General features: G+C 69.7%; 45 protein-coding genes, 1 tRNA gene, 1 pseudogene and 1 CRISPR repeat array (1 of these 48 only partly in view). Of the genes and pseudogenes, 33 read left to right on the top strand and 14 right to left on the bottom strand.

What is annotated here, in order from left to right:
• From tilS to ACSVDD_RS16785, 4 genes are all read left to right on the top strand, one after another.
• Positions 1–774: the 3' portion of a tRNA lysidine(34) synthetase TilS gene (gene tilS, locus ACSVDD_RS16800; RefSeq protein ID WP_448190525.1), read on the top strand. The gene continues 507 nt to the left of window position 1, outside the view; only the last 774 of its 1,281 coding nucleotides appear in the window; its start codon lies beyond the left edge, outside the window; the stop codon is at positions 772–774.
• An 85-nt stretch (positions 775–859) separates the two neighbouring features.
• The gene (gene ftsH, locus ACSVDD_RS16795) at positions 860–2,791 is read left to right on the top strand and encodes an ATP-dependent zinc metalloprotease FtsH (protein WP_448190524.1); all 1,932 of its coding nucleotides are present in this window, start codon (positions 860–862) and stop codon (positions 2,789–2,791) included.
• A gap of 145 nt (positions 2,792–2,936) precedes the next feature.
• Positions 2,937–3,089, top strand: a complete 153-nt coding sequence (locus ACSVDD_RS16790) for a type II toxin-antitoxin system RelE family toxin (RefSeq protein ID WP_448190523.1) — start codon at positions 2,937–2,939, stop codon at positions 3,087–3,089.
• Entirely contained in the window at positions 3,082–3,450 is a 369-nt protein-coding gene (locus tag ACSVDD_RS16785) for a helix-turn-helix domain-containing protein (protein ID WP_448190522.1), read from the top strand. Before ACSVDD_RS16790 ends, ACSVDD_RS16785 begins: the two co-directional genes overlap by 8 nt.
• A 180-nt stretch (positions 3,451–3,630) precedes the next feature.
• On the opposite strand, the gene ACSVDD_RS16780 is transcribed toward ACSVDD_RS16785, so the two are convergent.
• A complete protein-coding gene (locus ACSVDD_RS16780) occupies positions 3,631–4,641 on the bottom strand; it encodes an aldo/keto reductase (protein WP_448190521.1) in 1,011 nt (336 codons plus the stop codon).
• Positions 4,642–4,712: 71 nt separating this feature from the next.
• On the opposite strand from ACSVDD_RS16780, the gene ACSVDD_RS16775 reads away from it, so the two are divergent.
• From ACSVDD_RS16775 to ACSVDD_RS16760, 4 genes are all read left to right on the top strand, one after another.
• On the top strand, positions 4,713–5,339 hold the full coding sequence (locus ACSVDD_RS16775) for a TetR/AcrR family transcriptional regulator (RefSeq protein WP_448190520.1): 627 nt from the start codon (positions 4,713–4,715) through the stop codon (positions 5,337–5,339).
• Positions 5,340–5,406: 67 nt separating this feature from the next.
• On the top strand, positions 5,407–6,030 hold the full coding sequence (locus ACSVDD_RS16770) for a LysE family translocator (protein WP_448190519.1): 624 nt from the start codon (positions 5,407–5,409) through the stop codon (positions 6,028–6,030).
• 353 nt (positions 6,031–6,383) lie between these two features.
• Complete coding sequence (gene folP / locus ACSVDD_RS16765; protein ID WP_448190518.1) at positions 6,384–7,511, top strand: dihydropteroate synthase; 1,128 nt, start codon at positions 6,384–6,386, stop codon at positions 7,509–7,511.
• A gap of 133 nt (positions 7,512–7,644) precedes the next feature.
• On the top strand, positions 7,645–8,103 hold the full coding sequence (locus ACSVDD_RS16760; RefSeq protein WP_448190517.1) for a bacteriohemerythrin: 459 nt from the start codon (positions 7,645–7,647) through the stop codon (positions 8,101–8,103).
• A 13-nt stretch (positions 8,104–8,116) separates the two neighbouring features.
• Here the strand turns inward: ACSVDD_RS16760 and ACSVDD_RS16755 are convergent, their stop codons facing one another.
• On the bottom strand, positions 8,117–10,081 hold the full coding sequence (locus ACSVDD_RS16755) for a potassium transporter Kup (RefSeq protein WP_448190516.1): 1,965 nt from the start codon (positions 10,079–10,081) through the stop codon (positions 8,117–8,119).
• A gap of 197 nt (positions 10,082–10,278) precedes the next feature.
• Here ACSVDD_RS16755 and glmM point away from each other — a divergent pair, with 197 nt between their 5' ends.
• On the top strand, positions 10,279–11,649 hold the full coding sequence (gene glmM / locus ACSVDD_RS16750; protein WP_448190515.1) for a phosphoglucosamine mutase: 1,371 nt from the start codon (positions 10,279–10,281) through the stop codon (positions 11,647–11,649).
• A complete protein-coding gene (thiD, locus tag ACSVDD_RS16745) occupies positions 11,646–12,461 on the top strand; it encodes a bifunctional hydroxymethylpyrimidine kinase/phosphomethylpyrimidine kinase (protein ID WP_448190514.1) in 816 nt (271 codons plus the stop codon). Before glmM ends, thiD begins: the two co-directional genes overlap by 4 nt.
• Positions 12,462–13,645: 1,184 nt before the next feature.
• Here the strand turns inward: thiD and ACSVDD_RS16740 are convergent.
• Positions 13,646–15,040 carry an aminotransferase-like domain-containing protein gene (locus ACSVDD_RS16740; RefSeq protein ID WP_448190513.1) on the bottom strand — a complete coding sequence of 465 codons (1,395 nt, stop codon included), beginning with the start codon at positions 15,038–15,040 and terminating at the stop codon, positions 13,646–13,648.
• Positions 15,041–15,288: 248 nt separating this feature from the next.
• On the opposite strand from ACSVDD_RS16740, the gene ACSVDD_RS16735 reads away from it, so the two are divergent.
• The 5 genes from ACSVDD_RS16735 to ACSVDD_RS16715 all read left to right on the top strand — a co-directional run bounded on the left by ACSVDD_RS16735 (position 15,289) and on the right by ACSVDD_RS16715 (position 18,721).
• The gene (locus ACSVDD_RS16735) at positions 15,289–15,534 is read left to right on the top strand and encodes a DUF1127 domain-containing protein (RefSeq protein ID WP_448190512.1); all 246 of its coding nucleotides are present in this window, start codon (positions 15,289–15,291) and stop codon (positions 15,532–15,534) included.
• Between the two features lie 5 nt (positions 15,535–15,539).
• Positions 15,540–16,328, top strand: a complete 789-nt coding sequence (locus ACSVDD_RS16730; protein WP_448190511.1) for a PhzF family protein — start codon at positions 15,540–15,542, stop codon at positions 16,326–16,328.
• Positions 16,321–16,806: a GNAT family N-acetyltransferase gene (locus tag ACSVDD_RS16725; RefSeq protein WP_448190510.1), complete on the top strand. Its 486-nt coding sequence runs from the start codon at positions 16,321–16,323 to the stop codon at positions 16,804–16,806. Before ACSVDD_RS16730 ends, ACSVDD_RS16725 begins: the two co-directional genes overlap by 8 nt.
• Before the next feature lie 10 nt (positions 16,807–16,816).
• Positions 16,817–17,278 carry a MaoC family dehydratase gene (locus ACSVDD_RS16720; protein ID WP_448190509.1) on the top strand — a complete coding sequence of 154 codons (462 nt, stop codon included), beginning with the start codon at positions 16,817–16,819 and terminating at the stop codon, positions 17,276–17,278.
• Positions 17,279–17,710: 432 nt separating this feature from the next.
• Positions 17,711–18,721: a glycosyltransferase gene (locus ACSVDD_RS16715; RefSeq protein WP_448190508.1), complete on the top strand. Its 1,011-nt coding sequence runs from the start codon at positions 17,711–17,713 to the stop codon at positions 18,719–18,721.
• A gap of 12 nt (positions 18,722–18,733) precedes the next feature.
• Here the strand turns inward: ACSVDD_RS16715 and ACSVDD_RS16710 are convergent, their stop codons facing one another.
• The gene (locus ACSVDD_RS16710; RefSeq protein ID WP_448190507.1) at positions 18,734–19,003 is read right to left on the bottom strand and encodes a hypothetical protein; all 270 of its coding nucleotides are present in this window, start codon (positions 19,001–19,003) and stop codon (positions 18,734–18,736) included.
• Between the two features lie 354 nt (positions 19,004–19,357).
• On the opposite strand from ACSVDD_RS16710, the gene ACSVDD_RS16705 reads away from it, so the two are divergent.
• Positions 19,358–19,543, top strand: a complete 186-nt coding sequence (locus ACSVDD_RS16705) for a hypothetical protein (RefSeq protein ID WP_448190506.1) — start codon at positions 19,358–19,360, stop codon at positions 19,541–19,543.
• Positions 19,544–19,546: 3 nt separating this feature from the next.
• Here the strand turns inward: ACSVDD_RS16705 and ACSVDD_RS16700 are convergent, their stop codons facing one another.
• Positions 19,547–21,259, bottom strand: coding sequence for a hypothetical protein (locus ACSVDD_RS16700; protein ID WP_448190505.1), 1,713 nt, complete (start codon positions 21,257–21,259; stop codon positions 19,547–19,549).
• A 248-nt stretch (positions 21,260–21,507) separates the two neighbouring features.
• On the opposite strand from ACSVDD_RS16700, the gene ACSVDD_RS16695 reads away from it, so the two are divergent.
• From ACSVDD_RS16695 to ACSVDD_RS16675, 5 genes are all read left to right on the top strand, one after another.
• The gene (locus ACSVDD_RS16695) at positions 21,508–22,668 is read left to right on the top strand and encodes an ATP phosphoribosyltransferase regulatory subunit (protein ID WP_448190868.1); all 1,161 of its coding nucleotides are present in this window, start codon (positions 21,508–21,510) and stop codon (positions 22,666–22,668) included.
• 50 nt (positions 22,669–22,718) lie between these two features.
• The gene (locus tag ACSVDD_RS16690) at positions 22,719–24,011 is read left to right on the top strand and encodes an adenylosuccinate synthase (RefSeq protein ID WP_448190504.1); all 1,293 of its coding nucleotides are present in this window, start codon (positions 22,719–22,721) and stop codon (positions 24,009–24,011) included.
• 450 nt (positions 24,012–24,461) lie between these two features.
• Positions 24,462–26,456: a protein kinase family protein gene (locus ACSVDD_RS16685; RefSeq protein ID WP_448190503.1), complete on the top strand. Its 1,995-nt coding sequence runs from the start codon at positions 24,462–24,464 to the stop codon at positions 26,454–26,456.
• Positions 26,457–26,476: 20 nt separating this feature from the next.
• Positions 26,477–26,989: a hypothetical protein gene (locus tag ACSVDD_RS16680; protein ID WP_448190502.1), complete on the top strand. Its 513-nt coding sequence runs from the start codon at positions 26,477–26,479 to the stop codon at positions 26,987–26,989.
• A gap of 301 nt (positions 26,990–27,290) precedes the next feature.
• Entirely contained in the window at positions 27,291–27,698 is a 408-nt protein-coding gene (locus ACSVDD_RS16675) for a YidH family protein (protein ID WP_448190501.1), read from the top strand.
• A gap of 25 nt (positions 27,699–27,723) precedes the next feature.
• On the opposite strand, the gene rpoH is transcribed toward ACSVDD_RS16675, so the two are convergent.
• Together rpoH and ACSVDD_RS16665 are read right to left on the bottom strand one after the other, a co-directional pair.
• Positions 27,724–28,608, bottom strand: a complete 885-nt coding sequence (gene rpoH, locus ACSVDD_RS16670) for an RNA polymerase sigma factor RpoH (RefSeq protein ID WP_448190500.1) — start codon at positions 28,606–28,608, stop codon at positions 27,724–27,726.
• Between the two features lie 137 nt (positions 28,609–28,745).
• Positions 28,746–29,756 carry an RluA family pseudouridine synthase gene (locus ACSVDD_RS16665; RefSeq protein ID WP_448190499.1) on the bottom strand — a complete coding sequence of 337 codons (1,011 nt, stop codon included), beginning with the start codon at positions 29,754–29,756 and terminating at the stop codon, positions 28,746–28,748.
• 25 nt (positions 29,757–29,781) lie between these two features.
• On the opposite strand from ACSVDD_RS16665, the gene ACSVDD_RS16660 reads away from it, so the two are divergent.
• The 3 genes from ACSVDD_RS16660 (at position 29,782) to ACSVDD_RS16650 (ending at position 31,283) form a co-directional block, all read left to right on the top strand.
• On the top strand, positions 29,782–30,126 hold the full coding sequence (locus ACSVDD_RS16660) for a hypothetical protein (RefSeq protein WP_448190498.1): 345 nt from the start codon (positions 29,782–29,784) through the stop codon (positions 30,124–30,126).
• Positions 30,123–31,163, top strand: coding sequence for a threonine aldolase family protein (locus ACSVDD_RS16655; RefSeq protein ID WP_448190497.1), 1,041 nt, complete (start codon positions 30,123–30,125; stop codon positions 31,161–31,163). Before ACSVDD_RS16660 ends, ACSVDD_RS16655 begins: the two co-directional genes overlap by 4 nt.
• 44 nt (positions 31,164–31,207) lie before the next feature.
• Positions 31,208–31,283 (top strand) — tRNA-Glu (locus ACSVDD_RS16650).
• 567 nt (positions 31,284–31,850) lie between these two features.
• Here the strand turns inward: ACSVDD_RS16650 and ACSVDD_RS16645 are convergent.
• The 3 genes and pseudogenes from ACSVDD_RS16645 to ACSVDD_RS16635 form a co-directional block, all read right to left on the bottom strand.
• Positions 31,851–32,873: pseudogene (locus ACSVDD_RS16645) on the bottom strand (recombinase family protein); the annotation flags it as partial.
• A gap of 76 nt (positions 32,874–32,949) precedes the next feature.
• Entirely contained in the window at positions 32,950–33,219 is a 270-nt protein-coding gene (locus tag ACSVDD_RS16640; protein ID WP_448190496.1) for a hypothetical protein, read from the bottom strand.
• Positions 33,220–33,438: 219 nt separating this feature from the next.
• On the bottom strand, positions 33,439–33,648 hold the full coding sequence (locus ACSVDD_RS16635) for a hypothetical protein (protein ID WP_448190495.1): 210 nt from the start codon (positions 33,646–33,648) through the stop codon (positions 33,439–33,441).
• A 186-nt stretch (positions 33,649–33,834) separates the two neighbouring features.
• Between ACSVDD_RS16635 and ACSVDD_RS16630 the strand changes: the two genes are divergently transcribed.
• Both ACSVDD_RS16630 and ACSVDD_RS16625 read left to right on the top strand, forming a co-directional pair.
• Positions 33,835–34,626 (top strand): hypothetical protein, encoded by a 792-nt coding sequence (locus tag ACSVDD_RS16630; protein ID WP_448190494.1) that lies wholly within the window; start codon positions 33,835–33,837, stop codon positions 34,624–34,626.
• Positions 34,627–34,733: 107 nt separating this feature from the next.
• Positions 34,734–35,993, top strand: coding sequence for a transposase (locus ACSVDD_RS16625; protein WP_448190493.1), 1,260 nt, complete (start codon positions 34,734–34,736; stop codon positions 35,991–35,993).
• 52 nt (positions 35,994–36,045) lie between these two features.
• Here the strand turns inward: ACSVDD_RS16625 and ACSVDD_RS16620 are convergent, their stop codons facing one another.
• The 3 genes from ACSVDD_RS16620 to cas4g/cas1g form a co-directional block, all read right to left on the bottom strand.
• Positions 36,046–37,047: a hypothetical protein gene (locus ACSVDD_RS16620; protein WP_448190492.1), complete on the bottom strand. Its 1,002-nt coding sequence runs from the start codon at positions 37,045–37,047 to the stop codon at positions 36,046–36,048.
• A gap of 254 nt (positions 37,048–37,301) precedes the next feature.
• A CRISPR array of direct repeats spans positions 37,302–37,783; the repeat unit is 38 nt; unit sequence GCTTCAACGAGGCCTGGGCGTTTCCGCCCAGGATGAGG.
• 229 nt (positions 37,784–38,012) lie between these two features.
• On the bottom strand, positions 38,013–38,309 hold the full coding sequence (cas2, locus tag ACSVDD_RS16615; protein WP_448190491.1) for a CRISPR-associated endonuclease Cas2: 297 nt from the start codon (positions 38,307–38,309) through the stop codon (positions 38,013–38,015).
• Positions 38,310–38,323: 14 nt separating this feature from the next.
• A complete protein-coding gene (cas4g/cas1g, locus tag ACSVDD_RS16610) occupies positions 38,324–40,027 on the bottom strand; it encodes a CRISPR-associated endonuclease Cas4g/Cas1g (RefSeq protein WP_448190490.1) in 1,704 nt (567 codons plus the stop codon).
• A 176-nt stretch (positions 40,028–40,203) separates the two neighbouring features.
• Between cas4g/cas1g and ACSVDD_RS16605 the strand changes: the two genes are divergently transcribed.
• The gene (locus tag ACSVDD_RS16605) at positions 40,204–42,897 is read left to right on the top strand and encodes a RecB family exonuclease (protein WP_448190489.1); all 2,694 of its coding nucleotides are present in this window, start codon (positions 40,204–40,206) and stop codon (positions 42,895–42,897) included.
• Positions 42,894–46,067 (top strand): UvrD-helicase domain-containing protein, encoded by a 3,174-nt coding sequence (locus tag ACSVDD_RS16600; protein ID WP_448190488.1) that lies wholly within the window; start codon positions 42,894–42,896, stop codon positions 46,065–46,067. Before ACSVDD_RS16605 ends, ACSVDD_RS16600 begins: the two co-directional genes overlap by 4 nt.
• On the opposite strand, the gene ACSVDD_RS16595 is transcribed toward ACSVDD_RS16600, so the two are convergent.
• Entirely contained in the window at positions 46,024–47,700 is a 1,677-nt protein-coding gene (locus ACSVDD_RS16595; RefSeq protein WP_448190487.1) for a hypothetical protein, read from the bottom strand. The two genes, ACSVDD_RS16600 and ACSVDD_RS16595, sit on opposite strands and share 44 nt — an antisense overlap.
• Before the next feature lie 109 nt (positions 47,701–47,809).
• Here ACSVDD_RS16595 and cas3g point away from each other — a divergent pair, with 109 nt between their 5' ends.
• The 5 genes from cas3g to ACSVDD_RS16570 form a co-directional block, all read left to right on the top strand.
• Positions 47,810–50,233 (top strand): type I-G CRISPR-associated helicase/endonuclease Cas3g, encoded by a 2,424-nt coding sequence (gene cas3g, locus ACSVDD_RS16590; protein WP_448190486.1) that lies wholly within the window; start codon positions 47,810–47,812, stop codon positions 50,231–50,233.
• The gene (cas8g1, locus tag ACSVDD_RS16585; protein ID WP_448190485.1) at positions 50,220–52,661 is read left to right on the top strand and encodes a type I-G CRISPR-associated protein Cas8g1/Csx17; all 2,442 of its coding nucleotides are present in this window, start codon (positions 50,220–50,222) and stop codon (positions 52,659–52,661) included. Before cas3g ends, cas8g1 begins: the two co-directional genes overlap by 14 nt.
• A complete protein-coding gene (gene cas7g, locus ACSVDD_RS16580) occupies positions 52,651–53,607 on the top strand; it encodes a type I-G CRISPR-associated RAMP protein Csb1/Cas7g (protein WP_448190484.1) in 957 nt (318 codons plus the stop codon). Before cas8g1 ends, cas7g begins: the two co-directional genes overlap by 11 nt.
• Before the next feature lie 7 nt (positions 53,608–53,614).
• Positions 53,615–55,225 (top strand): type I-G CRISPR-associated protein Csb2, encoded by a 1,611-nt coding sequence (gene csb2 / locus ACSVDD_RS16575; protein WP_448190483.1) that lies wholly within the window; start codon positions 53,615–53,617, stop codon positions 55,223–55,225.
• Between the two features lie 667 nt (positions 55,226–55,892).
• The coding region (locus ACSVDD_RS16570) for an IS256 family transposase (protein WP_448190482.1) at positions 55,893–56,760 on the top strand (868 nt) is incomplete at its 3' end.

The following is a 56,760-nucleotide window of genomic DNA, read 5'->3' as shown; positions in this document are numbered from 1 at the left end:
GGGCAGGACTGGGTCGAGGACCCGTCGAACCGCTCGCCCGCCTACGCCCGCGGCCGGCTGCGCGCCGTGTCCGACGCGCTGGGCACCGAGGGGCTGAGCGCCGAGCGACTGTGCGACACCGCGCGCCGCGCCGCCCGCGCCCGCCGCGCGCTGGAGGACCTGACCGCCGACCTGCTCGGCCGCGCCGCCGAACTCCACCCCGAGGGTTGGATTCGCCTCGACCCGGCGGCGCTGGCCGGGGCGCCGGAGGAATTGGGCCTGCGGGCGCTGGCCCGCGTGCTCGCCTGCGTCGGTGGTGCCCCCTACACCCCACGCGCCGAGCGGCTGGAGCGACTCCACGACGAGGTGCGCGCCGGATTGACTGTGGGCCGCACGCTGGGCGGTTGCCGGGTGCTGCCGCGCCGCGGCGGCCTGTTGGTGGTGCGCGAGCCGGATGGCGCCACCGAACGGCTGACCCTCGCGCCCGGCGCGGAACTCTGGTGGGACCGCCGCTTCCGCGTCCGGCTGGCGGGTGCGGCGCGGAAGCCGCTGACGGTCGCCCGTTTGGGCGCCCAGGGCTGGCGTGCGGCGCTCTCGCGCCACCCCGAACTGGCGGCGTTTCCGCTGCCGGAACCGGCCCGCGCGGCGCTGCCGGCGCTGTGGGACGGGGCGGAACTGGTGGCGGTGCCGGGCCTCGGCCTTACGGTGGAGCGGGCGGAGGCGGTGTTCGCGCCGGCCCACCCCTTGGCCGGTCCTGCTTTTCCGGTTGTTTCGGGAAGCCTCGGCATTATTTAATCTGGGAACGTACCCGTGGGTATGGGGGGTGGGGCCTCCGGACCGACGTTCCGACCGGCAGGGTTCGCATGAAAGGCGTGCACACGTGAACAACTTCGGCAAAAACCTCGCTCTCTGGATCATCATCGGCCTGTTGCTGGTGGCGCTGTTCAACCTGTTCCAGAGTTCCTCCACCCGCAGCCCGCAGACGACGGTTCCGTTCAGCGAGCTGGTCGCCGAGGTCGACCGGGGTCAGGTGGCCGACGTCACCATCAAGGGCAATCAGGTCAGCGGCCACTTCACCGACGGCCGGTCCTTCAGCACCTACATTCCGGCCGAGGCCAATCTGGTCGAGCGGCTGACGCAGAAGAACGTGCGCATCAGCGCCGTGCCCGACGACAGCAACGTGCCGTCGCTGTTCTCCGTGCTGCTCAGCTGGTTCCCGATGCTGCTGCTGATCGGCGTGTGGATCTTCTTCATGCGCCAGATGCAGTCCGGCGGCGGCAAGGCCATGGGCTTCGGCAAGTCGCGCGCCCGCCTGCTGACCGAGAAGGTCGGCCGCGTCACCTTCGATGATGTGGCGGGCATCGACGAGGCCAAGCAGGAACTGGCGGAGATCGTCGAATTCCTCAAGGACCCGCAGAAGTTCCAGCGCCTGGGCGGCAAGATCCCGAAGGGCGTGCTGCTCGTCGGCCCTCCCGGCACCGGTAAGACGCTGACCGCGCGCGCCGTGGCGGGCGAGGCCAACGTGCCGTTCTTCACCATTTCCGGCTCCGACTTCGTCGAGATGTTCGTCGGCGTCGGCGCCAGCCGCGTCCGCGACATGTTCGAGCAGGGCAAGAAGAACGCGCCCTGCATCATCTTCATCGACGAAATCGACGCGGTCGGCCGTCACCGCGGCGCCGGCCTGGGCGGCGGCAACGACGAGCGCGAGCAGACCCTCAACCAGCTGCTGGTCGAGATGGACGGCTTCGAGGCGAACGAGGGCGTCATCCTCATCGCCGCCACCAACCGCCCGGACGTGCTCGACCCGGCGCTGCTGCGTCCCGGCCGCTTCGACCGTCAGGTCGTGGTGCCGAACCCCGACGTGCTCGGCCGCGAGAAGATCCTCAAGGTCCACATGCGCAAGGTGCCGCTGGCCCCCGACGTGGACCCGCGCATCATCGCCCGCGGCACGCCTGGGTTCTCGGGCGCCGACCTCGCCAATCTGGTGAACGAGGCTGCCCTGCTGGCCGCCCGCATCGGCAAGCGCGTCGTCGGCATGTCGGAGTTCGAGAACGCCAAGGACAAGGTCATGATGGGCGCGGAACGCCGCTCCATGGTGATGACCGAGGAAGAGAAGAAGCTGACGGCCTACCACGAGGCCGGCCACGCGGTGGTGGCTCTGCACTGCCCGGACAGCGACCCGATCCACAAGGCCACCATCATCCCGCGCGGCCGCGCGCTGGGCATGGTCATGCGCCTGCCGGAAGGTGACCGCATCTCGCTCAGCAAGGCCAAGCTGCTGGCCGACCTGCGCGTCGCCATGGGCGGCCGCATCGCCGAGGAGCTGATCTTCGGCCCGGCCCGCGTGACGACGGGTGCGTCGGGCGACATCAAGATGGCGACGGAGATGTCGCGCCGCATGGTCACCGAGTGGGGCATGAGCGAGAAGCTGGGCCCGCTGCTGTACGGCGAGCCGACGCAGGAGGTCTTCCTCGGCCACTCCGTCACCCAGCACAAGAACATGTCCGACCACACCGCCCAGTCGGTGGACGAGGAGATCCGCCGGATCGTCGAGGAGGCCTACGACGAGGCCCGCCGCATCCTGACGGAGAACATCGACCAGCTGCACACGGTGGCAAAGGGCCTGCTGGAGTACGAGACGCTGAGCGGCGACGACATCGCCACGCTGCTGCGCGGCGACCCGATCGTCCGCGAGGACCGGGACTCGGCCGTCCAGCCCCCGCCCAAGCAGCCCACCTCAGGCCGCCGCGCCTCGGTCCCCCCGACCACGGGCGGCACCGGCGGCATGGACCCCGAACCGCACGGGGCGTGACGAGCACCCTGCGACACGAGACGGCGCCCCTTGGGGCGCCGTTTTCGTTTGTGGAGCCAGCGGGCTTTCAAGACGACGGACGAGGGGCTCCGCGCCCCTCGCGCTCCCCCGCCAGGGCGGCGGCCCTGGACGCGACCTTTATGTGATGATAGCTGTCGCGCGCAACGTGAAGGCGTTGAAGGGACGGAGTGGCTTCCGGCTTCGCGTCGGGGACTGGCGTGTTGTCTACGAGATAGACAATGGTGTGCTGGTTCTCATCGTCATCGAAATCGGCCCAAGGGGTGGGATCTATGACTAACCCGGCGCAGATCATCCGGGACGGCAGTGGAAAGCCTGCCTTCGCGGTGTTGCCCATCGACGAGTACGAGCGGCTGCTGGAGGCGGCGGACGAAGCTCTCGCTGTCCGAGCATTCGACGCGTACAAGGCCGCCCGACCGGAGACATTCCCCGATGAGTTGGCCGAACGGCTGCTGAATGGCGAGCCCCCGGTGAAAGTGTTCCGTGAGCATCGCGGCCTCACCCAAAAGCAACTCGGCGAGGCCGCCGGGCTCAAGCAGGCCTACGTGTCGCAGATCGAAGCGGGCTCCCGCGTCGGCACCGTGGATGCGCTCAAACGCATCGCGGATGCGTTGCGCGTGGACCTCGACGATATGGCCTGATCGCGGGGGTGCCGTCCCCGGAGATCGTGCCACTGTCGTAAAGCCAAGCCGGGCTTTCCTTTGGCGACCGCTGCTGCCTCGCCCTGCCCATTGAGCGGACGCTGCCGGCCGTCACCGGCGATGTTGCCTGGGCGCACGCCGGAACGGCGGCCGACGTGCGCCTCTTCCGCTGACGGCCGGTCAGATGTTCACCGTCTTCATCCCCGCTTCGGGATAGCGTTCACCCGCCGCGGCCCCCGGCGGGAACAGCGCATCCAAACGGGCCAGCACCTCGGCGGACACGCTCAGCGACGCCGCGGCAGCGTTCTCGGCGAGGTACTTGCGCCGCTTGGTGCCGGGGATCGGCACGATGTCCTTGCCGCGGCTCAGCACCCAGGCCAGCGACAGCTGCGCCGGCGTGCAGCCGACCGCACGGGCGACCTCGGCCAGCGCGTCGGCGAGGCGGCGGTTCTCCTCAAGCGCACCGGGTTGGAAACGCGGCGACAGGCGCCGGAAATCGTCGGCCTCCAGTTCGTCCGTGCCCGCCACCGTCCCGGTCAGGAAGCCGCGCCCCAGCGGCGAGTAGGCCACGAACCCCACCCCCAGCTCGCGGCAGACCGGCAGCACGTCTGCCTCCACGTCGCGCGTCCACAGCGAATACTCGCTCTGCACGGCGGCGATGGGATGCATGGCCTGGGCACGGCGCAGAGTTTCCCCCCTCACCTCCGACAGCCCGAGGTGGCGGACCTTGCCCTGCCGCACCAGCTCGGCCATGGCGCCGACCGTCTCCTCCACCGGCGTGGCGGGGTTCAGGCGGTGCGCGTAATACAGGTCGATCACCTCCACGCCCAGCCGCCGCAACGACCCCTCCACCGCCTCGCGCAGGTAGGCGGGCGAGCTGTCCACGACGCGCACATAGCCCTTCTCGTCGCTGCCCGTGCGGCGGATGCCGAACTTGGTCGCCACCTGCACCCGCCCGCGCCGGCCCTTGAGGAACCGCCCCAGCAGCTCCTCATTGTGCCCGAGCCCGTACATGTCGGCGGTGTCGAGCAGCGTGATGCCGTGCTCCTCCACCGCCGCCTCCAGCGTCGCCAGCGACTCCGCATCGTCGCGCGGGCCGTAGAACTCCGACATCCCCATGCAGCCGAGGCCGAGCGCCGACACCTCAAGCCCTGCTGTACCCCCCGCCATACCCAAAGTGCGCCGTTCCATGATACCCTCCCGAAGGATCGAAATGTAAACTACACCGTGCAGTGTACTTGCGCACGGAAGGCGATGCAAGCATGACCGCAACACCCATACCTGGAGCACCGGCGCCCGCAGTCCGCCGCGGCGACCGCAAACGGGCGGAGATCGTCGACGCCGCCGAGCGCCTGTTCCTCGGCGAGGGATATGGGGCGACCAGCATGGACCGCATCGCCGCCGAGGCCGGCGCGTCCAAACGCACGGTCTACAACCACTTCGCCACCAAGGAGGAACTGTTCCGCGCGGTGGTCGAGCGGCTGTACACGGCGCTGCTCGACGGGGCCGCGGTGCCGACCGGCGGCCCCACGGCGGCCGAGGCGCTGGGCGCCTTCGCGCGGGCCTTCGTCGGGCACATGACCAGCCCGCGCCTGCAAGCGCTGATCCGCCTCGTCATCGCCGAGAGCGCCCGCTTTCCCGAGATCACGCCGATCTACTTCGCGGCGGGCAAGGAGCCGGCGGTCGGCCGCCTGTCCGACTGGCTGGCGGGGGAGGCGGCGGCCGGGCGTCTTGCCGTGGACAACCCGACGCTGGCGGCGCAGCAGTTCCTCGGCTGCATCAAGGAGGCGCTGTTCTGGCCGCGCCTGCTCGGTCTGGAGCCGCTGTACGCGCCGCAGATCGTGCTGGATGAGGCGGTGGCGACCTTCCTGGCGCGGTACGGGGCATGATCCGAAGCGGATGCGGTGGCGGCCCCGCCGTGATACCGTCCCTGTCTCTACACAGGAGCAGCCGGCTATGACCTTCGAACTCTGGATCGTCTACCTGCTCGCCGCCATCGGCTTGTCGCTGACGCCCGGCCCGAACGGCCTCTTGTCGCTGACGCACGGCGTACGCTTCGGTGCCGCCCGCACTGTGTTCACCGTGCTGGGCGGGGTGGTCGGCTTCCTTGTCCTCGTCGCTGCCTCGCTGGCTGGCTTGGGCGCGCTGCTCGCCGCTTCGGAGAGCGCCTTCACTGTCGCCAAGTGGGTCGGCGCCGCGTACCTCGTCTATCTCGGCCTGCGCCTGTGGAAGGCGCCGCCGCCGGTGGTCAGTGCCGCCTTGGCGGAGAATGGGCGCCGGCAGGACAGCCCGGCACGCCTCTTCCTGCAAGGCTTCCTCGTCGCTGCGTCGAACCCCAAGGCGATGATCTTCTTCGCCGCCTTCCTGCCGCAGTTCATGGTGCCGGAGGCTGGCTTCTGGACGCAGTTCGTCGTGCTGGGCGGCACCTTTGCGGTGGTCGAGTTCATCTACGAACTGGTCCTCGCCGGCATGGCGCAGAGGATTGCCCCATGGTTGAGCCGGCACGGGCGCTGGTTCAACCGGATCACGGGCTCGATGTTCATTGGCATCGGCGGGATCATGGCGGGTGCCAGCCGCTGATGCGTTGCCGGCGTCTGGCCGTGCTGGCGCTTGGCCGAACTCGTCGGGCGTCGCAGGGATGGCCAATCGAAGGACGGCCCAATGGCGAACGATGGTTTTCGGCGGACTTGATTCCGATTTGCGGATGGCATAGGATATAAGTCCTTTATTCTTTGGGAGCCCGGCCCACCCGAACGAAACACCCCGCGTAACACTGTTCCATAGTGTTCCACGGTGTTCCATTCACCACCGGCGTCTCCGTCCGCCCCATTGATTTTCAACGCGAACCTCAACCATCTGCGCACCGCTTCGGCACACGTCTGGAACGCTCCTGTTTCATCAGCCCCCAGCTTCCCAGCCCCCAGAGCCCCACCATGACCAAGCCCCGCTCCGCCGCCGGATCGCTCGCCAGCTTCTGCCCTTGGGCGTCGGAGGAAGGCGTGCGCGTCTACCTCCGGCCGGTCGGCTTCCTTCCCGTCGCTGCGTGGGCTAAGGGGGCCGCCGTACCGTTGGCCGGCGGGCGCTTCGCCTTTGCCATGGCGGAACTGATCGTCCGCAAGGCGGGCCGGATCGACAGGGCGTTTGCGCCGCTGTCCGAGATCATGGCCTGGGGCTGGGAGCGTTCCCGCGTGGTGGCCGAATCCCTCGACCGCCGGCTCGCCGGACTCACCCGCGCCCGGTCGCCGTTCGGTGGCGTTCCCCTCGACCGGCCGCGCATCATGGGCATCGTCAACGTGACGCCGGACAGCTTCTCGGACGGCGGCGACTTCTTCGACCGCAACGCCGCGCTGGCGCACGGCGAGGCGCTGCTGGCGGCCGGGGCGGAGATCCTCGACGTCGGCGGCGAGTCCACCCGTCCCGGCGCCGCCGCGGTGCCGCCGGACGAGGAGGAGGCGCGAGTGCTGCCCGTCGTCCGCCACTTCGCCGGCCTTGGGGCGTGCGTCTCGGTGGACACTCGGCACGCGCGGGTCATGCGCGCGGCGCTGGATTCCGGGGCGCGCATCGTCAACGACATCAGCGGCCTGACCGGCGACCCGGAAAGCCTCGGCGTGGTGGCCGGCGCCCAGGCGCCCGTCGTGCTCATGCACATGCAGGGCGAGCCCGGCACCATGCAGCAGAACCCCGTCTACGAGGACGCGGCGCTCGACATCTTCGACTGGCTGGAGGAGCGGGTGGCGGCGTGCCTCGCCGCGGGCGTGGCGCTGGAGCGCATCGCCGTCGATCCCGGCGTCGGCTTCGGCAAGAACGTCGAGCACAATCTGGAGGTCCTGCGGCACACCGCGCTGTACCATGGGCTGGGCTGCGCGGTGCTCCTCGGCGTGTCGCGCAAGACCTTCATCGGCCGTCTGTCGCGCGGTGAGGCGCCGAAGGACCGGGTCGCCGGTTCGCTGGCCGCCGGGCTGGAGGCGTTCAACCAGGGCGCCCAGATCCTGCGCGTCCACGACGCCACCGAGACCGCCCAAGCCCGCGCCGTGTGGGAGGGGTTGCATCCGCCGGGGTAGAGGGTTTCCGGCTGCGACAATCGGTGCGTCAAGAAACAGCTTGGCATACTGGTAGTACCAGTCTTATCCTATGCGAAGGACGTAGATCAAAAGACAGAGGGCCGGCGGCGCCGACCGCGGGCAGGAGGGTCCTATGGACCAGCAGCGCACCCAGTGGACGGACGTGCTTTCCGTCGGCGTCGATCAGATCGACGAGGAGCATCGGCATTTCATCCGCCTGCTCGACCGCTTCAACCACGCCGAAACCCGCGGCGTGTCGGAGGCGGAGCTGTACGCCATGCTGGCCGAGGTGGTGCTCTACACCGAGGAGCACTTCACCAACGAAGAGGGGTTGATGCAGTCCGCCGGCTACCCCTTCGTCAACGAGCACCGCATGATGCACGACATGGCGGAGAACGAGGTGCACCGTCTGGCCTCCGGCACCGCCAGCGAGGAGGAGATCCGCGAGACGCTCGGCCGCTTCATGCTGAACTGGCTGGTGCTGCACATCCAGTCGGCCGACCGCAAGTTCGGCCAGTGGGTCAAGGAAAAGAACGGCATGCCGTATCCCGTGCTTGACCATTCGGGGCATGAGCAGCGCGCCTTCGGGTGAGGCGGCGGCGCGCTCAGATCTCGATCTGCGTGCCCAGTTCGACCACCCGGCCCGGCGGGATGCAGAAGAAGTCCGACGCCGACAGCGCGTTGGCCGACAGCAGGATGAACACGCGCTCGGCCACCATGGACATGTCGGGGTGCACCGACGCCACCAGCGTCTCGCGCCCCAGGAAATACGAGGTCTGCATGGGGTTCACGTGCAGGCCGATGTGCCGGCAGTGCTCCAGCCCTTCGGGCACCTTGGGGGTTTCCTTGAAGCCGTAGCGCAGCACCACCCGGAAGAAGTTGTGGCCGAGCGGCGTCACCTCCGCCCGCCGCTCCGGCCGCACCCACGGCACGTCGCGGGTCATCACCGTCAGCAGGATGACGCGCTCGTGCAGCACCATGTTGTGCTTGAGGTTGTGCAGCAGCGCGTGTGGCACCCGGCCGGCGTTGGAGGTGAGGAACACCGCCGTCCCCGGCACCCGGTGCGGCCCGCGGCGGCTGATGGAGGCGATGAAGTCCTCCACCTCCATGCCCGCCTCCCCCAGCCGCTTGACCACCACCTGCCGGCCCTGGCGCCACACCCACATCAGGTAGAACATCAGCATCCCGGCCAGCAGCGGGAACCAGCCGCCCTCCGGCACCTTGAGCAGGTTGGCGCCGAGGAAGGGCAGGTCGATGCACAGCATCAGTCCCGACGCCGCCAGCGCCGCCGCCAGCGGCCAGTGCCACTGCGTGCGGGCCACCACGAAGAACAGCACGCTCGTGCAGGTCATGGTCCCCATCACGGCGATGCCGTAGGCGGCGGCGAGGTTGCTCGACGACTTGAAGCCGAGCACCAGAAGGATCACCGCCGTGAGCAGGAACCAGTTGACCCTGGGGATGTAGATCTGGCCGATCTCGCGCTCGGACGTGTGGCGGATGGCCTGGCGCGGCATCAAGCCGATCTGGATCGCCTCGCGCGCCATGGAGAAGGCGCCGGAGATCATCGCCTGGCTGGCGATGATCGTCGCCGCGGTGGTCAGGACCAGCAGCGGCAGCAGCCCCCACTCCGGCACCAGCCGGAAGAACGGGTGCTCCAGCGCCGCGGGGTCGCGGATCAGCAGAGCCCCCTGGCCGAAATAGTTCAGCAGCAGCGCCGGCAGCACGAACCCCACCCAGGCGTAGCGGATCGCCGGCCGGCCGAGGTGCCCCATGTCGGCGTAGAGCGCCTCCGCCCCGGTGATCGCCAGCACGACGGTGCCCAGGCCGAGGAAGGCGTGCCAGCCGTTGGCCGCCAGGAAGGCGATGGCGTAGGCCGGCGACAGCGCCCGCAGCACCCCCGGCTCCTGCACCACCTGCCAGGCGCCGAGCAGCCCCAGGGTGAGGAACCACACCACCATCACCGGGCCGAACAGCCGCCCGACCCGCGCCGTGCCGCCGCGCTGCATCATGAACAGCCCGATCAGGATGACGATGGCGATCGGCACCACGAAGCGCTCGAGGGTCGGCGCCATCACCTCCAGCCCCTCGATGGCCGAGAGCACGGAAATGGCCGGGGTGATCATGCCGTCGCCGAAGAACAGCGCGGCGCCGAACACGCCCAGCCCCATCAGCACGGCGCGCGGGTAGCCTCCGCCTTCGGTGCCGCGCAGCGCCATCGCGGTCAGCGCCAGAATGCCGCCTTCGCCGCGGTTGTCGGCGCGCATGACGAAGACCACGTACTTCACGGTGACCACCAGGATCAGCGCCCAGGCGATCAGCGACAGGAAGCCGAACACGTTGTCCGGCGTCAGCGGCACGCCGACCGTGTGGCCGAAGCATTCGCGCAGGGTGTAGATCGGGCTGGTGCCGATGTCGCCGTAGACGATGCCCAGCGCGGCCAGCATCAGCGCCGACAGCTTGGTGGCGCCGTGCCCGCCGGCGCCGGGCGTGCCTTCCAGGATGCCGGTCAGCGGGTCGGATTGCAGGCTGCGGTCGTCTGGCATCGGCTCGGGCATCGGTTGCGGCTGCATGGCAGACCTCGGGCGGCGTATGGTGGTGCTCACGGCGTGAACAACGCTGCGGGCGGGCTGTCTCGCCGCCGCTCCCCCTTCGGCGTCGCGGGACGGGGTGCTTACCGCTTTCGCGCCAGTTCGGAAGGGCGCTTGACCGCAGCCGCGGATGCGGTGAAGAAGAGGGGCACGGCACTGGGCATTCCCGAGGACTCCATATGACGCGACGACTGTTCGGCACCGACGGCATCCGCGGCACCGCCAACACCGAGCCGATGACCGCCGAGACCGCGCTGCGCGTGGCGATGGCGACGGCCTTGCAGTTCCGCCGCGGCGACCACCGCCACCGCGTGGTGATCGGCAAGGACACGCGCCTGTCCGGCTACCTGCTGGAACCGGCATTGACGGCCGGCTTCATCTCCATGGGGATGGAGGTCGTGCTGGTCGGCCCGCTGCCCACCCCGGCGGTGGCGATGCTGACGCGGAGCTTGCGCGCCGACATGGGCGTGATGATCTCGGCCTCGCACAACCCATACCAGGACAACGGCATCAAGCTGTTCGGGCCGGACGGCTACAAGCTGTCCGACGAGGTCGAGGCCGCCATCGAGGCGCGCATGGACCTGCCCTTCGCGCCGGACCTCGCCGGCTCGCCGGATCTCGGCCGCGCCAGCCGCATGGAGGACGCGACCGGGCGTTACATCGAATACGTCAAGAACACCTTCCCGCGCGGCCTGCGGCTGGACGGCCTGAAGATCGTCATCGATTGCGCGCACGGCGCCGCCTACAAGGTGGCCCCCAAGGTGCTGTACGAGCTGGGCGCCGACGTGGTGCCGATCGGCGTGCAGCCGGACGGCCTCAACATCAACAAGGGGTGCGGCGCCACGGCGACCAAGCACCTCCAGGACACGGTGCTGGCCGAGGGCGCGACGCTGGGCATCGCGCTGGACGGCGACGCCGACCGCCTGATCATGGTGGACGAGGGCGGGCGCGTGGTGGACGGCGATCAGGTGATGGGGCTGGTGGCCCGCTCCTGGGCGGCGGAGCAGCGCCTGAAGGGCGGCGGCGTGGTCGCCACCGTCATGTCCAACCTGGGGCTGGAGCGGGCGCTGAAGGGCTTTGGGCTGGAACTGGTCCGCACGCCGGTCGGCGACCGCTATGTGGTCGAGCATATGCGGACCTACGGCTTCAACGTCGGCGGTGAGCAGTCCGGCCACGTCGTGCTGTCCGATTATTCCACCACCGGCGACGGCCTGATCGCCGCCTTGCAGGTGCTGGCCTGCATCCAGGCGTCGGACAAGCCGGTCAGCGAGGTGTGCCGCCTGTTCGACCCGGTGCCGCAGAAGCTGACCAACGTGCGCTTCACCGCCGGCTCGACGCCGCTGGAGGTCGCCGAGGTGAAGGAGGCGATCCGCGAGGGTGAGAACCGCCTGAACGGCGCCGGCCGCCTGCTGATCCGCAAGTCCGGTACCGAGCCGCTGATCCGCGTGATGGCCGAAGGCGACGACGCCGGTCTGGTCGATCAGGTCGTGGGCGACATCGTCGCCGCCGTCCAGCGCGCCGCCAACCGTCAGGCCGAGGCCGCGGAATGAACGGCAACGGAATAAAAGGGCGCGTGCTTATCGTCGCCGGTTCGGACTCAGGCGGCGGCGCCGGAATTCAGGCCGACATCAAGGCGGTCAGCGCGCTCGGCGCCTACGCCATGACGGCGATCACCGCGCTGACCGCGCAGAACACGCTGGGCGTCCACGGCGTCTACCCCATCGACCCGGCCTTCGTCGCGCAGCAGATGCGTGTCGTGCTGGAAGACATCGGCGCCGACGCCGTCAAGATCGGCATGCTCGCCAGCGCCGAGGTGATTGAGGCAGTGGCCGGCGAGTACATCGAGCGCGCGGTGAACATCCCGCTGATCGTCGATCCGGTGATGGTCGCCAAGGGCGGCCACTCGCTTTTGGAGGAGGCGGCGGAGCTGACGCTGAAGAAGCGCCTGCTGCCGCTGGCGACCATCGTCACGCCCAACCTGCCCGAGGCCGAGGCGCTGACCGACATCGAGATCCGCGACCTGGACGACATGCGCCGGGCCGCCGCGCTGATCCGCACCTTTGGTCCGAAGGCGGTGCTGCTCAAGGGCGGGCACATGGACGGCGATCTGGTGCAGGATCTGCTGGTCACCGAGGATGGCGAGGAGATCTTCGAGAGCCCGCGCGTGCACACCCCGCACACCCACGGCACCGGCTGCACGCTGGCCTCCGCCATCGCCGCCGGCATCGCCCAGGGACTGGGCATCCGCGAGGCGGTGGAACGGGCGCGGGCCTATGTGATGCAGGCCATCCTGACCGCGCCGGGGTTCGGCCATGGCCACGGCCCGCTCAACCACCTGCACACGGTGCGGCCGTTCCCGTAAGGGGTCGTGATACGCCCTCCCTTCAAGGACGGGTGGAGTGCTCCTTCGGTTAGGCACCGGAACGCCCGCTGCGCCAAGGTGTTGGCCCGTTCAACGGCTGTCGGACGGGGAGGCGCGTCATGGGCCAACAACGGTGGACGGCGAAAGGCTGGCTGCCCCTGACGGCGGTCGTCGCACTGGTTGGCTGCGTTCAGTCGGCTCGCACCCCGGTCGTGGTCGACTGCTGGACTCTCGACGAGGCAGCTCTGTATCGGGCACGCGCCGACGGGATGTGCGAGGACGCCCTTGCCCTCAACACGCTCGTCATTCCGCCGCCCCCACCACCGCTGCCGGAGTGGCGGCGGGCAGTGCTCGCCGGTGGCGGGGGGCTGGGAATGCAACGTGCCGGCACCGCGCCGGGGCCTGCCGCCAGCAGCGATGTGGCGCGGACAGGGGGTCCCGCTCCGGGCGATACGGATGCCGGCGCCAGCGCGGGCAGCGGGACCAGTGGTGCCACATCAAGCAGCGCCTCGAGCGGCGGCGGAGCCGTCGGGGGAGGGGGCAAATCCAGCAGCGATGGCAATTCCGGTGGTGGTTCCTCCAGCGGTAGTTCTTCCGGCGGTGGTCCCTCGGCAGGCAGCTCCGGCACGGGTGGAACCGGTGGTGGGGGCGGTCCCGGTGGGAGTGCCAGTTCCGGTTCTGGCGGCGGTGGCTCAGCTGGAAGCGGCTCGGGCAGTGGGGGCGGCTCTGGTTCCGGCAGTGGTGGTTCTGGCTCCGGCGGGGGTGGAGGCGGTCCCGGCGGTTCTGGCTCTAGTGGCGGTGGTTCGGGTGGAGGCGGTTCTGGTTCCGGCGGCGGTTCTGGCTCCAGCGGTGGTGGCTCTGGCGGTGGCAGTTCCGGTGGAGGGAGCGGCGCGGGCAGCGGAGGGGCCGGTGGGGGCCATGGTGGCAGCTCGGGTGGAGGCGGCAGCGGCTCGGGTGGTGGTTCGGGCGGCGGCTCCGGCGGAGGGGCAGGGGGCGGCGGAGGCGGCTCGGGCGGTTCTGGAGGGGGCGGCGGTTCCGGAGGAGGGGGCGGCGGTGCTGGCGGAGGCGGCTCCGGCGGTCATGGCGGTGGCGGAGGCCACGGAGGGGGTGGCGGCCACGGCGGTGGCGGAGGGCACGGAGGTGGAGGTCATGGCGGCGGTGGCGGCCACGGCCGCTGACTGTCGTCAGACGATGGACAGCGCGGCCCCGACCGGGCTCGCCAGCGTGTCGGCGAGGATGCGCACGCCCCGCGCCGTCTCCTCACGGGTGCGCGGCATGCACAGGCCGACGCGCACCGCGTGCGGCACGCTGGTGCGCCCAACAGCGAAGGTGTCGGCGCCGGTGACGACCACGCCGCGCCGACGCGCCTCGGCGGTGAACTCGTCGCGTCGCCAGGGTTCCGGCAGCACCAGCCACAAATGCAGCCCCGCCGGATGGCCGCACACCGCCGAGGGCGGCAGTGCGGCGCGGGCGATGGCCTGACGCGCGGCGCTCTCGGTGCGCTGAAGCTCGGCCATGCGGTCGGCGTGGCCGTCGAGAATCCAGCGCGTGGCGACCTCCGCCGGCAGGGGCGGGGAGGAGTATTGCAGGGCGCGGATCGTCGTCTCCAGCGGGCGGACCAGCGCCGGCGGGGCCACCACGTAGCCGATGCGCAGGCCGGCCGCCACGCTCTTGGACAGGCTGCTGAGATAGATGGTGATGTCCGGCGCGATGGCCTGGATCGGCGTGGCGTCCTTGACCAGGAAGCCGAAGACGTCGTCTTCGATGATGACGACGCCGTAGCGCCGGCAGATGCTGACGATCTCCTCGCGGCGCGCCAGCGGCATGACCGAGCCGGTGGGGTTCTGCAACGTCGGCACGATGTACAGCGCCTTGGGCGCCAGGCGCCGGCAGGCCGACTCCAGCGCGTCGGGCATAAGCCCGTGCTCGTCCAGCGCCACCCCTTCCAGGTGCAGTTGCAGCGTCGCCGCCAGCCCGCGCATGCCGTAGTTGGTCAGCCGCTCGGTCAGCACCACGTCGCCGGCCTGCGCCACCGACGCCATGGCCACGGCCATGCCGTTCTGCGCGCCGGTGGTCACCAGCACGGACTCCGGCCCGGCCACCACCCGGTGCTGGCGCACCAGCCACTGCGCCGCCGCGGCGCGGTGCGCCGGCAGGCCGGCGTGCGGCGCGTAGGTCACCAGTTGCTCGGCCGTCCCCGACGCGGCGATGGTCATCAGGGTTTGCGCCAGGGCCTGCTCGGCGCCGTTCTGGATGGGGGTGACCACCGTCATGTTGATGACCGAGGTCTCGGGCGGGCGGTGCCACGCCAGCGAGTCGTGGGACAAGGGCGGCTGGTGGCCCTGGACGAAGGTGCCGCGTCCGACCTCGCCGCCGATCAGACCGCGCCGCTCCGCCTCGGCGTAGGAGCGGGTGACAGTGCCGACGGTGACGCCCAGCCGGAACGCCAGGTCGCGATGCGTCGGCAGGCGCGCGCCGGGCGGCAGGCGGCCGCTGGCGACATCCTCCGCCAGGGCATCGGCGATGGCGCGGTAGCGGGGGCCGGCGCGGCCGGAGAGGTCGGGTGTCCAGCTTGTCATGGAGACAATATAGACAATCTGGTAGGACCACCGCAAGACAGGTTCGATTGTCTCTCCTTTGGCCATTCGGCATGGTTCGGCGGAAAATAGGGCTGAGTTGGCCTGTTCGAACGGGTGTGTTCGCGCCGATACATCCGCTCACGGAAATGTAATGGTGACAATATCGGCATTGACCCTGCGAATTGCGCCGTCATAATCCACATTGTCTCGGTACCCTGGACCCGATTGCAGTGATGATGGAGGTTTGCATGAGCACCAATGAAGTGGCCCGCCCGACCGGCTCGTCCCCGTCGCCTTTCCTGGCCTCTCTGCGTGCCGCTGCCACCGTCGTCGCCCGCGGCATCTGGGGCGGGGCCGAGGCCACGCTGGTCTGGTACGGCCGGTGGAGGCAGCGGCAGGCGCTGATGCGGCTGGACGACCATCTGCTGAAGGACATCGGCGTCAGCCGCGCCGACGCCGACCTGGAAGGCACCAAGCCGTTCTGGAAGGAGTGAGCGCCATGCGCTTGCCGATCTATCAGGTGGACGCCTTCGCCGACGCCGTCTTCGCCGGCAACCCGGCCGCCGTCGTCCCGCTGGAGGCGTGGCTGCCGGACGCCACGCTGCTCGCCATCGCGGCGGAGAACAATCTGGCCGAGACGGCCTTCTTCGTTCGCGACGGCGAGGCGTGCGAACTGCGTTGGTTCACCCCGGCGGTCGAGGTGGATCTGTGCGGCCACGCCACGCTGGCGACGGCGTTCGTGATCGCCACGGTGCTGGAGCCGGGGCGGCAGCGCTTCGCCTTCACCACCCGGCAGGCCGGTGAGCTGACGGTGACGCGAGAGGGGGAGCGGTTCACCCTCGACTTCCCCGCCCGGCCGCCGGTCCCGCTCGACCCGCACCCGGACTTGCTCGCCGCGCTCGGCGGGCCGGCGCCGGCCGCGGTGCTCGGCGGGCGCGACTACCTCGTCGTCTATGACGATCCGGCGATCGTCCGAGGGCTGACGCCGGATATGGCGCGGCTCGCGGCGCTCGACCGCTTCGCCGTCAGTGTCACGGCGCCGGGAGAAGGGGGCGTAGACTTCGTCTCGCGCTTCTTCGCGCCGGCCAAGGGCGTCCCGGAGGACCCGGTTACCGGGTCCGCCCACTGCGCGCTGATCCCCTATTGGGCGCAGCGTTTGGGCAAGACGATTCTGTCGGCGCGGCAGGTGTCGGCGCGCGGCGGCAATCTCGCTTGCGAGTTGGTCGGCGACCGGGTGAAGATCGGCGGTACAGCCGTTCTCTATCTGGAAGGCGTCATTCATGTCTGAGCCGGAGGGCTCGATCGTTACCATCACACCGGCCGAGGGGCCGGACGACATCGGCCACGTCCGCGCCCTGTTCCAGGAGTACGCGCGGGCGCTGAACGTCTCCCTGTGCTTCCAGGGTTTCGACGAGGAACTGGCGACGCTGCCCGGCAAATACGCTCCGCCCGCGGGGGAGCTTCTGCTCGCCCGTGTCGGCGGCGCGGTGGCCGGGGTCGTCGGCCTGCGTCCGCTCGGCGACGGCATCTGCGAGATGAAGCGCCTCTACGTGCGTCCGGAATTCCGCGGCAGCGGCGCCGGGCACCGGCTGGCCGAGCGAATCGTCGCGATCGGTCTTGAGCGCGGCCATCGCGCCATGCGCCTGGACACGCTGGCCCACCTGGAGGCGGCGCGCGCGCTGTATGGCAGCCTGGGGTTTCATGAGATCTCTGCCTATTATCAGAACCCGCTGAGCGGCGTGCTGTACTACGAGAAAACCTACTGAGGAGGACGCGATGGCGGGGCGCTGGTTCGAGGAGTTCGCGGTCGGTGACGTCATCGAGACACGCGGCATCACCGTCACTGAGTCGCAGATCATCGACTTCGCGCTGACCTTCGACCCGCAAGCCTTCCACATCGACGCCCAAGCCGCTGGCGAAGGGCCGTTTGGCGGCCTGATCGCCAGCGGCTTCCAGACGCTGGGGCTGACCTTCCGCCTGCTGCTGGCCACCGGCGTGCTGGACGGCACCAGCCTGGGCAGCGGCGCCATGGACGAGGTGCGCTGGCTACGCCCGGTGCGCCCCGGCGACACGCTGCGCGTGCGGGTCGAGGTGGTGGAACTGCGCCCCTCGCGCCGTGGTGGCCGGGGCATCGTGCGCTGCGCCTACACGACCTCCAACCAGCATGGCGAGCCGGTGCTGACCTGCGCCATCGACCAGATCATCGCCAGCCGCCCGCCGGCCACCATCGCGTGTTAGGGCGAACTCCTGTCCGGCAGGAAACGCCGTATTGCATTCGGGACCTCCGGTGTTGCATTGGCGCTTCGGTGGCACTCCGTGGGTTTTGTTGAAAATCAATGCCTTGGTTGGGTGCGGCGATGATGGATGAAACACAATGCAACGCTATGAAACGCGATTCGATGGAGTGTTGCATCCGTTCGGCGATGTCGGATGAGACGGAACGAGACGCTATGAGACACGATTCAACGGTGTGTCTCATCCGCTCGGCATCGCGCGGACGCACCTCTGCTGACGAGGAATCTCATCCTAATGCCGATGGGTGGCAAGCGCAAGCGCGGCGTTGAATCCCACGCGCAAACCACTGGTGCGGCCAGCCGTCCGCCGGCCGTTGACGCTGTTCGGCGCACCTCCTATCGTCCGGGCCACTTTCCCCTGTAGGGCTGACCGGGCGTGCGCATCCTCCAGGCAATTCTGTCCAAGGGCTTCCGCGGCGCCGAGCGGCACGTCGCGGAGTTGGTCAACGCCCAGGCCAAGACGCACGACGTGGTGCTGATGCTGCGGAGCGACTGCGCCGACGGCAACGGCGTGTCGATCCGTGACTGGCTCGATCCGGGGGTGCGCGTCGTCAGCCTGCGGTGGCCGTTCTGGAGGCTCCAGGCCTGGGCGGCGCTGCGCCGCTTCAAGCCGGACGTGGTGCACGCGCACGGTGGCCGGGCGAGCCGCCTGCTGCCCAAACTGGCCGGCCGGGTGCCGGTCGCCGCGACCATTCACCTCGACTATCGGCACAAGTCCTTCCGCGATGCCGCCGGGCTGATCTGCACGACGGACTGGCAGCGCTCCGGCGTCTCGCCGGATTACAAGGGGCGGGTCGCCCGCATCGATCTGTGGTACCAGCCGCACCGGCGGCTGAACGTCGCCGAGGTGGCGCGGCTGCGCGGCGAATTCGGGGCGGGGGAGAAGACTTTCGTTATCGGTTTCGTCGGCCACTTGATCCCGGTAAAGGGCGCCGACCTGCTGATCGAGGCGTTCCGCCGCGCGGCGCTGCCGGACGCGCGGTTGGTGATCGTCGGCGATGGGCCGGAACGCGCCCGGCTGGAACAAAGCGCCCCGCCCGGCGTGGTCTTCACCGGCTTTCGCAGCGACGCGCGCGACCTCTATCAGGCGTTCGACCTGTTCGTCTCGGCGTCGCGCGAGGAGCCGTTCGGGCTGGTGTTCCTGGAGGCGCTGGACGCCGGCCTGCCGGTCGTCGCCACGAGCACCGCCGGGGCCGAGGCGATCCTGCCCGGCTTCCCGGCGGAACTGGTGCCGCTGGAGGACGTCGGTGCGCTGGTGGAAGCGTTGCGGCTGGCCGCCGGTGAGCGGCGCCCGCGCGTGGCGGTCGATCTCGGGCGCTACGATCAGGCGGGTCGCCTCGTCGAGATCGAAATGTTCTACCGCGCGCTCACCGGCCGGGCCGGGTAGGGCGGGGTAGGGTCAATCGCCCTTGGCGGCGTGACGGAACAACGTGTGTGTCTGGGCGGGATGCTGCCGCTCCATGGCGGTTTCCAAGGCGGCGAGCCGTCCCTCGATGGCCTCGACGCGTTCCGTCAAGCCATGGTCGGTCGACAGCCGGCTGGCGAGCCACGCCAGCAGAGCCTCGGCCGAGACCTGCCCCTGCCGCATCGCCTTGGCCGCTTCCCGCAGGGCCTTGCGCATTTCGGCGTTGTGTGGAACCCGAAGGCTCATGGTGGGTGTGTCGGCCATGTGGCACGTCCCGTGTTACGTAGCAATGCGCCGGAACTTTGCGCACAAATGTATTGTATCACGGGTCGGGCCGTCCGGCCCTGCGACAGAGTAGGCTTGTGATACGGATTGTGTTGCGCGGCATGCAGTGTTATGCCGCTTGACGGCGGCGCCTTGCGGGAGGAAAATTCATACCCGCAACGGCGGTTCCGAACAGTGAGGCAATTCTATCTTTGTCTTAACTGCAAGCGTTGTGCGAAAATTTTAAGCCAGATGCGCTTTGGTTAATCTTTATCAAGTCGCTGTCACCAGTTGTGTGCCATTCTCTCCATACCCCTGGTTTTGGGCCGGTTCAGTGGCTGGCAGATGGTTTGTTTGACGGACGAAGACGCATCCGCGGTTTTTTACGCCTACAGCTTCATGGTCGGGCGCATGGGGGAATTGGTGGCTCTGGACGTGGCCGCCGAGGCCCTGCGGGCGCGCCACCGCGAGTTGGACAAGCACGCCGCCGACGAGGCCGCCCGCCTTCTGATCGAGCGGGTCAAGGCGGTGCGGACGTGAGCCTTACCGGAACCCGGCGTCGCCCAGCAGTTTGAAGAAATCGCGCAGCAGCTTGGCCTGCATGGCCGGATCGACGATGTCCTCGACATAGCGCCGCTCGAAGTTGGGTTGGCGCAGATGGTTGACGACGTGCTGGCGCACCATGTCCAGCGCCTTGCGGCTGCGCAGCGTGCCCGGCGCGCAGAGCTGGATCAGCCGGTTGGCGCGGTGGCGCAGGATGTCGGCAGGGTTGTCCAGACGCTCGACCACCCTGCTGTTGACGATGTAGGCGCACAGCAGATCGTCAACGTTGTCGCCGATCCGCGTGCGCAGCGGCTCGGGTGCGGTGGATTCGACGATTTGCGCGAACAGCTTGGTGAGCTGCTCCAGGTTGACCTTGATCGGCTGGGCGCGGTCGACGAAGCGGGCCGCCGCCGCCGGGTCGCCGGTGAGCTGCTGGAGGATGCCGGCGATGTCCTCGGCGTGCTGGCGGCCCAGGTCGGAGTCGGACAGCGCCAGCAGGAAGCGGACACGGTCCTTGGCGTCGGCGAGGCGGGCCAGCACGTCGTTGATCGCCTGCCGCCGCCCGGTGGCGCCGCCGGCTTCGAGGAAGCGCATGTAGCGCTGGATCAGCGCCTCCGCCATGCCGCCGCCGCCGATCACGCCCTCCGGCGACAGCACGCGCCCCAGCACCATGTCGAAGGCGTCGCGCTCGGCCGCGGGATCGTTGCGGTACAGCGGCTGCGCGCTCTTGAGCTGCCGGCGCACGAGGTCGACGATGACCAGCCGGGTCGCGTCCAGCGCATTGAAGGCCAGCAGCTCGCTCAGGTGCAGGGCGCGGTCTTCCTCGCCGCGGTGGGTGGCGTCGAGGCGGCCGCGCGACAGGTCGATCAGGTTGCACAGCGCCTCGGCCAGGTTGCGCTGAGTGCCCAGCAGCTCCTGCGCCACGGAGGGCGCGCCCAGCACGTCGGCCATGACGCCGTCGATCAGCGTCAGCGGCTCGTCGGTCAGGCCGCCATCCTCGCGCACCAACTCGGACAGGAAGTCCAGCTTGGCCAGCCAGTTGCGCATCTGCACGAGGTCGCGCGACAGCACCACGCGGGCGTAGAAGTCGCGATCCTCCGGCGTCTCCTTGGCGCCCAGCGCCTCGAAGGCCGGACGGAAGCCGCTGTCGGAGATCTGCGGCAGATCCTCGCGCGCCGAGGCGCGGCGCGCCTTTTCGGTCACTTCGTTGACGAAGCCGTACAGCTCGTCGCGCCGCGAGCGGCTGTCCTGGCCGCTCGACTCCGCTTGCAGCGCGGCGACGCGGCCGACCGCCGCCGGCACGATGTTGTCCTTGTCCAGGAGGCGTTTCAGCTCCTGGTAATTGTGCATGATCTCGGTGGGGGTCACGACCATGCGCTCGACATAGCCGCGCAGCAGGCGGTTCATCGCCATGCGGCTCTCGACGGCGTAGGTCTGTTCCGCCTTGCGGCAGACGGCCGGCGCCTCGTCGAGAGGGGAGATGGTGATGGCGTTGGAGACCGCGCGGAATTCCTCGCAGATCTGCGTCTCGACATGGCGTCCGTCGGGGCGCTTCCAGTCGCGGACGATGCGGAAACCTTCGATCTTGCCGGCCGAAATGATCTTCTTGCCGTAGGCGCGCGCCTCCGCTTCGGCATCGAACCGGCAGTCGATGACCCAGTGGTCCTGCTGGTAGAGCTGGACCTCGTAGCTGCTGCTGCGGATCCCCGCCATTGTCCGCCGTCTCGCCGCTGTGCCCTGCAACAGTTCAGGATTCGGACTTTTTTCGGATAAATTCAATGACAAACTTTAGACGGTTTCTCATGTCACGGCCTGCTTATCCGCGGCGGCATAGGGGGCATGCGGGCTTTTCCGTTTGCACGGAAGCGGCGTGTCGTTTATTGACCGCCTCCGTGCGCCCGTGCTGCGCACGCTGACCAATCGTGCCGTGCACGCCGACCATGAACGAACCCGCTCGAGCCATGCCCAACCCGTCCAGTTCCGCGCTGCTGCCCGCAGGCCTGCACGACGTGCTGCCGCTCGAGGCCGCGCACGAAGCCGCGGCGATCGAGCGCCTGATGGCGGCGTTCGCCGCCTATGGCTATGAGCGCGTGAAACCGCCGCTGGTGGAGTTCGAGGAGAGCTTGCTGTCCGGCTCCGGCGTCGCCATGGCGAAGCAGACATTCCGCCTGATGGACCCGCTGTCGCAGCGCATGATGGCCGTGCGCGCCGACATGACGCCGCAGATCGCCCGCATCGCCACCACGCGCCTCGCCAAGTCCGCGCGCCCGCTGCGCCTGTGCTACGCCGGGCAGGTGTTGCGCGTGAAGGGCTCGCAGATGCGGCCCGAGCGGCAGTTCGCCCAGGTCGGCGTCGAGATCATCGGCGTCCTCCAGCCCGAGTCCGACGCCGAGGTGGTCCTGCTGGCGGCCGGCGCGCTGGACGCCGTGGGCGTGCGTCACCTGTCCGTGGACCTCTGCGTGCCGACCATGGTGCCGCTGGTCTGTCGGGCGCTGGGGTTGGACGACGACACCACCGCGACGCTGCGCGCCGCGCTCGACCGCAAGGACGCCGCCGCGGTGGCTGCTGTGGGCGGTCCGGCGGCGGAGTTGCTGGAAAAGCTCATCGCCGCGTCCGGCCCGGCCGAGCGCGCCATGGCGGCGCTGGCTGGTTTGGCGCTTCCCGAAGCGGCCGAGAAGGATCGCCGGCGGTTGACCGAGGTGGTGCGGCTGATCCGCGCCGCGCGGCCGGACCTGACGGTCACCGTGGACCTGGTCGAGCACCGCGGCTTCGAATATCAGACCGGCCTCAGCTTCACCCTGTTCGCCCGCGGCGTGCGCGGCGAGTTGGGCGGCGGCGGGCGCTATCGCGCCGGCATCCGCTCGGGCGGCGAAGACGAGGGCGAGCCCGCCACCGGGTTCACCCTCTATATGGACAGCGTTCTGCGCGCCGTGCCGGCGCCGACCGCGCCCAAGCGGGTCTTCGTGCCGCACGGCACCCCGGTCGGGACCGCGGCGGACCTGCGCGCCCAGGGCTGGGTGACGGTGGCCGGGCTGGAGCCCGCGGCGGACGAGCGGAGCGAAGCCCGGCGTCTGGCGTGCAGCCATGTGTATACCGGCGGCACGGTGTCGTCGGCGGAGTAGCGAACCAATTGTTCCCTAGGGAACACACCCGTTCTTTTTCGGAGACTGACATGGCCAATGTGGCGGTGGTCGGCGCCCAGTGGGGCGACGAGGGCAAGGGCAAGATCGTCGACTGGCTGTCCAGCCGGGCCGACGTCGTCGTCCGTTTCCAGGGCGGCCACAACGCCGGCCATACGCTGGTGATCAACGGCGTGACCTACAAGCTGAGCCTGCTGCCCTCGGGCGTGGTGCGGCCGGGCAAGCTGTCGGTGATCGGCAACGGCGTCGTCTTCGACCCGTGGGCCTTCCTCAAGGAGGTCGACGGCATCCGCGAGAAGGGTGTCGACGTCAACCCGTCGAACCTGCTGGTCGCCGAGAACGTGCCGCTGATCCTGCCGATCCACGGCGCCATCGACCGCGCCCGTGAAGAGGCGCGCGGTGCCTCGAAGATCGGCACCACCGGCCGCGGCATCGGCCCGGCCTATGAGGACAAGGTGGCGCGCCGCGCCATCCGCCTGTGCGACCTCACGGACGAGACGGTGCTGGCCGAGAAGGTCGAGCAGCTGCTGTTCCACCACAACGCCTCGCTGCGCGGCCTCGGTGCGACCGAGATCAAGGCGGAAGACCTAATGGGTCCGCTGAAGGAGATCGCGCCGAAGATCCTCCCCTACATGGCGGTGGTCTGGAAGCGCCTGGACGAGCTGCGCCGCGCCGGCAAGCGCATCCTGTTCGAGGGCGCGCAGGGCTCGATGCTCGACATCGACCACGGCACCTACCCGTACGTCACCTCGTCCAACACACTGGCCGGCAACGCCGCCACCGGGTGCGGCATGGGGCCGCGGGCGGTGGGCTTCGTGCTGGGCATCTGCAAGGCGTACACGACGCGCGTCGGCTCCGGCCCGTTCCCGACCGAGCAGCTCAACGAGATCGGCGACAAGATCGGCGAGCGCGGCCGCGAATTCGGTACGGTCACCGGGCGCAAGCGCCGCTGCGGCTGGTTCGACGCCGTGATGGTGCGTCAGGCGATCAAGACCGGCGGCATCGACGGCATCGCGCTGACCAAGCTGGATGTGCTGGACGGCTTCGACGAGATCAAGGTGTGCGTCGGCTACCGCCTGGACGGCCAGGAGCTGGACTATTTCCCGGCCGGCCAGAGCGCCCAGGCGCGCGTCGAGCCGATCTACGAGACCTTCGAGGGCTGGAAGGAAAGCACCCAGGGTGCGCGCACGTGGGCCGAGCTGCCGGCGCAGGCGGTCAAGTACGTCCGCCACATCGAGGAGCTGATCCAGTGCCCGGTGTCGCTGCTGTCCACCAGCCCCGAGCGCGACGACACCATCCTCATGCACGACCCGTTCGCCGACTGATAGGGGGAGGGGGCTCCGCTCTCCCCGTTGCATCGGTGTCCCGTCTGCCCTATCTTGGAGGGGAGGGAGGCCCGGTTTCCCGGACCTCCCCGCCGTGTTCGTTCAGGTACTCGACGGCGAAGCGGACCCTGAATCCCTTCGCCGTCACCTGAACCTTAAGGCTAAGACGCCAGCGTTTCCGCATGGTCTTACCCTCCAGTGTGCCGTCCGGGACCATTCCCGTGTGGCGAGTATATTTGTACGGTCTTTCCCCTTTCCCGTCGAGCCAAGCTGCGCGCAGGCGACACCCGCCGGGAGCGGCGCTTTGCCGCGCCGCCGCACTCGACCGCGCCTCATGAAACGGCTATTTTCCCTCATCGACGCTAGCTAGGCCCCGCCGCGTGCCGAGACCGAGGAAAATAACTCCCCACACCGCCCGACGCCCAGACCGCGTATCGAGAGACCGTCGCCATGTCGAGTGATTCGGTCAAACTCGCCGAACGCTACGAGGTGGTGCCGGGCACGCCGCTGGCCGGGCTCAACGCGGTGGGCGGCAACGCCTTCGCGGCGCGTTCGCTGCGCGGCAAGGGCACCGAGCCCTTCGCCATCATCTGCTACGGCGCGGTGCTGCCGCGTGCCGACGTGGTGTCCACCTTCGCCAACGTCGACAACCCGGCGCTGATGAAGCTGCTTGACTGGGGCGTGATCGACTGGCCGCCGGACAACGCGCGGCGCTATTGCATGGTGTTCGAGAAGCCGGCCGGCCGCCGGCTGATGAACTCGCTGGCCGAGCCGATCGAGCCCATGCCTGAGGAGCAACTGACCCGTCAGGTGGTGCAGCAGGTCGTCAGCGCGCTGAAGGAGCTGTCGAGCCGTGGCGTGGTGCACGGTGCCATCCGGCCGTCCAACTTCTTCTACCGCGATCTGGCGTCCGGCACGCTGATGCTGGGCGAGGGCGTGTCGGCGCCGCCCGGCTACGGCCAGCCGGTCCTGCTGGAAACCATCGAGCGCGGCATGGCGATGCCGTCCGGCCGCGGCACGGGCACCATCAGCGACGACCTCTACTCGCTGGGCATCACGCTGCTGATCCTGATGCTGGGCCGCAACCCGGCGGCCGGGCTGGACGACGAGGCGCTGATCCAGGCTAAGATCGAGCGCGGCTCGTACCCGGCGCTGGTCGGGCAGATGCGCCTGCCGCTCGCCATTGGCGAGGTGGTCCGCGGCCTGCTGGTGGACGATCCCAAGCAGCGCTGGACGCTCAACGACCTCGACCTCTGGCTGTCGGGCCGCCGCCTCAGCCCCAAGCAGCCGCAGATCCCCAAGCGTGCGGCGCGCCCCATGGAGTTCCAGGGGCAGGAGTACTGGTATTGCCGCACGCTGTCGCGCGCCTATGGCCGCACGCCGGTGCCGGCAACCCCGGTGATCGAGAGCGGCGAACTGGACAAGTGGCTGCGCCGCAGCATGGCCGACGAGGTCCGCGCCGACGCCGTCGCCAACGCCATCCAGACCGCGTCGACCGGCAAGGGCGGCAGCGCCACGGACCGGCTGGTGGCGCGCGTCTGCATGGCGCTCGACCCGGCGGCCCCCATCCGCTACCGAGGCAAGGCGGTGCTGCCCGACGGCGTCGGCCCGGCGCTGGCCGAGGCGTTCCTGCGCGGCGAGTCGCCGCAGTCCGTCGCCGAGATCATCGGCAACCAGCTGCCCATGTTCTGGGTGAGCGTCCAGACCGACTTCAGGCCGGAATTCGTGCCGCTGGTGCACAGCTTCGACCAGTTGCGCACCTTCCTCGACCGCACCGCGCCGGGGTTGGGGCTGGAGCGTGTGCTGTACGAGGTGAACCCGGCGATGCCCTGCATCAGCCCGCTGGTGGTGAACCAGTACCCGGTGACGCCCGCCGAGGTGCTGCGCGGGCTGGAGTGGACGGCGTCCAGCGGCGAGCGCAACAAGGACCCCATCGACCGTCACATCGCCGCCTTCCTCGCCGCCCGCCACAAGCGCACCGAGGAGATCCTGTACGGCCAGCTTGCAGCAAGCATCGACCCGATGCGCCGCATCATCGCCATGCTGACCATCCTTGCCGACGTGCAGGTGCGCACCGGCACCGAGCCGCTGCCGCACCTGTGTGCGTGGGTGGCGTCGATGCTCGACCCGGCGTTCCGCCGCTTCCACAACCGCGCGCAGCAGGAGGAGGTGCGCCGCCACGCCGACTCCGCGGCGCACAACGGCCGGTTGGCCGAACTGTTGAAGATCGTCGACGATCCCGACGCGTTGCGCCGCGACAAGGCCGAGTTCGAGGCGGCGCAGATCGCCTACCGCGAGGCCACCGCCGAGATCGAGCGGCTGCGGCACACCGCCGGTGACCGCGAAGGCATCATCGCATCGACCGGGCGTCAGGTGGCGGCCATCGCCTCCAGCGTCGTCTCGACGCTGCTGGTGGCCGGCATCATTCTGTACTTCGCCTTCTAGACCGGAAGAGACACGCACCCATGGCGAAGAAACCTCCCCCGCGCGGCGCCGCAAAGCGCAAGAAGAAGCGGTTGAGCATCTGGACCCTCCTGCTGCTCCTGCTGCCGGCGGGGCTGGTGGTGCTGCCGACGACCATCCTGTTCGGTCTGGGCATGATCCCGACCATGGTCGCCTATGTGACCGATCGCGATCCGGAGAAGCCGGCGCCGATCACCGTTGGCGGGTTGAACTTCTGCGGTTGCCTGCCCTACGCCATCGACCTGTGGAAGCACGGCGGCGGCGTCACCGCGGCGCTGAAGCTGTTTGCCGATCCGCTGACCTGGCTGGTGGTGTACGGCGCCGCCGCGGTTGGGTGGGCGTTCTATTTCGGTATCCCGCCGGCGGTGGCGAACACCGAGGTCATGCGCTCCGAGGGGCGCATCGACGCGCTGAAGCAGCGCAAGGTTGCGCTGGTGCAGGAATGGGGGCCGGACGTTGCCGGTGACGGCTTCGATGATGGCGCTGGAGACGTCGGCTCGGCCGCTGTCCAGTGATACGGCCAACGCCTGAAGGCGTCGTCCGCATCACCCTTTCGATCAATGCCTATCGCGCTTTTGTTCCAAAAGCGCTGGCGGCAGCCCTTTGCCCGTGGCAAAGGGCGAAAGCTATCGCATTGATCTGTCGGGTTTTACCGGCGGCGCTCGATGGAAGCGATCAAGCGCCGCTGGCATGACTTGCCCGCCGTGACTCGCCCGTAGTGATTTGAAAGAAATTGGCCGTCCGGGCACAGCCGGGCGTGAACAATCGGCGGCCCGCCCCGTTCCCTGCCCGATGATCGGTTCAAGGGACGTCGGCATGGACACGCAGCCGCCGCAGGACAAACCGCCAAGCCAACCCCAGGACAGCGCCGACCGCCGCACCCAACTGGCCGCCGACCGCACGGTCTTCGCCGCCGAACGCACCTACGCGGCGTGGGTCCGCACCGGGCTGGCGGCGCTGGCGAGCGGTGTCGGTGCCAAGAAGCTGCTGGCCGGCGTCATCCCGGAGTGGGGCATCTGGGGCGTCGGCACCATCCTGGTGGCGTTCAGCGCGTTCTGCTTCGGCGCGGCGATCTGGCGTCAGATTTTTGCCGGCCCGCCGCCGCCGCACCCCGACACGCCGCGCATCCCGCCGGTGCTGCTCATCGCGGTCAACGGCTTCCTGGCGCTGGTGGCGCTGGCCGCCCTGGTCAGCATCTGGTTCGGGCGGACCGGCGGGGACTGACCCGCGCGCCGTCCGCGCCGTCCGCTCACCCCGCCAGCTTCTGCTCCAGCGCCGCGTTCTTGATAGCCTTTTGCAGCTTCTCGAAGGCGCGCACCTCGATCTGGCGGACGCGTTCGCGGCTGATGCCGTACTTCTGCGACAGATCCTCCAGGGTGGTGGGGTTGTCGCGCAGCCGGCGCTCGACCAGGATGTCGCGCTCGCGCTCGTTGAGGCCGGTCATCGCCGACTGGAGCAGCTTGCGGCGCTTGCCCAGCTCCTCGTTCTCGGCGAGGCTGATCTCCTGGTTCGAGGTTTCGTCGACCAGCCAGTCCTGCCACTCGCCCTCGCTCTCGGCGCGCAGCGGCGCGTTCAGCGAGTGATCGGGAGCCGCCAGACGCCGGTTCATGTTGACGACGTCCTGCTCCGGCACTTCCAGCTTGGTGGCGATCTGGGTCACCTGCTCGGGGCTGAGGTCGCCTTCCTCGATAGCCTGCATCTGGCCCTTCAGCTTGCGCAGGTTGAAGAACAGCTTCTTCTGCGCGGCCGTGGTGCCCATCTTCACCAAGGACCAGGAGTGCAGGATGTATTCCTGGATGGCGGCGCGAATCCACCACATGGCGTAGGTGGCGAGCCGGAAGCCGCGGTCGGGGTCGAAGCGCTTGACCGCCTGCATCATGCCGACGTTGCCCTCCGAGATCAGTTCGGACAGCGGAAGGCCGTAGCCGCGGTAGCCCATGGCGATCTTCGCCACAAGGCGCAGGTGGCTGGTCACCAGCTTGTGCGCGGCGTTGGAATCCTCATGCTCCTGCCAGCGCTTGGCGAGCATGTACTCCTCCTCCGGCGCCAGCATCGGAAATTTGCGGATTTCCTGCAGGTAGCGCGAGAGATTGCTTTCCGCACTGATGACCGGGACGCTGGACAGTGTCGCCATGTCTAACCCTCTCTTCGGTCTCTTATATGCCTTTTACGAGCACCAGACCGTTTTGGACTTCAAGTATGCCACGCCGCAGCGTTCCCGCCACCCCTTACAATAACCAAGCCGGAGGCATGGGTATAGCCTCTTTATAATCATTCCAAGGTCCGGATCAGGGCGCGCAGATCGTCCGGCAGATCGACGGAAAAGCGCAGCCGCTCGCCCGTGCGCGGGTGCACGAAGGACAGGCCTACGGCGTGCAGGGCCTGCCTGGGAAAGCCAACAACGGCGCCGCGCAGGGGTTCCGGCAGCGGTGTCGCCTTGACGCCCCCCTTGGAGCCGCGGGCGCGGGTGGAGCGGCTGCGGCCGTACAGTTGATCGCCGACCAGCGGATGGCCGATGTGCGTCATGTGCACGCGGATCTGGTGCGTGCGCCCGGTCTCCAGCGTGCATTCCACCAGCGCCGCGGCGCCATGGAAGGATCGCAGCACGGTGTAGCGCGTGGCCGCCGGTTTGCCGCCGGTGACCACGGCCATCTTCTTGCGGTCGGTGGGGCAGCGGCCGATGTTGCCCTCGATCCGTCCCTGTTTGGGCGTCGGCACACCCCACACCAGCGCTTGATAGGTACGGCTCAAGGAGCGGCCGGAGAACTGTTCGGTCAGCGCGTGGTGGGCGCGGTCGTTCTTGGCGACCACCATCAGGCCGCTGGTGTCCTTGTCGAGTCGGTGGACGATGCCCGGCCGCTTGACGCCGCCGATGCCCGACAGGCTGTCGCCGCAATGGGCGAGCAGCGCGTTGACCAGCGTGTTGTCCGGGTTGCCGGCGGCCGGATGGACCACCAGCCCGGCGGGTTTGTCGAGCACCAGCACGTCGTCGTCCTCGTAGACCACCTGGAGCGGGATATCCTGCGCCTTAGGCGTCGCGGGCTCAGCTTCGGGGAGGAAAACGTCGAAACTTTGGCCGGGTTTGACCCTCTGCGAGGCGTCGGTTATGGTCCGCCCGTCGGAGCGGACATGGCCCTGCTCCAACAAGGCCTGGGCGCGCGAGCGCGACAGGTCGTCGATGCCGGCGGCCAGCACCTTGTCGAGGCGTTCGCCCGCTGCGGTGTCGGGAACGGCGACGGTGTGCAGCCGTCCGCCTGGGGTGGGTCGTTCGTCGTTCTGCATAATCCTCGGAGATTGGACCGAAACCGTGCGCGTTCTCAAGGCGGCCCTGATCATCATGGGCGTGTTCATCCTGGCCGGCTATGCCTATCTGGGCATCGAGGCGGTCAAGCGCTTCTCCCGCCACACCGCGGAGCAGCAGCAACCGCGCGAAGCGGCGCCCGATGAGCGGCCCCTGCCGCCGGTCACCGGCGGAGTCGTGGCTCTTGGTCTGCCCAGCGGCACCCGCATCGGCGAACTGGTGCCGGCCGGCAACCGGCTGGTGTTCCGCGTGACGGTGCCGGACGGCCCGGACCAGCTCTACATCCTCGATCCGCGCACCGGCGGCGTCGTGCCGGCGGTGACCACTGGGAAAGCGGCGGTGCTGCCATGACCGGATACGATTTCCGCAGCGACAACGTGGCGGGCGCGGCGCCAGAGGTGGTGGATGCGCTGGCGCTGGCGGCGCGCGGCACCGCCTCGTCCTACGGCGCCGACGAGTGGACGGAGCGTCTGACGGCGCAACTCGCCGCGCTGTTCGAGACCGAGGTGGCGGTGTTCCCGGTGGCCACCGGCACCGCGGCCAATTCGCTGGCGCTGGCGGCGATGACACCATCCTACGGCGCTGTCTACTGCCACGAGGAGGCGCACATCGCCGTCGACGAGTGCGGCGCGCCGGAGCTGTTCACCGGTGGCGCCAAGCTGGTCGGTTTGCCGGGCGAGGCGGGGAAACTGGCGCCGGAGACGCTTGAGCGGGCGCTGGCCGGGGCGGGCATCGGTGTCGTGCACCGGGTGCAGCCGGCGGCGCTCAGCCTGTCGCAGGCCACCGAGGCCGGCACGATCTACCGCGCGGAGGAGGTGGCGGCGCTGGCCGATGTGGCGCACCGCGCCGGGCTGGCGGTGCACATGGACGGCGCGCGGTTCGCCAACGCGGTGGCGCGCCTGGGCTGTTCGCCGGCGGAGTTGACCTGGAGGGCGGGGGTGGACGCGCTGTCGCTGGGCGGCACCAAGGGTGGCTGTCTGGCGGCGGAGGCGGTGGTGGTCTTCAACCCGGCGCTGGCCGAGGATCTGGGCTTCCTGCGCAAGCGCGGCGGACATTTGCTGTCGAAGATGCGCTTCGTCTCGGCGCAGCTGGAGGCGTGGCTTGCCGGCGGCCTGTGGCTGCGTCTGGCGCGCCACGCCAACGCCATGGCCGATCGTTTGTCGGCGGGGCTGGCGGCGCTGCCGGGGGCGGAGATCGCCTTCCCGGTGGAGGCCAACGAGGTGTTTGTGCGCCTGCCGGACACGGCCGTGGCGGCGCTGGAGGCGGCGGGGTTCCGCTGCCACCGCTGGGATGGTTCGATGCTGCGTCTGGTGACGGCGTTCGACACGCCGGGGTGGGCGGTGGACGCCTTCATAAAAACTGCCGCGGATGCGTGCGAAAAAGCTTGAACCGGGTCCGGCGTTTGGGTACATAACCGCCCACGCCGAACGACGTCCCCATCGTCTAGAGGCCTAGGACACCGCCCTCTCACGGCGGTAACCGGGGTTCGAATCCCCGTGGGGACGCCACTTCCGTACAAAACTGGGCACCGATCGCAAGGCGTCGCCGCCGTCGGAGGCGACAACGGCGCTGAGCCGTCGCGTCGAACCCAGCACCCGCACCAGCGCGTCGTCAACCTCCACCCGCCCGACAAAGAGCGACAGATACGTCTTGCGAAAGGCCACAGGGCCGGTCGCCAGCTTGTCACGCAACAGGGCGGAAAAGGCGGCGACCTTGGCCGGCGTCACCACGACCGGACCGGTGCCGAGGCGGGTGGCGGCAGCCACCACCGCCTCCTGGGCCAGGCGCCGTTCCTCCTTCAATTCCGCCATGCGCGTGCGCACTGTATCGTCGCGCGGGTCAATCACCCCGGCTTCGATCGATTGAAGCAGCCGGCGGGCCTTCTGATCGATGGTGGTCACAGTCCGCTCCAGGACGGCCAGCGCCTCGCGCTCCTTGGCTTGGTTCCGGATGGTGTCCTGCGCGAGCTCGTCGAGCAGGACGGCGAGGCGGTCGGGCTGGAGCAGCTGATCGGACAGCGCGCCGAGCACCACACTGTCCAGCAGATCCATCGGCACGCTGCGGCCCGGACAGGCCGTGTCACCCTGACGTGCCTTGGTCGCGCACGTGTAGTAGCGGTAGCGCCCCGACTTGCCGGTGCGCAGGGTCATGCCGCCGCCGCAGGTCGCGCACACCGCGATCCCGGTCAGCAGGCAGGGACCGTTGACCACTCGTGGAGGCGTCCGCTTCGGGTTGTGGGCGGCGAGCCTCTCCTGAACCCGGGCGAAGGCCGCCGCATCGATCAAGGCCGGCACGGGGACGGGGACGAGTTTGTCGTCGGGCTTGCGCTGGCCGGTCTTCGCCTCGACGCGGTTGAAGCAGTGCAGGCCCATGTAGGTCGTGCGCCTCAGGATGTCGTGGACGGCCTTGATCGCGAAGCGGCCGCCGTTGCGGGTGTGGAACCCCCGCTGGTTCAGCCAGGACGTGATGGCCTTGACGCCAAGCGGCCCGGACTGGCCGTCGCCGTTCAGGTAGAGATCGAAGATCAGGCGGACGGTGACCGCCTGGGCCTCGTCGATCGCCAGGCGCTTCTTCTCCTTGGTGCCGCGCGTCTCCGCAGCGACGACCTTGTAGCCCAGGGGCGGCTGCGAGCCGTTCCAGAAGCCCTGGCGCGCGTTCTCCTCCATGGCGCGCAGCGTGTGCTTGGCGTTCTCCCGGCTCTGGAATTCGTCGAACAGGGAGATGATCCGCCTCACCAGGTCGCCCGTCGGGTCGTCGCTGAACTCCTGGGTGATGCTGATGAGTTCGACATCGGCCCGCCGCAGCCGGCGCAAACTGAGTTCCAGTTCGACTTGGTCGCGGAAGAAGCGCGACAGGCTGTGGACGACCACCACGTCGAAGGGGCGGTCGGGACGGGCCGCCATGTCCATCAGCCGTTGCAGGCCCGGTCGGTCACCGTCGGTGCCGGTCCGACCGCCGTCGCTGAAGATCACCGCGACCGTCCAGCCTTTCAACTCGCAGTAGGCGGTGCACTGGCGTTGCTGGTCGGGGAGCGACAGGTCGCTCTCGGCCTGCCGGCTGGTCGAGACGCGAAGGTAGAGAGCGGCGCGCTTCGTCATGGAAGAAAGCTCCGGGAGCACACGGGATGGGGCTCGCGGGAACCGGCAAGGACTGCGGCGGCGAGCGCGTGGGAGGCTACGACTGGTTGTCGTTGGCGCTGAGCACGGTGGTGAGAAGGTCGCCCAGCCAGCCGCGGACCACGGCAACCTCCTCGGGCAGCACCGGCAGCCGGTCGGGCCAGGGGATGAGGATCGCGCACCCGGTCGTGTCGATCGCTTCGTCGCGGAGGTCGGCCGGCGTGCTGGCGGGGGCAATCTCGGCCGGACGCTCGAAGGACGGTACCGTCCGGCCGGTGTTGTCGTTGACCGGCATCGGGCGGATGGGGGAGGGCGGTGAGCAGGACATGGTCGGGCATCCGGTTGAGGAGGGAAGCGGCCGGAGGCCGCTGAACCGGATCAGGGTTCGTGCGATGTCCAGCGGAAATGCGTCTGGCGCATGCCTGCCATGTGTATTGCAGTCGACCTCCCATGCCCCTGCCGGAGGCGGCGGGCGGTCCGGTGTGATCCATCGTGAATCCCTCCCTCTCCACGGGATGGCCGCTGGAGATCTCCGTGACCGACGCCGTCAGGCGGGACGCGGCCACTCCAGGGCGTCGACGACGGCCTCGAATGCGGCGTCCAGGATCAGCAACTTGCCGGCGGGCAGACTAAGAGCGGTGGTGCCGGGATCGTCCAGTTCGTGCACAGCGAGCACGGCGGTGGCGCGGACGGCGTGCCGCCGGCCTTCGCTGTCCCGAACCAGCAGAACGCCGTGGCGTGGTCGTTGCAGATCCATCGTTCAGCCTCGGGTGGAACCAAACGGGAACTCTACGGCATGCCGGCACGCGCGACCAGACGGCCATGCGCGGCTGTCCACCCGGGCTTTGCCACGGCGCATTCATCCTTTCGATTTTTGTCATTCGGCCAAGGAACCCACGTCCTCGCCGCCGAGGTCCCCTCGGCGAGCATTGGAGGGCGTTCCATGGCGACCAGCCGCATCGTGCGAGTTCCGTATCCCGATCCCCAGGCAGGCCGGGACCCGGCCGATGTGACCCGGAAGGCCAGGGCGGCGATCCTTGGTGCGTTGATCGAGCCGAAGACCCCTGCTGAAGCCGCGGAACGGATCTATCGGGCCATGCGCACGGTGGGCGGGACCGGCGCTTACGGAGACAAGAGCAAGCGTCTGAGCCTGCGCCTGGCGCACGAGGTTCTGTCGGACACCGTGCGCTGCGTCGTCCGCGAACGGATCCCGGTGGCGTTGACGGCGATCCAGCATCTTGATGGCAGCCCTGCCGGGCCGCAAACGCTCACGCACTGGCGCGAGGCCATGGTGGTCGTTTTGGCTCCGCTGGCGCGGGGCGTTCGTGTGTTCCCCGGCGTCGAGCAACCGCACCACGTCCAGAACTTCTACACCCGGCAGGTGAAGCCGACCCTCCCCGTGCTTCACGTCGCCCTCGCCGTTCACGACTGGCTGGCGGGGGATGTCGGACGCGACGTGCAGAGGCCTGACCGCCTGCGCGACCCGTGCGCTCTCGTAAACAGCGGGGCATGGATCGATGCGGTGGTCTGCGGGGCCGAGTGGTACCGCCTGCACTGGTCCAGCGCGGCGCTCCTGCCGGCCGACGGCCGGCGCCTGCTGCGCGCGACCCGGTTCCTGCGCCTCGTCCCGGACCGTCCGGTGGACGCCCGCGTGGTGGTCCAGGGCATCACCGTGCCCCTGTTCGACGACGTGTCCCGGCCGACGCCGAAAGCGGCTTCCCGATCAAGGCCTTAGCCGCACGCTTTTGAAAACGGCGGTCCTGCTGGCGCACGGGCAGGGTGCTCGCGAGGGCGATTCCCCGCCAGCAGGGCGGGGGGCGCGATGGTTGGGAACGGGACATCATGGCGGCGAACGCCAGCCCCGCGAGGCAGTCGGTCGAGGGCGTGTTCGCCGTCGAACTGCCGCGGGGCGCCCGCCTGGTGGGGCCGCCCGTCGTGCAGGAGGATGGCAGCTACGCCATCCCGGCCGTCATGGAACTGCAGGAACTCTTCTGCCCCTGTTGCCGGTCGCGCATGGTCAGCCACGGCTACGGCGATCCCCGCAAGGTGACGCTCTGCCCAATCAATTGCCGGCCGGCCGTGCTGCATCTCAAGCCGCAGCGCTACATTTGCCCCGCCTGCCGGGACAACCCGGATGCCAAGACCAAAACCGTCACGCCGGCGCCCCCGTGGATCGCTGCGAACCACCGGATGTCACTGGTTACGCTCGACAACATCGGCAAACAGGCCTTGGCTCGGCCGGCAGCCGAGGTGGGGCGTGCCTTCGGCGTGAGCGAGGCGACGGTGCGCGTGCTGCGCGATGAGCGCGTCGCCGACTTGAGGCGCAGCCACACCCTGCCGGTGCCCGACATCCTCGGGGTCGACGGCTTCCAGTCGGGCAAGATGCGCATGACCAACCTCACCGACATTGTGGCGAGGCGGCCGTTCGATCTCTGGCCGGTCGGCGAGAAGGACAAGGACGCCGTCGCGGCGCTGACACAATACTTCCGGGCGTTGGATGGCCTCGAGAGCGTGTCGTTCGTCATGATGGACATGTCGGACGTGCTGCGGTCAGCCGTCCGAAACGTCAAGCCTCGCCAGGAAATCATCGCGTGCGGTCTGCATGTCGTAAAAATGATCCTGAAATCGCAGTGGGAAGCCGCGAAAAAATTTGCCTCAGGCGTTAAAATATCGGTTGATGCTCGTCGTGTATTGATTTCAAGCCTGCTGAACAAGTACACGCTTACGGATACCGAACAGGAAGCGCTCGACAGGTATCTGGCGACGAACCGGCCGTTGCAACAAGCCTATCATCATGGCTTGGAGTTCCGGGGAATCGTGCGGTGCGAATCTTGCCGCCAGGCGGAAGCCCGGTACGCACAGTGGTTTCAGAAAGACCTGCCGCAGGCGGTCAGCACGTGCTTCAGCAATGTGCGCCAGAAGTGGCCGAGCTGGCGCAAGGAGATCCTGACCATCGCCGATGTGTCCTCGGCGCGGACCAACAACTATACGGAAAACCGAAACCAGCGGGTGGAGGCGATTCACCAAGCGTGCCCCGGCATCGGGTTTGACGCCTTGCGCAACCGCTACTTGTTTTCTAGCTCTATTTTCCAGGATGGCTGAGCGTCACACTCCCGTGGTTCCCGCATCCGCTTGGACCCGCGGCGCGCCTCCCTCATGCCGGATCGGGCGCACGCCTGCCCGCCGCCGCTGTGCCATTGTCGACCGTCGCTCGCCGGATCCGGCGCACGCGACTTTCGTCGATGCCAAGGTCGCGCGCGATGGCGCTGTTCGACGCCTCGGTGCGGATGAGATCGTGCAAACGGCGCTCGCCTTCCGGCGTCAAGCGGCGCGCGCGCCCCACCCCGACCGTCCAAGGCGTGGGCGGCGTGGGGCGTGCCTCATCGCCGGCGGAAGTGGATGGGACGTGGGAAGAAGCCGCGTCATGGGCCTCCTCGGCCTGGATGGCTCCGTTGGCGTAGGCTTGGCGCTGCGCCGCGGCTTCCTCCAGGGACACGCCGAGGCGCTGCGCCAGCCCCTCGTCGGTGATGCCGGCCCTCAACCAGCCGCGCAACCGTGCGGTCCTTTGCGCGTCGGTCAACTCGGCGGTGGGTTCCGGCGGCGGCACCGCGACCTTGGCGGTTGAGGGGCGTGGCGCTCGCACAGCGAGCTTGCGGGCCCGGGCCTTCACCGCCGCCACGGTGATCTCCAGGGTTTTGGCGATGCTCGTCAGGCTGTCGCCGGCGTTGAGGCGCCGCTCCACTTCGGCCTTGCCCGCGCCGGTCAGGCGCTTGTTCCTGCCGAGCCCGGAGGTCCAAAGGGGCTGCCGCGCTGCCGCCTGGCTCTCTGATGGCCGGGGCTCCTCGGTTACTGGGGACGGCATCCCGGCTGGGTGTGGAGCTTCCAATCGGGCGAGCCGCTCATCAAGACCTTGCACGGTTTGCTCAAGACCTCGCACGGTTTGCTGGAGGGCGACGATGGCCGCCGGCATGTCGGCGAATCCCGGCGGTGGATGCTGGGCCGTGTTCCGCTCGAAGGCATCGAGGGTTGCGTCCAGCGTGATGCGAAGCGCTTCGGCCAGATGCGGGCGTTTGGTCAGCAGGCCAGCGATGCGACGGATCAAAGCTGCCTGCTCCGGCGTCGCGAGGCGGATGCTGGTGGGATGCATTGTGCTCATGGAAGCGCCGTCATGGTCGTGCACGCTGAAGGTGGGAGCGATCCGCCAAAACGCAAGCGCAGTCGTTATGAACTACGATCCAACTACGCTCCCACCGCTATCTGTTATTCCGTGTGGCTGGTAGAGGGCTGCTTGGGGGGAATAGTGTGGGATAATCTATGGTTATCACGCATCGTTTGGCAAACGAACCACGGCGAATAACGGATGGCCAGGATGAGCAGGTGGTGCGAGAGATCAAGCCGAGTTCGGATCTCGCTTCAACGAGGCCTGGGCGTTTCCGCCCAGGATGAGCTGCCGCCAGGACGAAGCCAAGACGAAGGTCTGGCTGCTTCAACGAGGCCTGGGCGTTTCCGCCCAGGATGAGGCGCATCGTTCTCGGCAGCACCTACGACCGCAGCGTCGTGCTTCAACGAGGCCTGGGCGTTTCCGCCCAGGATGAGGCGGCACGACGGCGTGGAGGTTGGTCGACAGCAGCCGGGCTTCAACGAGGCCTGGGCGTTTCCGCCCAGGATGAGGCGAGACCACGACGCCCCTGCGCTATCCGGCGCTGATGCTTCAACGAGGCCTGGGCGTTTCCGCCCAGGATGAGGGCCAGGCTGTCGTACACAGACGGCTCCTGACAGGCCGGCTTCAACGAGGCCTGGGCGTTTCCGCCCAGGATGAGGTGTGGTCGCCGCTGTGTTGACCCTCTCTCACGGGCTTCAACGAGGCCTGGGCGTTTCCGCCCAGGATGAGTCGGCATATTGCACCTCGCTGTTTTATAGCCGAAAAACAGCCCGGATTCGAGCGCTCCACGATCCGGTTCGCCAAGCCGCTCCCGGCTGTTCCGTTTTGTTCTTCACAATGTCCAAGAATCCTTTGATATCAAGAGGCCTGCGCTCTTTCGAGCGGGTCCCGGGGTTCTGCGTGCACCGAACCGCTCGCGTGGCGGGCGGCGGCGCTTCAGTCTATGATTTCCCGGCCGCTTATACCACCACCGCCTCGCGCGTGATCGTCTCGAAGGGGCGGCCGAGGCTCTCCACGCGCGGGTCCACCGCGTCGGCCGGGCCGACGTCGATGATCAGCACGTGGTCCTCCGAGGGCTTGATGATCCCGTCCAGGCGCGCCCCCAGTGCGGCACGGCGGCGCGGGGTCAACCGGCATTGGAACACCGAGAGCTGGAGCCAGCGGCCATAGGCCTCCATCGCCTTGAACACCCGCCGTCCGCGCTTCGGGTCGCCGATGTCGTAGGTCACGATGTACAGCCGCTCGTTGCCGGCCATGTGAACCTCCTTTCTCAGCGCGGGCAGTAATGCGGGTAGGCGTCGATCTCCCCCAGCAGGTGCCGGGCAAATAGGCGCGCCTGGACGTGCAGCATCCGCCGCATGGAGATCTGGTAGCCGAACAGCGGGTGGGACGCTTCCTGGTCCAGGCGGCGTTCGTAGGCGCGGATCAGCGTCCGCCGCCCGCCCGGCGTCAGGTTGCAGCCGGGACCGGCGGTGATGAAGTCGGCGGGCGACAGTTCACCGTTGTTCAACGCCGTCAGCACCGTGGAATCTGCTAGGATCGGCCGCAGCGGTTCCATGAAGTCCAGCGCCAGAGCCGGCCGGCCCGGCCGGTCGGCGTGGTAGAGGCCGGCCCACGGGTCGAGCCCGGCGATCTCCAGTGCCGTCGCGCAGGCACGCGTCAGCAGGGCGTAGCACAGCGACAGGCAGGCGTTCACCGGGTCGGCCGGCGGCCGGCGCGACCGCCGTTCGAAGGCGAAGGCGGGCAACTCGGCCACCTTGTCCGAGAACAGCGACGGCAGGGCACGGAAATACACCGCGGCTCCTTCGCCCTCCACCCCCAACAGTTCGGGAAGGCCGGCGGCCTTGACGGTGCGGTCGGCCAGCCGCTTCAGCGTCTCGGTGGCGTGCTCGCGTTCGGCCTCCGGCCCGCGCCAGTTGCGGCGAAGCATGGTGCGCTGGTTGCGCAGCTTGGCACGCACCAAGTCGCGGGCGAACAGCAGCCGGCGGAACGCGTCGCCACGCGCGGCGTACTGCGCCTCGCGGACGTGCGCGCTGCGCGGGCCGCGGGCGCCGGTGGTCGCCAGGAACCAGAAGCCGCTGCTCATCCAGGCGATGGGTATCTCCTCCTTGACCAGCGCGTGCAGCGCCGGGGTGGACAGCGACACCGGGCCGGCCAGCACCAGCTCCGACACCTCGCCCACCGGAACCTCGCGATCCGCTTCGCTTTCTGCCGAGATGACCAGCACGTCGCCCCTCTTGCCGACCCGCGCACCGGGCTGCTGGACGTACAGAGGCAGCGCTGCGTCGGCGGCCGGCGGCGGCGTGCGCGGCGGGCCGCCGGTGCGGAACAGGTTGACCTCGTCCGGCAGGCAGATCGGCAGCAGCGAGCAGCGCGCGCACTTGCGGCTGTTGTCCAGCGGCGGCGGGATGCGCCGCGCCGCCGCGGCCAGACGCAGGGCGGATGCCGCCTCGTGCGTGCGGGCGCGCAGGTCATCGTCGAAGGTGACCGGCACCCGCTCGCGGCTGCCGGCGAACCACAGGAAGCCCTCGCCGACGCGGTAGCCGTTGTCCTCCAGAACCAGGGCCTGGACGCAGAGCTGCACGCGCTCCGGCTCGTAGGCGCCGCCCTCGACGTGCGGGCGCTTGCCTTTCTTGAAGTCGATGGGGGTGACGACGCCGTCCTCGCCCTCCAGTACGTCCATCTTGGCGACCAGGCCCAGCCGGTCGGAGGCCAGCTCGATGGAGCGGACCTGAAAGGGTGGTGCCGCGTCGGCCTCCTCTGGGGGCGGCAGTTTGCCGCGCCCGGCATCGACGCGGGCATGGACGCGCTTGCCTTCTTCGGTGTCGGCGTTGGCCGCCCAGGCACCCTCCACCCACTCCAGATAAGCCAGACGCGGGCAATAGACCCATTCGTTGACCATGCGCGCCGGCACCAGAAGGTCCGGGTCGGTTTCCGGCGGGGCCGGCAGCGGCAGCGAGAGCTGGTCGGTCATGGACGCCACTCCACCACGGAACGCGCGTAGGGCGAGAATGCCGTAAGGATGATATCGTAATTTCGTGCAATCCGTGAACTCAAACGATCGCAATGGATATTGACTGAAGGAAACATCAACTCTTTGTTCAGACAATCGGTCGACCATTCCCGCATCGGACAGGCGGGGATGGTCGCATGCGCGTTCAATTCGGGTGGCACCTGGATGGCTCCTGCTGGCCGGAGACGTTCGATGGCCGGCACGCCAGCCTGGGGACCGCGGTGGCCGGGCCGGCCGGGCTGCTGACCATTCTGGAAACGCGACTCGGCCTGTCGGGGCCGGACGCGTGGCCGGCGTTGCGGACGGCGCAGTATCTGGCGCGCCTGCGGCAGGCGGACGACGGCGCGCGCTTCTACAGCCGGTCGCTGGCGGCGGACGGCTGGTCGGTCGCCGGGCGGCTCCTGGCGTGGCGGGATGCGCTGGTCGAGGCTGGCTGGAACGGGAGCGGCGGCGGGTCCCGCCTCGACACGCTGGCGGCGGTGGAGCGCGCGCCGGTTCCGCTCGCGCCCGGACGGGCCGACCGGCTGCGCGCGGTGCTCGACGCCTTGGCGGGTCCGTGCGCGGCGCCCATCGCGGAGCTTCGCCTCGCCACGCCCGCCGCCCTGCTGCGACCACCCTGGCGCGCGCTGCTCGACCGGCTGGGCGCCTGCGGGACGCGGATCGTTCCCGGCAAGGAGCCGGCGCCGGCCGCCGATGGCGACCTGGGCGCGGTCGGGCGATGGCTGACCACCGGCGTGCGCGCCGCCTGCCGGGGTGACGGGACGCTGACGGTGCTGGAGGCGGACGAGGAATGGCTGGCCGCGGAGATGACCGCCGGCTGGCTCGCCGCCGCGCCGGACGACAATCATGGGATGGTGATCCTGCGCGGCCAGCGCACTACGCTGCTGGACGAGGCCTGCCGCCGCCTGGGTCTGCCGCGCGTCGGCGGTGCCGGGCGGTCGCCGTGGCGGGCGGCGGTGCAGGTGTTGCCGCTGGCCTTCGCCACGCTGTGGAACCCGCTGGACGTGCGCCGGCTGATGGAACTGCTGACCTTGCCGCAGTCGCCCATTCCGGCCAGTGTCGCGGACCTCTTCGCCGACGCCCTCACGCAAGCGCCGGGCGTCGGCGGCCCGCCGTGGCAGGAGGCTTGGCGTTCGGCCCGCGAGCGCCGCCGCACTCGGTTGGAGGAACGCGGTGTTGCCGGTCCCGATCTGGAGACGCGGCTCGACGCTGAGGAGCGGGAGTGGCGCGGCTGGCTGGAGACGCCCCGCTTCGACGAGGACGACGGCATCCCGGTCGGCACCGCCGTGGCCCTGTGTGGCCGGGTCGCCGGCTGGGCCCGCAGTCGTGCCGGCGCCGGCGCCGGGCCGGGAGACGATCTTCTGCGCCATGTGGCGGCGCAGGCCGACGCCATGGCGGCGGTGGTCGGGGCGGCGGGGCTGGGGCGGTTGCCCAAACCGCAGCTCGACCGCATGCTGGATTCGGTGATCGGCGAGGGGGCGGCGCTACCGGCCGGCGGCGCGGAGGCGGCGCCGTGGACAGTGGTGGACGAGCCGGGGCAGGTCTGGGGCGCGGCGCGCACCGTGCTGTGGTGGGGCTTCCTCGACCCGGGCCGGGGGCGCGAGCCCTCCCCATGGAGCAACGCCGAGCGGGCGGCGCTGGCCGCCGCCGGCTGCCTGCCGGAAACGCCAGAGGCCGCGTTGCGCCGTGACGCCTGGGCGTGGCGATTGCCGGTGCTGAACGCCGCCGAGCGGCTGATCCTGGTGAAGCCGCGCTCGGTTGCCGGCGAGCCGGGCGTCGCGCATCCGCTGTGGCACGAGATTCAACCAGTGCTGGGGCCGGCGCTGGACGGATGCCGAATAGTCCACGCGTCGGCGGGGTTGTGGCGTGACCGCGTGGCCTTCGCCGGGCGCCCGGTGGCGCGGACGGCCCTGGAGCCCTGCGACCGGCCGGCACCCCGGCGGCTCTGGCGCGTGCCGGTGGGGGCGGTCCCGATGCGCGACCGGGAGTCGGCGACCAGCCTGGAACGCCTGCTCGGCTGTCCGTTCGCCTGGGTGCTGCGGCACGCCGCCGGGGTGCGGCCCGGAGCCCTGCGCGCGATCCCGGACGGTTCACGGCTGCTCGGCACGCTGGCGCACGCGGTGGTCGCCGAGCTGTTCGCCGAGCGCCCGTCCTGGCCGCCGGACGAGGCCGCGTTGCGCGCCGCGGCGCTGTTCGACCGTCTGCTGCCGGTGCTGGCGGCGCCGCTGCAACGGCCCGGCTTCGGCCTGGAGCGCGAGCGGGCCCGCGCCATGGTGGCCGAGGCGGTGCGCAGCCTCGCCCGGCTGATGGAGGCGGCCGGGTTGACCGTGCGCGCCTGCGAGGAGCCGGTGGAGGAGGCGCTGCCGGAGGGCGTGACGCTGGAGGGGATCATCGACCTGCTGCTGGAGGAGGCGGCCACCGGCCGGCCGGTCGTCCTCGACCTGAAATGGAGCGGCAGCGACCGGCATCGCCGTCGGGAGGTCGCCGAAGGGCGGGCGATCCAGCTGGCGGTCTACGGCCGGCTGGTGGGGCAGGGCGCCGTGGTGCCGGCCGGCTATTACATGCTGGCGCAGCAGCGGCTTCTGGCCTGTGCGCCGGAACCGTTCCCCGCCCACGCCCATGTGCCGGGCAGCGACCTGCCGGCGGTCTGGCGCGCCGCCTGGGAGAGTCGGGCGACGCGGCTGGCCGGGCTGAGGCGCGGCGAGATCCTGGCGCCCGGCGTTCCCGCTGAGGACGACGGGGAGGCCGCCGCACCCGCGCTCACCCTCTCGCCGCCATGCGGCCTTTGTGAATACGGGCGCTTGTGCGGCGCCGGGAGCCTCGGCGCATGACCACCACTCCGTCCCCCACCCCCCTTTCCCCCATCGACGTGGTGACCGCCAGCGCCGGCACCGGCAAGACCCACCGGCTGACCGGTGCCTACCTCGACGCGGTGGCGGCGGGGATGGCGCCGGGGGCGATCCTCGCCACCACCTTCACCCGGAAGGCCGCCGCCGAACTGCTGGAGCGCATCCGCGGGCGGCTGCTCGCCGAGGGGCGGACGGACGCCGCCCGGGACGTGCTGGCCGGCCGCATCGGCACCGTCAACGCGCTGTTCGGGCGCATCGCCGCGGAATTCGCGCTGGAGGCCGGGCGCTCCCCGGTTGCCGACGTGGTGGGGGAGGAGCGCGGCGCCGCCCTGTTCGCCGCTGCCGCCGACGGCGTCATCCGCCGGCACGGCGCCATCATCGAGGCCGCGGCGGAGCGTCTGCGCATCGATGACTGGCGGGGGCTGGTGCAGGACATCGGCGCGCTGGCCCGGCAGAACGGCATCGCCGCCGCCGGCCTGACGGAGTCGGCCGCGCGGTCGCTGGCCGGCCTGCTCGCCTTGCTGCCCGCGCCGGTGGCCGAGGCGGAGCGGCTCGACCACGCGCTGGCCGACGCCGTCATGGGCGTGGTGACTGCCATTGAGGCGGCGGGGGACACCGGCGTCAAGAAGACCGCCGAAGCGCTGGCCGTCCTCAGGGATGCCGCCGCGGTGCTCGCCGACGGGCGCTTTCTGCCGTGGGTGGAGTGGGTGCGGCTGGGCAAGCTTGACGCCGGTGCAGGCTGGCGGGAGGCGATGCAGCCGGTGCACGCGGCGGCTTCGGCGCACGCCGCCCATCCGCGCTTGCACGCCGACCTGCGCGCGCTGGTGGTCGGCGTGTTCCGTTGCGCCGCCGAGGCCATGGAGGAATACGAGCGGTTCAAGCGTGTGCAGGGTCTCGTCGATTTCGTCGATCAGGAACACGAGGCGCTGACCCTGCTGGAGCGCGACGACGTCCGCGCCCTGCTGGCCGAGCGGGTAGACCTAGCCCTGGTCGATGAGTTCCAGGACACCAGCCCGATCCAGCTCGCCCTGTTCCTGGCGCTGGCCGGGGTGGTGCGCCGGTCGGTCTGGGTGGGCGACGCCAAGCAGGCGATCTACGGTTTCCGGGGCACCGATCCGGCGCTGATCGGCGCGGTGGTGTCGTGTGTTCCGCCCGCCACCGGCGGCACGCCGGACCGGCTGCCGCGCAGCTACCGCTCGCGGCCGGGACTGGTAGCCTTCCACAACGACCTGTTCGGCGCCGCCTTCCCGCCGGTCGGTATCGCGCGCGAGGACGCCCTGGTTCCCGAGTGCGAGCGCTCGGACGACCCGGGCCTGCCGCCGCCGCTGGAACTGTGGACGCTGGCCGGCAAGAGCTGGGACGCCGCCCTGGCGGCGCTGGTGCGTGGCGTGGCGAGCCTGCTGGCGGTGCCGGACGCGCACCCCGTCGGTGGACGCGGCGGGGCGGGGGAGGCGACGCACCTGCTGCGCGGGGCCGACGTCGCCATCCTCTGCCGCTCGAACGACCGTTGCGCCGCGGTCGCCCACGCGCTCGCCGGGGTCGGGCTGAAGGCCGCGGTCGGGCGGCAGGGGCTGACCGCCACGCCGGAAGTGGGCTTGGCGCTGGCCGCGCTACGCTACCTCGTCGATCCCGGCGACACGCTGGCGATGGTGGAAATGGCGCACGGCGCGGCCACCGCCGCCGAACAGCCGGTGTGGCTGGAGGAGTGGTTGCACCCCGACGCGGCGCGCCGGGCGCGGGAGTCCTCGCCGGCCCTGAGGGCGCTCGACGAGGCCCGCGCCCGGCTGCTGCACCTGACGCCGGTCGAGTCCCTGGAGGTCGCCATGGCCGCCGGGGGCGTGGCGGAACAGGCGCGGCGCTGGGGCAACGCCGCCGAACGCCTTGCCAACCTCGACGCGCTACGCGGTCTGGCCCGCACTTACGAGGACCACTGCCGCGCCCGGCGCGGGGCCGCCACCGCTGGCGGGCTGGCCGGCTTCCTGTCCGAGGTCGAGCGCGGCGGCGACCAGCCGCCCAGTGCCGACCCCGACGCGGTGCAGGTGCTGACCTACCACCAGTCCAAGGGGCTGGAATGGCCGGTGGTGATCCTGCTCGACCTGCACGGCAGGCCGGAGCCGTCGCCCTTCGGCCTGTCGGTGGAGGGACCTGTGGACGGCGTCGATCCCTGGCGGCCGCTGGCCGGGCGCTGGCTGCGCCTGTGGCCCTGGCCCTATGACGCGCAGCGCAAGGGCGTGCATCTCGATGCTGCGGCCGACGCCGTCCCGGAAACCGCGACGGCGCGCGCCCGCGCCCACGCCGAGGCGGTTCGCCTGATGTACGTCGGCATGACGCGGGCGCGCGACTACCTGATCCTCGCCGTCCGCCCGCAGAAGACCGGCTGGCTCGACGCCCTGGCGGACGCGGACGGGACGCCGCTCCTGGCGCTGCCGGACGGCGACGGCCCCGGCGAACTCCGCGTCGGTGGGCAGCCGCACCCCGTCATGGCGCGCTCCCTGGCGCCGCCCGAAGACGCGGTGGAACCAGCGGCATTCTCCCGCCCGGAGGTCTTCGCGTTGCCGCCCGCCCCACCCGCCGTCCATCCGCCGCTGCGGGTGGCGCCGAGCCGCTGGAGCGCGACGGAGACGGACGCCGCTCCGGAGGTGCGCCGCCGCATCGCGCTGGGCGAGCGCCTGCCGCTGCCGGGCGGCGTCGACATGACGCGGCTGGGCGAGGCGATGCATGCCTTCCTGGCCATCGACCGACCGGACGTGCCGGAGGAGCGCCGTCTCATCGACGCGCGGCGCCTGCTGGAACGTTGGGGCGTGCCGGGCGTGGCCGAGCGGACGCTGACCGAGGCCGGCGACCGGCTGTGGTGCGCCATTGCCCGCCTCTGGCCGGGGGCCGGGTGGCGCACCGAGGTGCCGGTGCACGGCCGGTTGGAGCTTCAGCGGGTGGCAGGCCGCATCGACCTGCTGGTGGAGACGGCGGGCGGGCTGGTGATCCTCGACCACAAGTCCTTCCCCGGCCCCCACGACCACTGGGCCGAGCGCGCGCTGGAGCATGCGCCGCAACTGGCGTTGTACCGGCATTTGGTCGAAGAAGCGGCGGGGCGGCCGGTGACCGGCACCTTCATCCACATGCCGGTGGTCGGCATGCTGCTGGAGGTGGCGTGAGGCGAAGCCGGGCGTCCCACCACGCGAGCACGGCGCGCAGCCGAGGTGCCGACGAGGCGTCGACGCGAAAGCGCCCCTCGTCCCATCGGGCGACGAAATAGGCGTTTGCGCGGTAGAAGAACCACGGCTTGGGTGGCCGCGGCCATTCCCCGCCCGGGCCGCGCCACGGGTCCGGGGCGTCGTCCTCGATCCGGTGGATCGCCTGAAGGACCGCCTCGCACAGAAGCAGGCGGGAGTCGCGGCCGGCGCGCCGGGTTGCGTGGACTGATATCCGCTGCCTTCCCGGCTGCGCTTCGACGAGGTCGGCGTACAGGCGGTGCACGGCCTGCCGTTGGCGCTCCGACGGTGGAACGGGCACGGCCGGCACCAGGGACAAGGTCTCGGCCAGCAGCCGCTGGGCGAGCGGATGGCCGCCCGGCCCGGTGTCCGCGCTCTCGTCCAGGGTCCGCTCCAGCAGATGGTGCAGCCACGCCTGGCAGGCGACCGGGTCGGCCAGCAGCGCGTTCATCGGCAGGAGGGCGGTGATCTGGTCCGTCCCGCCGGCCTCCACCGTGGCAAGGGTACGCAGCAGGCGATCCCGCCAGACGGTGGACAGCGAGAACGGGTCCACGCGCTTGGGAGGCGGCGGACGGATGCGCCACCACAGCGCGCGGGCACGGGCGCCGACGCTCCGCAGCCGCCAGCACCCCGTCCACCGTGTGTCGAGCCACCACCGGCGGAGAGCGAGGCGCACCGCGCCCCGGTCGGAATTCCAGACCCGTCCCAGCGCCGCCAGCGCCTTGCTGGCCCGCGACACGGTGCGCCCGAGCAGGCCGATGGGCGGCGCCAGCGCAAGCCCGCGCTCGGCTTGGCGCTTATTCCAGTACCACAGCCATCCCGCGCGCGACATGCACAGCGTCTGGAGTTCCAGCCACAGGTCGTGCGGATCGACCTCGCCCACAGGCGGAACTTCGAGGGCCTGGACGCGGTCGAGACGGAACGTGCGCTGCTCCCGTTTGGCCAGATCGATGCCGACCAGATGGAGCGTGTGGTTCTTATGCAGCAGGATGCGGTCGAGCCAGACCTCCCGCTCCTCCCACCCATAGGTCAGCGTGACGCTCCGGCCGATCCGGTCGATCAGCAGCCCGTGGTCGAGGAAGCCCGACGCCGACGGCATGACGCCGGCCTGTGCCAGCGCGCGCAGCAGCCGCGCCTTCCACCGGCGCAGCACCGGAGGCCGCATCCGGCCGCCCAGCGCCTCCAGGATGGGGAGGTGTCCGCGGGTTCGGCGCAGCCACGTCCGCACCACCGGCTGCCAGGGATGGCGCGGCGGTTCCATGACAACCCGGCCGCGTCGCACCTCGCGGGCCAGGATCGCCTCGCCCAGCCGTTCCGGGGCGAAGCGGTACGCGAGCGGCCCCAGGGCGCGCAGTCGCGGCGAGGTCGGCGGCTCGGTCGTGCGGAAGCGATGGCCCCACAGCGACAGCACCATGCCGTCGTCCGCCGTCTCGACCACGCGCGCGAGGCCGGGTGACGCGGTGTCGTAATGCACCCGCAGGAAATCCAGCGACTCTTCGTCCTCCCGCTGCAGCGGGATGCTGCGGCCGACCCGGATCACGTCGCCGGGACGCAAGGGACGTGCGGGGTGGAGCATAGGCCTGAATGCAGGTGGTTGTGCGCTGACGATAGCAAATCTTCTGTTGCGCAAACAACGAGTTGTAGTTCAACCTGCACGGGGAAATGCGGGTCGGGGTAAGTGCACTATGACCTCCTTCGACGTCTTCTTCGCCCGTGCGATGGGCGACCCGCCTCGGCGGCCGTACGCCTACCAGCGGCGGCTGGCGCTGGAGGCGTGGCCGTCCGCGCTGATCGCCCCGACCGGGCTGGGGAAGACGGCGGCCGTCGTGCTCGGCTGGCTGTGGCAGCGGAAGACGCGGCCCGAAGCCACTCCCCGGCGGCTGGTGCTTTGCCTGCCCATGCGCACGTTGGTCGAGCAGACCAAATCGGAGGTGCGCGGCTGGCTCGACAATCTCGAAGCCGAAAAAGACGACACCCTGCCGCACCCGGAGGACGGCGTCGCCGTCCTGATGGGAGGCGGCGAGCGGGAGCGGCGGCCGCCGGCCTGGACGCGCCATCCCGACCGCCCGGCCATTCTGATCGGCACGCAGGACATGCTGCTGAGCCGGGCGCTGATGCGCGGCTACGGCATGAGCCGGTTCCGCTGGCCGGTCGATTTCGCGCTCCTCCACAGCGACGCCCAGTGGGTGTTCGACGAGGTGCAGGCGATGGGCGCCGGGTTGGCGACCTCGGCGCAGCTCGAAGGCCTGCGGCAAGCGCTCAAGGTGCCGCGGCCCGCACGGTCGCTGTGGCTGTCGGCGACGCTCGACCCAGCCTGGCTGGAAACGGTGGACCACAAGGCCGACGGCACCGTCCTGCGTGTCCCGTACGACGTGCCGGAGGACGCCGCCGATCCGCGCGTCCAGCTCCGGCGAGACGCGCGCAAGCGCGTGCGCCCCACCGCCGCACGGCCCATCGGCGCGGCGGGGAAGGACATCGACGCCTACATCAAGGCGCTGGCCGCCGAGGTGCTGGAGGCGCACCGCCCCGGCCGGACCACCCTCGTGATCGTCAACACCGTGGCGCGGGCACAGAAGCTTCATGGGATTCTCCAGGTCCGGCGGGGCACGGGGACGGCGGACCTGATGCTCCACAGCCGCTTTCGCCCGGCGGACCGGCAGGCGCGGACGGACCGCCTGAAGGAGGAGGCTGCGAAGGACCGCATCGTCGTGGCGACGCAGGCGATCGAGGCGGGGGTGGACATGACGTCGGCGGTGCTGTTCACCGAGCTGGCGCCCTGGTCGTCGCTGGTTCAGCGCTTCGGGCGCGTCAACCGCTCCGGCGAATGCGGCGCCGAGGGTGCGGAGATCCGCTGGATCGACCTGGACGACCCCAAGGGCGAACTGGCCGCTCCCTACGCGGCGGCGGAGCTGGCGGCGGCTCGCGCGCGGCTCGCCGCACTGGAGGACGCCGCCCCCGCCAACCTGCTGCCACCCGACACGGGACCGGAGGCGCGGCACGTCCTGCGGCGCAAGGACCTGCTCGACCTGTTCGACACCGATCCCGACCTGACCGGCTTCGACATTGACGTCAGCCCCTTTATCCGCGACGCCAAGGACACCGACTTCCAGGTGCTGTGGCGGGATTTCAAGGGTTTGAAGCCTGCCGAGCAGCCGTTGCCGCACCCGGGCGAGCTGTGCCCGGTGCCGATCCGCCTCGCGGCCGACCTGCTGAAAGGGCGGCAGGGCTGGCGGCTCGATCCGCAGGCGAGGGAGGACGTGCGCTGGATGCCGCTGGGCGGCAATCGGCCCTGGCCGGGACTCGTCGTCATGCTGGATGCAGCGGAGGGCGGGTATCAGACGGAGATCGGCCTTGCGCCGGACAGCCGGGATGCTGTGGCTCCGGTCGATTCGCCCGTCGGCGAGGCCGCCGAGGCGATGGCCGAAAGCCACGACGATGACCGCGATTCCCGGCAGAACCGGCCGGTGCCGCTGACCGACCACCTCGGCCACGTGGCGGCCGCCGCTGAGGCGCTGTGCGAGGCGGTGGACCTGGATGCCGCCGGCCGCGCCGCCGTCGTTCTCGCCGCGCGCTGGCATGACGTGGGCAAGGCGCACGCCGCCTTTCAGGAGCGGATGGCCAAGCCCGACGGCTGGGACGGCCAGCCGCTCGCCAAGGCCGTGGAATACGACCGCGGCAAGGGCCGCCCGTACTTCCGTCACGAGCTGGCGTCGGCGCTCGCCTATCTCCAACAGCGCGGCGAAGAGGCGGACGCAGACTTGGTCGCCTACCTGATCGCCGCGCACCACGGCAAGGTGCGCCTGTCGTTGCGGGCGCTCCCGGCCGAGCGGTCTCCAGCCGGCGTCACCCGCTTCGCCCGCGGCGTCCACGAGGGCGACGAACTGCCGGCGGTGGACCTCGGCGACGGCACGCGCTCCAGCTCCGTCACCCTCACGCTCGACCTTATGGAGTTGGGCGACGGCCCCTCGGGGCCGAGTTGGGCGGCGCGCACCGGGCGCCTCCTGAAGGAACTCGGCCCGTTCCGTCTGGCGTGGCTGGAGGCCCTGGTGCGCATTGCCGACTGGCGGGCCTCGGACGCGGAACAGGGGGTGCGCGATGGCGGACGCTGACCGGCACCTGCATGTCCTCGCCGGCTGCGCGCCGGTGCCGCTGGCCGGCTACCTGAAGGGGCTGGGCGTCCTGCGTCTGGTCGCCGAGCAGCCGGACAAGGACGCCCGCGGCTGCTGGCGGGACGAGGCGTTCCACCTCCACACCCGGCTGAGCCGGGAGGAGCTTCTGGCCTTCTTCCTGAACGACTACCGGCCCAGCCCGGTGGTGGCGCCGTGGAATGGGCGCGCTGGCTTTTTGGAAGGCGAGGAAGAAGAAAACGGTGAATCTACGAGATTGGGCGCGACCGTGGTCCGAGCAATCGAGCAGAGTTCAGCATCGCGTCTGGAGCAACTTCGCACGGCAATAGCTTCCGTCCGTGAAATTGGCGCTATCGAGACGTATAACAGTCAGCGCTCGCGGTTGAAAGAAATTGATAGGCTGCTAAAGCTAAAAATAGCTGATAACCTAGAAGCCTTCAAGCGCGAAAAAGCTGACATCGCGCGACAGGCTAAGGATATTAAAAAGTCTATTCTAATGGGCGCGCGGTCGTCCGCAACGGATGAATATATTGAATTTATTGACTCGTGTTATATAATTTCTGAAGAAGAGCGTGCCGCGCCCATCTTCGGTTCCGGTGGAAACGACGGGAGTCGCGATTTTGGTGTTAATTTCCTAGATGCGCTCACAAGGGTAATGGATTTCCAAAGCGGGAATCCCACCCCAGGCAGTGAGCGCGCATTGAACTCATCAATATTTGCTGCCTCTGAAGAGGTTGGGCCGTGCGACACCCTTGGCCACTTCCATCCTGGGCAGGGGGGATACAATGGGGGACTTGGCTTTTTCGCTTGCAATCCTCTAAATCACTGGGACATCGTGTTGATTGTCGAGGGGGCTCTGATGTTTGCTGGGGCCGCGACCCGGCGCCATGAAAGCGTGTCAGAGAGCCTCGCATCCTTTCCGTTCACCGTCAGTTATCTCGCGGCGGGTTCAGGCGCGGTTGCAATGGAAACCGCGACGACGCCCCGCGGAGAGATGTGGATGCCGCTTTGGGAAAAGCCCGCTGATGTTATCGAGTTGAGCCGGCTTTTTTCGGAAGGCAGGCTAACGGTCGATGGAAGGAATGCACGCAATGGCCTCGATGCTGCGCGAGCGGTCGCTACCCTTGGCGTCTCTAGGGGCATTGCCAGCTTTCAGCGGTTCGCGTTTCTGCAATCCGACCGGAAAATGCCCTATCTGGCGACTCCGCTTGGCCGCTGGCGCGTTCCGGCCATTGCCTCGCGGGATCTCATCTCCGACCTGGAGCGTGGTGGCTGGCTATCGTTGATACGCCGCTATGCGAAGGACAAGAATACACCTGCCCGTGCCCGTACCCTCGTGCGGCGGCTGGACGACGCGCTGTTCGTCCTTACCGAGCCGGATACTGGCCGAAGCCGAGAGTATGAGGCTCGGGTCCAAGCCGCGTTGGTCGCTCTGGGCGCGGTGACCCGCTACCTCGCCACGGCGCCCAAGGCGCGGGAAAACCTGCCGCCGCCGCCGGTCCTGTCGTCCGCCTGGCTGTCGCTGGCCGACGACGGCTCCCCGGAGTTCCAGGTGGCGGCTGCCCTGGCGAGCCTGGGGCATCCGCCCGCCGGTCGCGGGGACGGCGCGTCCCGGCCGGACCCGCTTCTGCCCATGGCGGCGCATCTCGCCCCGCTGGACCTGACACAACCGTTCCGGCGGGGGCCGGCATGGTACGACGAAAAGCGCCGCCGGCCCGGCGCCCGCGACGGGCGGCTCGAAGCGGTGTGGGGCGACGGCGACCTGCCGCGCAACCTCATCGCGGTGCTGCAGCGCCGCCTGATCGACCGCACCGGGCGCGAGGAGGGCGTGGACGACCCGCTGTGCGCTGCCCTCGGCGCGCCACTGTCGGCCGTGGCCGCCTTCCTCGCCGGGGCAGGGGCGTTCGACGACGCGCGCTGCGCCCGGCTGCTCTGTGGATTGGCCTGGGTCCGGCCGGAGCGGCGCCTTCCGCCCGTCGGGGAACGCCCCGTGGTGCCGCTGGCCTACGCCGCGCTGAAGCCGCTGTTCATGCCCGCGGACCGGCTGCACCGGGAGTGGGCCATCGGCGGACGGACCGTCCGCCTGCTGCCCGACGACCGGGCGCTGCCCATCCCGCCGGGGTTGGTGGCCCGGCTGGCCGGCGGGCAGGTTGCGGAGGCCGTGCGCACTGCTTTGCGCCGCAGCCACGCTTCGGGCTTAGCCTCACCCTTCCTGGAGACCCTTGTGGACGACCGGCACGGCGCGTCGCTCTTCGCTAAGCGCAGCGTCGACCCCCGCCGGCTCGCCGCCGCCCTGCTCATCCCGCTCGACAGTGCCGGCTTCGCCCGTGTGGTCGAGCGCGCCTATCCGCCGCCCGGCGCCGCCGCCGATGCCGCCCCCGAAACGGAGACCGACGACCATGCCGCTTGACCTCTCCCCCCTTGCGACCGCGCCGCGCCTGCTGATCGAGGCGGAGCTGGAACCGCTGCAGGGCACGCGCTTCCAGCCGACCGGCTTCCCCAATCTCGGCCACGCGTCCTATCCGGACCCGAAGGGCGAGGGGCGCATGCTCTTGGTGGAGAGCGCGCAGAGCATGGCGAACCGCCTGGAGGCCGTGTGCTGGGACGAGGTGGCGGACGACTGGCGGTCGCCGCTCAAGGGCCTTTCGCTGGTCAAGGTGGTCAACGAGAAGGGTGAACCGCTGACCAACTCGGTTCTGGAAGCGCACCGCCTGAACTCCCCATACATCCTGGAAGGCAAGGACAAGACCGTCTTCGAGATCCTGAAGGGCGAACTCGCCGCGATGGAAGAGGGACGCGTCGACCTCCGCAAGCTGGCCCGCGTGGTCCTGAAGCTCGACGCCAATGCCCTGCTGCACGGCCTGTTCCTGGCAAAGAAGGATTTGGCCGGCGGGCGCCTGCGGTTGCCGCGCGCGCTGTCCGCCTTCATCGAGGCCGAGGACGTGCGCGAGGCGGCCAGCGGCGGCGTCAAGAACGACAGCGTCAGCCCGAGCGGCGATACCGCCAAGGGCTTCGGCAACGTGCCCTTCGCGCGGGAGGAATGGGTCGCCCGGTCGATCAAGGCGTACTTCAACCTCGACCTCCACCAGATCCGGGCGTTCGGCCTTGGGGCCACGGTGGAGACGCTGCTGGTAGCGTTGGCGCTCTACAAGGTCCGGCGCTTCCTCGACGGCAGCCTGCGGCTGCGCACCGCCTGTGACCTCGGCCTCACGGGCGAGCCCACGACCAAGCCCGAAGGCTTCGCCCTGCCGTCGCTGGAGGACCTGGAGGCGGCGCTGCCCGGCCTGATCCGGGCGGTGGCGGCGGAGGGGCTGTTCAACGACCCGCCGACGCTGACCGTCACGTGGCGGAAGTGAGCCGCGCATGCTGGCGCTCGCCTTCACCTTCCCGGCCGGACGCTATCACGCCACCCCCTGGGGCCGGCACGTCAACGAGGCGGACGTGGCGTGGCCGCCCGAGCCGTGGCGCATCCTGCGCGCGCTGGTCGCGACGTGGTTGGGCAAGGCCGACCGCACGGCGTTCGGCGACGCCGCCTTCGCCGACCTGATCGACCGGTTGGCCGAGCGGCCGCCCGACTACGCCCTGCCGGAGCCGGTCGTCCACGCCCACAGCCGGCACTACATGCCGCAGGCGGCGGCCGGGGACACCAAGCTGGTGTTCGACGCCTTCGCCCGCTTCCCGGCCGAGACCCCCATCGTCGCCATATGGCCCGACCTGACGCTGACGGAGGAGGCCCTCGCGCTGCTGCGCCATCTGGCCGAGCGCATCGGCTATCTCGGGCGGGCGGAGAGTTGGGCCGAATGCCGGGTGTGGATCGAGCCTGGACCGTGGCCCGTCAACTGCCGCGTCGCCGGTCGGGATGACCCGCGGGATGATGCGGTCGAGGATGTCCGCGTGATCGCTCCGCTGACCGCCGCCGGCTACCGCGAGGAACGGGGCCGCCTGCTGGCGGAGGCCGGGGCGCGGGTGCGCGTGGCTTGGACCAAACCGAAGCCGCCCACCGACAACGCCGTGGCCAAGCAGATCGCTCCGACCGCCGCCCTGCTGCCCGAACGGCTGTCCGACGCGCTGGAGATCGACACTGGCGACCTCCAGCGCCAGGGCTGGAGCCGCCCGCCGGCCAGTCGCGAGGTTCTGTACCGCAGGGCTCCCTTGTCCCCCCTGCCGCGCCATTCCGCCCGCGCGCCACGGGCGGAGGGAAAGCCCCCCACGGTCGCCCGCTTCGTGCTCGCCGGCCGGCCGCGCCCGCGCGTCGAGGATACGGTGAAGATCGGCGAACTGATGCGCCTTGCAACCATGGCGCAGTTCCACGGCGGCCCGGTTCCGTCCGTGATCTCCGGCAAGGACGCCGATGGTCGTCCGCTGGACGATCCCGCGCACGGCCATGCCTTCTGGCTGCCGGAAGACGCCGATGGGGATGGATTCATCGACCATGTTGTGGTCCATGCCGCCCACGGCTTCGATGACCGGTCACGCGCTGCGCTCGATGGCGTGACGCGGCTGTGGGTGCGCGACCGGCGCCGTCCCAAGGGGGAGGAGGCACCGGAGGCCCGCCTGGAATGGCGGCTGGCGCTGGAGGGGTTCGGCACGCCCGAGGACTTCAAGGCGGCGGTGCCGTTCTTGAACGAGGCGCGCCATTGGGTCAGCGTCACGCCGTTCCTGGCCGCCGGTCACCTGAAGGGTGGCGGCTATCCGGCAGAGGTTCGTCGGCTGCTGGTGCGCCGGGGGATCGTTCCTGCCGATCGCGCCGTCGAAGTGATGGTAGAGGAGTTGGCCTCCATTCGCATCGCCGACCGCGAATGCCGACCGGTGCGTTTCCATCGTTTCAGAGCCGGCGGTGGCGGGCGTTCCGAGCTGCAGCCGGACGCGGCGGGGCGCTTCCTCCGCGTCTCGCTGCCGGAAGCTCGACGAGGGCCGTTTGCACTCGGCTACGCAAGCCATTTCGGGCTTGGCCTGTTTCGCCCTGAAGCTTGAAGCCGCCGCGGGTTGGTTGCCTTCAAGGCTCTCGCCCGTTCGAACCCATGGAGGGGCACTCGGCATTGAGTGCCCCTCCGCGTTCAAAGACGTCACCTGCTATGGCACCCTGGCAGCTGCGGAGGGCAGGGGAACGGCCAACTCCCAGTTCTCAGTTTCATCACCTATGGGACGCCACTTCCTCGAAAATGAGGAAGATCAACAGGTTAGCGGGATTTGCCGCACCTGTCATGGCACACCATCCTGGCACAGTCCCTGATCACAGATGGGCACACAGGCACCCCTGTTACGCGCCACTGTGTCCTCAGTAAGTTCGCCAAAGGGGCGGCGCAACGCTCAAGAGGCCGAATCGTAGCGGGGCTTGCGTCCTGTATGGGATCGCAGCATGGATACGGCGTAATGGCCTCGCAGCCGCCCACGACCTTCTGTGTCGAGAGTCAGGCGCCTAGCCCGGATAATTCACCAGAGCTGAAGCAGGGGCGGCGGGAGCGGTACGTGGGGCAAAAGTCCGGGCAAGCGCCACGGTTAGCGTCCACGGAGGTGGTGGAAATTCGCTGCTGATCGTTAGTGGGAAAAGGTCTACCCACGGCAGCGCTTGAGGTGGCCATCGGGTCGGCGGGCTAGAGTGGAGTTGCGACACTTCATTCCCAGTCCGACGGAGATCCCGATGACCGAGGACACAATGGCATTGAGTGAGCTGCTTGCGAAGAGCGGTGACGGCGACTTCCTGCGCACCGTCGCCGAAGCCGTCCTGCAGATCCTGATGGAAGCCGACGTCGAGGGCCTGATCGGCGCCAGTCGGCATGAGCGCTCGGCCGAGCGGCTGAACTACCGCAACGGCTACCGGGACCGTACCCTGGATACCCGCCTCGGCCCCTTGCAGCTGCGCATCCCCAAGCTGCGCCAGGGCTCGTACTTCCCGCCCTTCCTGGAGCCGCGCAAGACCGCCGAGCGCGCCCTGGTCGCCGTCATCCAGGAAGCCTGGATCGGTGGTGTCTCCACCCGGCGTGTCGATGAACTGGTGCAGGCGATGGGGCTGACCGGCATCTCGAAGAGCCAGGTCTCCAAGCTGTGCAAGGACATCGACGAGCGCGTGAACGCTTTTCTCGAGCGCCCGCTGGAGGGCGAATGGCCCTACCTGTGGCTGGACGCCACCTACCTGAAGGTCCGCGAGGGCGGCCGCATCGTCTCGGTCGCCGCCATAATCGCGGTGGCCGTGGACGCCGAAGGGCGGCGCGAGATCATCGGGCTGAGCATCGGCCCGTCCGAGGCCGAGCCGTTCTGGTCGAGCTTCCTGAAGAGCTTGGTGCGCCGCGGGCTGAAGGGCGTGAAGCTGGTGATCTCGGATGCCCACGAGGGGCTCAAGCTGGCCATCACCCGGGTGCTCAAGGCAACCTGGCAACGCTGCCGGGTTCACACCATCCGAACGCAATCCACCATTCGCCCCGGCCGTCGGCACCGGCTCGTGCCCCGGCGGCGGGTCGTGCAGCGGGATGACATGGCGGATCTCCAAGCTGTCGTCATGAACGATGATG

It is taken from the genome of Azospirillum terrae, from assembly GCF_053470425.1.
This window is presented reverse-complemented; position numbering and strand designations above follow the sequence as displayed.

Excerpts from the sequence above, each read along its gene's own strand:
- ACSVDD_RS16740 (WP_448190513.1), bottom strand. The coding sequence starts at position 15,040 with ATGACAAGCTGGACACCCGACCTCTCCGGCCGCGCCGGCCCCCGCTAC.
- cas2 (WP_448190491.1), bottom strand. The coding sequence starts at position 38,309 with ATGGCCGGCAACGAGCGGCTGTACATCGTGACCTACGACATCGGCGAC.
- ACSVDD_RS16675 (WP_448190501.1), top strand. The coding sequence starts at position 27,291 with ATGGACACGCAGCCGCCGCAGGACAAACCGCCAAGCCAACCCCAGGAC.
- ACSVDD_RS16600 (WP_448190488.1), top strand. The coding sequence starts at position 42,894 with ATGACCACCACTCCGTCCCCCACCCCCCTTTCCCCCATCGACGTGGTG.
- thiD (WP_448190514.1), top strand. The coding sequence starts at position 11,646 with ATGAACGGCAACGGAATAAAAGGGCGCGTGCTTATCGTCGCCGGTTCG.
- folP (WP_448190518.1), top strand. The coding sequence starts at position 6,384 with ATGACCAAGCCCCGCTCCGCCGCCGGATCGCTCGCCAGCTTCTGCCCT.
- ACSVDD_RS16640 (WP_448190496.1), bottom strand. The coding sequence starts at position 33,219 with ATGTCCTGCTCACCGCCCTCCCCCATCCGCCCGATGCCGGTCAACGAC.
- cas8g1 (WP_448190485.1), top strand. The coding sequence starts at position 50,220 with ATGGCGGACGCTGACCGGCACCTGCATGTCCTCGCCGGCTGCGCGCCG.
- ACSVDD_RS16685 (WP_448190503.1), top strand. The coding sequence starts at position 24,462 with ATGTCGAGTGATTCGGTCAAACTCGCCGAACGCTACGAGGTGGTGCCG.
- ACSVDD_RS16635 (WP_448190495.1), bottom strand. The coding sequence starts at position 33,648 with ATGGATCTGCAACGACCACGCCACGGCGTTCTGCTGGTTCGGGACAGC.
- ACSVDD_RS16770 (WP_448190519.1), top strand. The coding sequence starts at position 5,407 with ATGACCTTCGAACTCTGGATCGTCTACCTGCTCGCCGCCATCGGCTTG.
- ACSVDD_RS16630 (WP_448190494.1), top strand. The coding sequence starts at position 33,835 with ATGGCGACCAGCCGCATCGTGCGAGTTCCGTATCCCGATCCCCAGGCA.
- ACSVDD_RS16655 (WP_448190497.1), top strand. The coding sequence starts at position 30,123 with ATGACCGGATACGATTTCCGCAGCGACAACGTGGCGGGCGCGGCGCCA.
- ACSVDD_RS16720 (WP_448190509.1), top strand. The coding sequence starts at position 16,817 with ATGGCGGGGCGCTGGTTCGAGGAGTTCGCGGTCGGTGACGTCATCGAG.
- rpoH (WP_448190500.1), bottom strand. The coding sequence starts at position 28,608 with ATGGCGACACTGTCCAGCGTCCCGGTCATCAGTGCGGAAAGCAATCTC.
- ACSVDD_RS16760 (WP_448190517.1), top strand. The coding sequence starts at position 7,645 with ATGGACCAGCAGCGCACCCAGTGGACGGACGTGCTTTCCGTCGGCGTC.
- ACSVDD_RS16690 (WP_448190504.1), top strand. The coding sequence starts at position 22,719 with ATGGCCAATGTGGCGGTGGTCGGCGCCCAGTGGGGCGACGAGGGCAAG.
- cas4g/cas1g (WP_448190490.1), bottom strand. The coding sequence starts at position 40,027 with ATGACCGACCAGCTCTCGCTGCCGCTGCCGGCCCCGCCGGAAACCGAC.
- ACSVDD_RS16790 (WP_448190523.1), top strand. The coding sequence starts at position 2,937 with ATGATAGCTGTCGCGCGCAACGTGAAGGCGTTGAAGGGACGGAGTGGC.
- csb2 (WP_448190483.1), top strand. The coding sequence starts at position 53,615 with ATGCTGGCGCTCGCCTTCACCTTCCCGGCCGGACGCTATCACGCCACC.
- ACSVDD_RS16780 (WP_448190521.1), bottom strand. The coding sequence starts at position 4,641 with ATGGAACGGCGCACTTTGGGTATGGCGGGGGGTACAGCAGGGCTTGAG.
- cas3g (WP_448190486.1), top strand. The coding sequence starts at position 47,810 with ATGACCTCCTTCGACGTCTTCTTCGCCCGTGCGATGGGCGACCCGCCT.
- glmM (WP_448190515.1), top strand. The coding sequence starts at position 10,279 with ATGACGCGACGACTGTTCGGCACCGACGGCATCCGCGGCACCGCCAAC.
- ACSVDD_RS16665 (WP_448190499.1), bottom strand. The coding sequence starts at position 29,756 with ATGCAGAACGACGAACGACCCACCCCAGGCGGACGGCTGCACACCGTC.
- ACSVDD_RS16710 (WP_448190507.1), bottom strand. The coding sequence starts at position 19,003 with ATGGCCGACACACCCACCATGAGCCTTCGGGTTCCACACAACGCCGAA.
- ACSVDD_RS16695 (WP_448190868.1), top strand. The coding sequence starts at position 21,508 with ATGCCCAACCCGTCCAGTTCCGCGCTGCTGCCCGCAGGCCTGCACGAC.
- ACSVDD_RS16735 (WP_448190512.1), top strand. The coding sequence starts at position 15,289 with ATGAGCACCAATGAAGTGGCCCGCCCGACCGGCTCGTCCCCGTCGCCT.
- ACSVDD_RS16595 (WP_448190487.1), bottom strand. The coding sequence starts at position 47,700 with ATGCTCCACCCCGCACGTCCCTTGCGTCCCGGCGACGTGATCCGGGTC.
- ACSVDD_RS16755 (WP_448190516.1), bottom strand. The coding sequence starts at position 10,081 with ATGCAGCCGCAACCGATGCCCGAGCCGATGCCAGACGACCGCAGCCTG.
- ACSVDD_RS16785 (WP_448190522.1), top strand. The coding sequence starts at position 3,082 with ATGACTAACCCGGCGCAGATCATCCGGGACGGCAGTGGAAAGCCTGCC.
- ACSVDD_RS16605 (WP_448190489.1), top strand. The coding sequence starts at position 40,204 with ATGCGCGTTCAATTCGGGTGGCACCTGGATGGCTCCTGCTGGCCGGAG.
- ACSVDD_RS16775 (WP_448190520.1), top strand. The coding sequence starts at position 4,713 with ATGACCGCAACACCCATACCTGGAGCACCGGCGCCCGCAGTCCGCCGC.
- ACSVDD_RS16730 (WP_448190511.1), top strand. The coding sequence starts at position 15,540 with ATGCGCTTGCCGATCTATCAGGTGGACGCCTTCGCCGACGCCGTCTTC.
- ACSVDD_RS16625 (WP_448190493.1), top strand. The coding sequence starts at position 34,734 with ATGGCGGCGAACGCCAGCCCCGCGAGGCAGTCGGTCGAGGGCGTGTTC.
- cas7g (WP_448190484.1), top strand. The coding sequence starts at position 52,651 with ATGCCGCTTGACCTCTCCCCCCTTGCGACCGCGCCGCGCCTGCTGATC.
- ACSVDD_RS16620 (WP_448190492.1), bottom strand. The coding sequence starts at position 37,047 with ATGAGCACAATGCATCCCACCAGCATCCGCCTCGCGACGCCGGAGCAG.
- ACSVDD_RS16725 (WP_448190510.1), top strand. The coding sequence starts at position 16,321 with ATGTCTGAGCCGGAGGGCTCGATCGTTACCATCACACCGGCCGAGGGG.
- ACSVDD_RS16700 (WP_448190505.1), bottom strand. The coding sequence starts at position 21,259 with ATGGCGGGGATCCGCAGCAGCAGCTACGAGGTCCAGCTCTACCAGCAG.
- ACSVDD_RS16680 (WP_448190502.1), top strand. The coding sequence starts at position 26,477 with ATGGCGAAGAAACCTCCCCCGCGCGGCGCCGCAAAGCGCAAGAAGAAG.